The sequence below is a fragment of the Shewanella mangrovi genome (assembly GCF_000753795.1).
Classification (GTDB): domain Bacteria; phylum Pseudomonadota; class Gammaproteobacteria; order Enterobacterales; family Shewanellaceae; genus Shewanella; species Shewanella mangrovi.
In genome coordinates this window covers 57,672-115,342 of the sequence record NZ_JPEO01000007.1, presented here as the reverse complement: position 1 = coordinate 115,342, position 57,671 = coordinate 57,672, and the positions used below count along the sequence as shown (strand labels likewise).

Below are 57,671 nucleotides of genomic sequence, written 5' to 3'. Positions count from 1 at the left end.
CGGCCTTAACAAACAGTGACCCCCATGCATCAAATGCCGCTTCACAGCGACGAATAGATTCGTCATCCACTTGATTCACAAATAGATAAGGCGTGTTAGGGATGCCGAGAGCTGTAAACCACATCTTGGCGGTGATCTTGTTAAAGCAGTTACTGCTGGCTTCAGACTCACAACCAAAGTAGGGCAGATTAATCAGATTGAAATAGGACTGGATATCGCCAGTTTCGCCCGGATAACCATGAATGCAGGGGATGACGTAATCAACTCGCCATGCGTCAGTTTCGTCATCAAAGCGAATTTCGCGGCGATTGGTTAATTCACATTTTTTGCCGTCTTTGGTGTGATATTGACCTTTGCCATCGAGTGCTAACCAAATCAAATTAACATCAGCTCGGCTGGCTAGACACGACTCAAAGTATTGTGCTGACAGCAGGGAAATATCATGCTCAGCGCCACCGCCACCACATAGCAGTAAAATGTTTATCCGAGTATCCAAATCAATCTCCCTTGCCAAGTTAGCTTGCGCCTAATGCCGCTCATTATGGCGTAATCTGGGGCGACTGTTAATGTAAATTCAAGTGCTTGTGCGCTAGTGCTGAATTTGTCGACAGCGACGGCGTTGCGCTGTTAATGGACCACGACAAAAGTAGCGCAGTTGTGATGAACTGCAGCCCTGCTACGGCCGTCAGTTATCGCAATACGCTAGCTCCAAAGGCGTGATGCCAAGCCGGATGCACGCAGTGTCAGCTGCTTTACGGCGAGGCTAAACACAGCGTCACGACCGCTACAGCTAAAATGCTTTTTGGCACGGGTAATACCTGTGTAGAGCAGTTCACGGCATAAAAGCTGCACTTGGGCACCACGAGGTTGTGGTGGCAACACCATGGTGACAGCGTTAAATTCGCTGCCTTGGCTTTTATGCACCGTCATCGCAAAGCAGGTATCGTGACTTGGCAAACGTGCTGGCAATACCTGCATCATGCTGCCATCGGCTCGCTCAAACCATGCCATCAACCGCTGGCTGGAAGCGTCGGGTAACAGAATGCCGATGTCGCCGTTAAATAAGCCCAAGTTGTAGTCGTTACTGCGAATGATAATCGGACGGCCGCTATAAAATTCCTGTCGCGGTGCTAACAACTCGGCTTGTGCTAGTCGCCGAATAATCGCCAGATTGAGACCATCAACGCCGTATTCTCCAGCGCGCATCGCACACAATACGCGAAATTGGTTAAAAGTTTGCAGCACTTGCTGTGGTTCTGCCTGTTGCTGTACCAAAGCCAAATAGGGGCGATACATTGCCACACAATGGTCAAGTAGCTGGCGCTCGGCATTCATCTCGGCTTGCTGTTCAAACCATGCAAGTTCGGCGTATTGTTGGCGCCAAATCTGCTTGGCCGCGCTCACATTACCTTGATTGACGGCACTTGCTAACATGCCGATCCCGGCATCACCTTTAAATCGATGACTATGGCGTAACATACACAAGCTATCACCCAATGTGCCTTGGTAACTGCCAGCGGCTAGTTGCGTACGACATAGCTGACTCAGGCGCTCGGCTTGCTGGTGGCTATATTGCATCTGCCAGCGTTCACCATCATGTAAGCCATGACAGATATCGGCCAGCACAGCACCGGCTTCTACCGACGCCAATTGATCTTGGTCTCCCAATAAAATTAAGCGTGCATTTTCGGGTAACGCATCCAGCAGTTTGGCCATCAGTGGGAGATCGACCATTGAGGCTTCGTCGACAATCAATAAGTCGAGCAATAATGGATTGCTGCTGTTATGGCGGAACCGCGAATCGTCGGGGATAACCCCCAATAATCGGTGAATCGTCGCAGCCTCTTCTGGGATAAGTGCAAGCGATTGCTGTAGCGGTTGCAATACGCCATTGAGCTCGCTTTGCAAGCGTGCTTTTGAGCCCTTAATCGATTCCGAAAGACGAGCTGCCGCTTTACCTGTTGGCGCGACGAGACGCAGGGTTAATTGCGGTTGCAGATACAACAACAGCAGTAGCACTTTGGTAACCGTTGTGGTTTTACCGGTTCCGGGCCCACCAGTGATTATCGATAAATTACGGCTGAGGGTGGTGGCCGCCGCCACCTTTTGCCAATCGATCTCATCATCGCTGGACGCGAACAGTCCGTTAAGCAACTCACTCACTTGTTGTAAAAATCTTGGTTGCTGATCAAGTTGGGTTGCGATAGCACTATCTTGTGCCAACGATAGCAACTTGCTGGCAACTAGCTGCTCATAACGCCAATAGCGGCGTAAGTACAAACGTTGCTGTTGCAGGACTAGTGGCCGATTTAGTGCATCGTCTGTTTCATTGGCCTGTGGCTGCCAGACCAAAGATGATTGCTGCAATATATCACTGAGCTGAGCGCAGATCTGAGTATCGGTTTGTGCCTCACTGACGATGCGGCAAAATAACGGTTCATTTGCTGAATCATCAGGCTGGATGTGTAACTCGTCGCGCAGTGCAAGCGGATTATTCAGCTCAATATGCGCAAGCGGTAAGCAGCTATGCTGGCTGGATAGTTGTTTGGACAGCAGCGTCAGAAGTAATAACAACATGGGCTCAGTTTCTGCACTGAGTTGGCATAGTTGCAGCGCAAAATGACGATCTAAGGCGGTGATAGCGCCCTGTTGTTCGGCAAACTTAAGTAACTGTGGCAAAGGGTGACTGAGCTGCAGCGATAACGCCGTGTTGACTAGTTGCATCAGAATAGCTCCAGATCCAGTTGCGGTTGCGACGGTGATTGAGGTGAGGGCGGTGGTATATCACCAGTATCATTTGCATCACCACTCAACAGTGAGTCCAGCGCTTCGATTAGCGCTTGTGGTGGCCGATCATAATAAATGCCCGCTTGTGGATATTCGGGTGACATTCCACGCAAGAACAGGTAATAGCAACCACCGATATCCCGTTGGTATTGATATCCCGGCAGGCGTTTGGACAGATGGCGATGTAGTGCCAAGGTGTACAACAGATATTGCAGGTCATAACGATGCGCTAACATTGCGCGATGGAGATTATCGCCATGATAATCAGCAAAACTGTTGCCTAAATGGTTGGATTTGTAGTCTGCAATATACCAACGATTTTGGTAGCTAAAGGTTAAATCGATAAACCCTTTGAGCATGCCGCGCAGCGTCTCGAAACTGAGTCCCGCTTGATAACCGTACTCACTCAGGAGTTGATTCAGTGCTTGGCAATTGAGTTCACTGACCGGCAGATAAAACTCCATTTCCGCCACCGCTTGTCGAGCGCTTAAGCCGCCTAAGCTAAGACCGCTATCGCGTTGTTCATCTCCCAATGGTGCAGTCAGGATCTGTTGGTACCATTCAACCAACATGGGCAGCTGGGCGTCATCAATACCATACTGGCGCATCGCATTGGGTAATACGTCACTGACCGCAGCGCGATAATCGTCGGCATCAAAATCAAGATCTTCCAGTACTTGGTGCATAAACGAGCCGGCGTTGGCGCCTTTCTCGAACAAAAAGCGTGCCGCAGGTATGGTTTCTGGCACTGGCTGTAACGCTTGCAGCGGATCAAAACTTTCGTCATCCATGCCTGGTGTTTGCGGCGGTAGCTCTGTTACCTCTTCTGTGTACGAGGGCGCGGATTGATGCAGCGACTCTTTTATCAAGCCGCTATAACTGCCAACACGCCAGCTAAGCTGCGGTGGCATCTCCAATGTGAGTGGCGTGACGCTCGCGTTTGCTTCATCGCCATTGGCCAAACTTCCAGAGCGTTGCAGTGGCACAATATTGGCGACTGAAATCGCCTCAGAGGCTAAACCGCTGAGATGCTGCTGTATCGCGGCAAAATCTAGGTCCGCACTATCAAATCCTAACAGGTAACCGATAGCGGTATCTGGCAGATAACTTTTAATGCCCGCTTTGAGCTTACGTGAATAGTTTGCAAGTGAGAGATAGCAGCGATAGACCGGACGCGTGAGTGCGACATAGAGTAAACGCAGATCTTCGGCTAACTGCTCCTGTTTTTGCTGCGCCTTACCCGCTTCTTCGCGGGCTAAGTCCCAAATAAGCTGGTTATCTTGGTGATATAACAATGGCTCCGGTGTGCGGCTACTGGCTCCTAAGCTCACAAATGGCACAAAGCAGACAGGATACTCTAATCCCTTACTCTTATGGATGGTGACGATTTGCACCAAATTCTGCTCACTTTCGAGCCGTAACTGTTGCTCTTCGCCATTTTGAGCTTCAAGTAGCTGTTGTTCAAACCAATAGAGTAGGGCCGCAGGGCCGTCGACTTCGGCGGATTTTTGCTGCAATAATTCGCACAAATGCCGCAGGTCCGTCAGACAGCGTTCACCGTTGTCGGTTGCCAGCAATCGCTGGATCATGCCGGTGTCAGCCGCCAATTGCATCAGGCAAGGCATGACACCACGGCTGTTCCAAAGCAGATGCCAGCGTTCAAATTGTGCTAACCATTGGGCGCGGCTGTCTTCATTCAGGTTGAACTGATGAATATCGCCAATACTCTGGCCAATTAACTGCGTCGCCATTGCACTGCGCAGTGCAAATTCATCTCGCGGATTGTTCAGTGCAATCAGTATCAGCGCGAGTTCTCGTGCCTCAACGGTGTTAAACACACTATCGCGACTTAAGAATACGGCACCGATCTGGCGTCGCGACAGCGCTTGCTTCATCGCTTGCGCTTCAAAATGATCGCGCACCAATACTGCAATGTCTTTTGCGCGCAAGCGGCGTGAACCATGTTTATCCTGCAACTGACTATCATGTTGCAGCAGCTTCAATATCTGCTCAGCAGCATCTTCGGCCAGTAGTTCGCGCGCCGTCTCTTTATTGAGGCCATGCTCCGCATCTTCCGCCAACAGGCGCAACTGTAACGCGTGATTATCATCAGCGCTTAGCAGTTGCTTTTGTGCCGCCTGTGCTGGCACCTTTACCTGCTCAAACGGAATATCTTCTCCGGCAAAAGGCGTTGTATGATTAGTAAAAAGGGTATTGACCGCATCGACCATTGCCGCGCTGGAACGATAGTTAGTGCCCAGCGTGTACTGGCCTTGTGTAGTGTGTTTGGCTGCCAGATAGGTGTGAATATCACCGCCACGGAAGGCGTAAATAGCTTGTTTGGGATCGCCAATCATCAACAGTGCGGCCGTGCTTGGCGACGGTGAAACATCGACGTCAGCGGGCTTTGCCGTCAATGCGTAAGACTGCTGATAAATACGCGAAAAAATAGCAAATTGCAGCGGATCTGTGTCCTGAAATTCGTCAATTAAGGCCATTGGAAAACGCTGGGCAATTTCCTTAGCGAGCAGACGTCCGGCAGTATCATCTTGCTGCTGGTGGCCAAGCGCTGTTGCTAAGGTGGAGAGCAAATCGTCGGGGGTTAATACGTTGCGCTGCGCTTTTTGTTGCTGAAAGCGACGACGGATGTTGTCTCGGGCCAAATAAAGAAATGCTGGCTCGACATTGGCAAGCCGTTCATTGATTTCATCTATGAGTGCCATGAGCGGCACTTGTTCAGCGCTAGGCGCGGACGCACTGCTCTTATTGGTTTTGAGATTGGCAAGCGATAGCTTATCGAGCCCATCTTTAGGTGGCAGTTCATGTGCAGATGCTGCCCAGCTATCCATGGCTTCCAGTGCCGCCACAAGTTTCGGATATTCAGGTTGTTTGCCATAGCGGCTTGCGTTGAGCGACAAGCCAAATAGTTGCTCGCAAAGCGCTTCTCGCTCGGCTGGCCAACGTTGTTTTAAACGAGCAATAGCGGGCAGTAGCTGCGCTGCAATTTCATCAAAGGCGATCGGCTGCGGTTTGGCAATGGCTTCAGCATTGCCGAGTAAGGGCCGCAGCAAACCTTGTAATTTTTGCGGTTCTTCAAAGATTTGGTAAATGAGTTGTGCAACCAATCCGCTCAGTGGGTAACAATGCTGGCGCCAGAAATCACGTACGGCATGGTGCAAAAACTCGCTGTCGTCCAGCGTGAACTCAGCTTCAAACAACAAGCTGGATTCAAACGCTAAATCACTCAAAATACGTTGGCAGAAACCGTGAATGGTAAATATTGCCGCTTCATCTAGCGACTTTAACGCCAGATCTAAGCGAATGAGCGCCTGATGACGTTGCTCCTCAGTGAGTGGCGCCAACAGACTGTTAATAAACTCGTCAGACTCAGGCAGACCGAGACAAGCACGATACGCCTGGCGAATGCGGCTACGAATACGATCGCGCAGTTCTTCGGTTGCGGCGTTGGTGAAGGTTACTACCAATATCTGTTCGCAGGTCAGCGCCTTATCAACACCAATGCCAAGCAGCAACCTGAGGTACAAACCTGAGATAGTGTAGGTTTTACCTGTCCCCGCACTTGCTTCGATAAGCCTTGCACCTTGCAACGGTAATGTCAGCGGATTTAATAGTTGTGGCGTCGTGATACTACTCATGATGCGACTCCTTGTGCACTTACGCCGCCATGAGCGACAAAGTCACCCAGCTCTTCTAACTTTCCTTGGTGGTAGAGTGAGTTCAGCGGCTGTAACAGCGTTATGGCGATGCTGCCAAACTGCTGTTCGGTAAAGTCATCTGGGTAGCAAAAACTGCGCTGGAAATGTGGTTCGCTGCCTTCACCCGGATACATGCCGTCCTCCCATACCTTGCGAGCATTCTGCAGGCGCTCATCGTGCTCTCCATCGCTCATGGCATATGCCAGCGAGGTATTTGGAAACAGCATCAATGGTTGTGATTGACCGTGTAAGAAATGTTGTAACCAGACACTCAATTGTTCTTGTGCTTGCGTAGCGTCTAATGGCGCAAAAGCATGGAAATGGCCAATATCCAGCAGGTAGCTATGGCGTTGTACACCCATACCGTTCATCGCTAAATGCCGCAGAAATAACCGAATAATATCGCGTCCTTTCGCTGTGCCGGGACGAAAGTCCACTAAGCCTTTACCGCCCAGGTTATCTAGGTGGCCTTGTAATCTCAGGGTTAAGGCTGGAAATGGCAAATCAATTGCTAGCTTTGTGAGTTTTTCACCGCGTAAGAATTGGCTGCGCTCCACCAAAGGCGCAATATCACGCCGATATTGCCGCAGTGTCAGTTCGTCAAAAGGCGCATTTGGCAGGCGACCACTGGCCTTAAGTTTCTGACTGAGTTGGCTTTGCTGTACTCCATCCTGTTCAAGGGCGTCATCTAGCATTAACGCTTGCAATTGATAACGTTGCAGCGCATTGGGTTTAAACGGTTCATCGTTGTCATCGGCGTTAAGCGCTAGCCCCAGATCTAACTTCAAGCTGCGATTAAAAAAGTACTGTGCCGGATTGCGATAAAAGCGGATAAGCGCTTGCAGTTCAACGAGTTGCAAATTGGCTACCATGTCTGTTGCGGTATCTTGCTCTGCCACCAGCGGTGTTCCTTGCGTAAAAGGCGCGGGTGGCTCAATTTGCGTCGGACACCATTGTGCTGAAAACGAGGGGGTCAGTGGTTGCACCGCGTCAGATGCTAATAGCCTTGTCTTATACAGCGCTGGATCAAATGGCTGCAGTGGTTGCTGTTTGATAAGACGGCTGACGAGAGTGTCTTCCAGCATTGCCAACTGCTCGGCCGAGAGCAAATCCTGCTTAAATTGTGCCGCTAGCGTTTCAGGAATGCAGGTTAATTGGCAGTACTCCAGTAACTCTGCCACCAGCATTGAAGGATTACGTGGACTGTTGTCTCGCTGCGAGCGTCCCACATAGCTGATATATAGCTGTTGTCGTGCTGACAGTAGCGCCTCTAAAAACAGATAGCGATCATCAAGTCGGCGTGAGCGATCGCCTTTACGTGGTGGTTGCTGAGCCATCAGATCAAAGCCAACTGGATGTTGTACTCTGGGGTAGAGACCGTCGTTCATGCCCAGCAAGCAGACCACTTTAAACGGGATTGAACGCATGGGCATGAGCGTACAGAAATTAACTGCACCGGCGAGATAGCGTTGGCCCACTCGGGATTCATCTAATTGACTGCTAAACCATTGCTGCAGAATGCTGTTGTCCAGTGGTTCACTAAATGCAGCATTCGATAATTCTGATTCAAGTTTTGCTATTGCGCTGTTAATCGTCATTAGGGCTTGCGTATCAGCGTCATCAGTCACCTGATAAAAATCATCACACAAGTTGCTAAGTTGCTGAATCCGTTTTGTAACAACGGCTGGCTCTGCAAATTGCTGGCTAAGCTGGTCTATGCTTTCAATAAAATTGAATAGTTTGCCGAGTGCTTGCGCATTCTGACCTTCAACGCCAGCGACAGCAAGCTGTTCAGCGAAGAGTTCGGCTTCGTCTTCTAGGGCATAGCCAAGGATTAAACGTTTCAAGCCTGCTGCCCAGGAGTTTTGTTCAAACGCGGGTAAATCCTGCTGACTTCGACTCTCGGCACTACGGCCCCAACGCACTCCTGCCTTGTCGAGCCAGCGACGGATCAGCGTGAGTTCGTCATCATCCAATCCGAAGCGTTTCAATGTTGCTGGTACTTCGAGAATGGCCAAGACTTCGGTGAGTGCAAAGCGGCTGCGATTGATGTCGAGTAATGCCAGAAAAGCACTGATAAGCGGCGATTCTTGGCTGGCACCGCGATCCGCGATGGCATAAGGCATGTAAAATTGGCCTTCGCGGCGGGAAAACACAGCGTCAATATAAGGGGCATACGCTGCAACATCGGGTAGCATCACCACTATATCTTTCGCTGAGAGACTAGGATCTTTGGCGAGTATCCACTGCAGATGGTCATGCAAGGTCTCGACTTCCCGTAATGGCGAATGACAGCTGCGCAGCAATATGGAGTCATCAGCATCACGCAAAATTCGGCGACCGTTTACGGTCAAATAGAGTTCGCTGTCTGGGCCTAATAAACGGCCGCGGGTTTCCATTTCCAGAATATCTTGCTGAATACCACGCAGTAAGGTGTCATCGCCGGCGGCATAGAATAAGTCATCGCCCAATTCAATCGCTTCAGGCGGTAGCTCCAGCATCAGATCCAGCAATTCACGCCCCAGTTTCCCGTTATTAGCCAATAACGGATTACCCACGATCAGATTTTCCTGCCAGTTAGCAGGTAACTGACGTTTTTCACCATAGGTGAGATTGATACGTGCCCGTGCTTTAGGATTAACGATATCGCCCCAGTAGTGCTGACATGGGCTTAAGCTCAGTACGGTTACCGGAATGCGATGTCCCAATGCCTGTAAAACGCTAAGCGTTTGTGGCGGAATGGAGGAAATGCCAAACACGAATAACCGTGCCGGCAGTTGTGGCAGCTCAACGGCGTCGTTCTCTAGCACTTCCACCAATGCTTGATGCAGATTTGCACGGTGATAACGGCTTAGTCCCAGCGCTGCATTAAAGGCCACTAGTTGTCGCCAAAGTTCAGCTTGCCACGCCTGCTCGCTACTAAGTGCGAAGGGCTGCTCATTGGCTTCCCACGCGGCTATCCAATCCGGGCGATACACCAGATATTGGTCAAATATATCGGCAATACGCGCCGCTAGTTGGTAGCGCTTTAACTCAGGTTGTGATGATTCGGCGCTGAGATATCGTTGTAGCGGTGCGTACAAAGGTTGTGCTATCAGTTGCGGTAGTAGTGATAACAACTTCCACGTCATCGATTCTTTGGTGAAGGCGTTTTCTTTTGGTACATCAGGCAGTAAGGCATGGCAAAGTTGCCAGATAAAGCTCGAGGGAAGTGGGAATTCTAAGCCCGCCGCAATGCTGTTATGCTTGGCAATTTCTAGTCTTAGCCAAGTGGACATCCCCGGGCTTTGCACCAAAATCTGCTCAGCGCTTAACGGCGATTGTCCTGGCAACGGCGTGCGGATCTGGTCGGCGAGGGTGGCCGATAACAACTCCATTTTGTTGGACTGAATAAGTTTAAACATAGGGGCAGACGAGATCCTATTGTTGTTACGCCTTACTTGGCTGTCTAATGCCGATTGTAATGGTCAATGCTTGCGAGTACTAGTTACTGAATGCACACAACGCGACTGATTTTGTGTTGAAAATAATCAATCAAATGTGTTCTGTTTACTAATGGCTTTTCCTGATTTTTTTGCTAAGTGATTTACTTAAGAAGATAAATTTCTTCTTAAGCTGGCTGATTTGTGATGAATTTTTTTGCTGGTATTTAAGCTGAGAGTAACAGCTTCGCCATTGTTCTATATCAGTTACCAGCGCTGGCCAGTGCTGTTTGAGTTGCTCGCTAAAGGCATTTGGGCCAGTACTTATACTGCGTTCAACGCCCATTTTTGCTGCCGCGTTTGCTACTTTGGTAAAGCCAGAATCTATGGGCGAGCGACGAGTCGGCAGGCGTAAAATACCCGTATGCCAGGCGATAATCAGCATCACTAAGGTGATAACGCTGCCTAAAAACAAGGCTATTCGCAGCGGCGTTGCTTCACCCAGTAATTTGGATAGCAGTTGTTGTTGGCGTTGTTCGTTAAACCCCAGTACCCAAACCGTCCAGTAATAATCGAGATTAGCCAATTGTAAGCGAATGGCATTAAACCAGCTGCTATTGCGTATGCCGCTAAATGTGGCATCGGCCAGATAGCTATCTTCCGCGGCAAACATACTGTCAAACCCTTGCTCGATACGTTCTGGGGCGATCATTGCAGTGGGATCATAGCGCACCCAACCGCTATCGGGCAGCCATACTTCGCTCCACGCATGCGCCATGTATTGGTATACCGACATGTAGCCAGCATCCGCATTGTAAATGCCACCTTGATAGCCGGTCACCATACGTGCAGGTAGCCCTGAAGCGCGGGCTAGAATGGTAAAGGCACTGGCGTAATGGACGCAAAACCCTTGTCTGGTGGTAAATAAAAACTCGTCCAGTTGATTTTGCCCAAGCGCTGGCGGGGTAAGGGTGTAGTAATAAGGTTGCTGGTTAAATAGCTGCATCATCGCCGCTAAACGTTGTCGAGGGTTTTGATATTGCGCAGCATATTGTTTACCGAGAGCAATCGTCTGAGGATTGAGCTTGGCGGGCACGGAGAGGTCTTGGTCGAGCTCAACCCGACTCGGCACGCGATTCAACGGCGCTCCGATGGCACTGGTCACCTGATATTGAAACTTTTGCTCGATAGGTTTGACCGACACCAAGCGATAATCGTTAAGCTGTTTAACCCCCTTAGTTTGGCTTTGCGCCCGATCTAAGCCAAATAGCCAATGTTGCCCGCTACGTTCGGCAATAACGCTATAGTTCAGTTGATTTTCGCTCGGCGGATCCTGCCGTTCATCGATGTTATAGGGGCGAAACCAATTAATAGAGCGAGTTGGTTCTGATTGCCGCCAGCGATGTCCGTCGTAATCGGTCAACACTAGCGCTCGCCAATAGAGAGTCGCGGTTGCTGGCGGTTGCCCATCGAAAGTCACACGAAATGCCAGTTCCTGCGAGCGGGTAAGCTGAGTGATATCGCCAAAGCTGACTTCGTCTGATAGCCCGGTGGTTGCCCCTTTACTCTGCGGCACCAACCATAGCGGCGAAAGCCTTGGCAATACAATAAATAGCGCTAACGCGAGCGGTAAACTTTGCAGCAATAAAACGCCGGCATGGCGTGCTTGTAAAATCAGGTTTTGCTGGCCGCGATACACACTGAGCAACGTAGCAGTATTAATCGCGATCACTAACAGACTTAACAGGGTGTCGCCGATACCTTGCTTATCGATAAAAGCGAGGGCGATAAGAAAAAAGCCGGCAAGCACGATCGCCAGAATGTCGCGCCGTTCTCGCATTTCGATATATTTGAGTGCATAACCTAAGATCAACAAGTTAATAAGCGCGTTTAGCATTCCCAGCTCTCGGCTGACTAACGCGAGTGTTGCTGCGGCTGCTATTGCTAATGTGGTTACGAGCCAGCGTGGTGGCCGAGCAACTCGTCCAAAATAGATACCAATGCGCCAAACAAAACAGATACCGCAGATCCCCAGCGTTGCTACTGAGCTTTTATCAGCTAAGGGCATAATGACCGCAATATTGGTGATCAATAACCAAAGCAGGGTATGGCGGGTGATATTGTCGTGGGATTCAGTCATCGCCCGTTCCTAGCTGAAATAACGCCAGTGCTGTGAGGCAGATTAACCTGTGCTCCTGACCGTTGCTCGGTGCAATTCTCTGCTGCCCCAACTGCAAGCCCCAATATTGATTGGGGGTTTTCGCCAGTTCATCGATCTGAAAACTGAGCACACTTAGCCAATGCTCCAATGCCATGTTATCGAGTTGCGATGGCAAACATAACCATACGGGCTCTCCTTCGGGGGTAGTGAACTCTTTGGATAACATACCGCGCTCTTGTGCCCACTGTTTCCAAGCCACTTGCTTGAGTGACTCGCCAGGAATATAGCTTCGCAGGCCTGCATATTCATCAACGCCTTTTAACGCTGCTCCGGTTTCACCACTGTCTCCATCAAGACTCGAAAACGGGAGTCGCCCATTGTGGTGTGCAGGAAATACCATATGCTGGGTATTGAGATCTAGCCATGACCATACTCGGCACAGCCCTAGCGGATAGCGCGATTCAATACGCATTCTTCCGGGATCTAACGGCCCGCGTTGATGCGTCGCAAATGACAGTACACGCGTTTGTGGTTGTTGACCCACCTCAATGACACGCAGCTCGTCATTATGTGGAAACGATAGCTGTAGTTGATAGAGGGGTTTCGTAGCGTATAACTTGACTGGAATAGAAAGTTGTTGACCAGCATAGGTATGGGTACTGCCTGCGGATAATAGCGTCAGTCCAGCAAGATTGCGGTAGCTATGCAATATGGTGCTGATAAACACGCTTGCCAGCAGCAACGACATGCCAATGACCAAATTGTTTTGATAGTTGGTGCCAAACAAAAACAGCAACACTGTGAGCACAATCCATAACAGGCCAAAGCCGCTTGGCAGAATAAAAATGCTGTGGTGACTCAGCGTCTGTTGCGTCGCTGCGGGAATGCGGCGTTTTAACCATGAACTAAACCAGCGCTGCATAATACGGCTCATCACATCACCTAATTGGATTCACGCTGGCCAGTAACTTGGCAGATAGCTGCTCCCCCTGGGCCTGGCTGGTCTGACGTATGCGATGTTCAGCGACAGAGGTAAATACTGCCTGCACATCTTCTGGCACCAGATATTCTCGCCCATCTAGGAATGCCCATGCCTTTGCTGCGGCTAACAGCGCCTTACTCGCCCGAGGGGATAGACCAAACCCCTCAGTGAGATTGCGCGATTCATCGACTAATGCCAGTAAATAATTGAGTAGGGCGTCAGATGCTGTAACGGCCGCACATCGCTGTTGCATTTCGCTCAGTGTTAACGGATCGATGCATTGTGGCAAAGCACTGATATTACTATCGTCACCTTTGAGCATGGCGAGTTCTGCCGCTAACGAAGGATAGCCAATAGAGAGCCGCATCATAAAACGATCCAGTTGTGATTCCGGCAGGGGAAAAGTCCCAGATTGCTCTGATGGGTTTTGTGTGGCAATCACAAAAAAGGGCTTAGGCAGGTGGTGGGTAATACCGTCGACGGTAATTTGCTGCTCGGCCATCGCTTCCAACAGCGCACTTTGTGTTTTTGGGCTGGCGCGATTGATTTCGTCAGCCAAAATCATTTGGCGAAAAATAGGCCCTGGGTGAAATACAAACTCAGCCTGCTGCTTATCAAAAATCGACACCCCGAGAATATCGGCTGGCAACATGTCGCTGGTAAATTGAATCCGCTGATGGCTGAGGCCCAAGGTTTGTGCCAAGGCTTGCGATAAGCTGGTCTTGCCCATACCCGGTAAGTCTTCAATGAGAAGATGGCCTTTGGCAAGAATACAGGTCAGCGCCAGCTTGACTACCTGAGGTTTACCAATCAGTACTTTTTGTAATTGCGCGGTAATGGAAGCGATAGTCTGTTGCTGCATCTAAACATCCGTAATTCATCAAAAAGTTGTAACAGTATAGTTTTATAATCAGTAACTTGAAGCAGTAATTTGCTTATACAATGTGTTTAATGTGGCATGTATAAAATAGACCGATAAGCGATTGGCGCGAAGCCAATCGAACATATATACGAATTTGGCATTATGTTGTTACGGCCTGAATTTGGTTAGCTTGCCATTTACGTAATTGATTTACTAAAGCCATCTCCTTGGCGGATTTAACGGGAATTTATTTGGATTTGTTACAAGGTTGTAATAAACGTATTTAAAATAGATATTTAGCGTTAAAAGTAAATATTGAAGCTAGCACTTTACTAAGCGTCAGAATTTTGACACACTGAAACAAATTTACGATTCTTGTGAACTATATCAAGTATCGTGCATATAAAAAGACGTTTGCATTAGGGTGTATCAATCAAATGAATAGTTATGACGATATCGGCGCTTTTAAGTCGAAAATAGATCAGGAAGAGCTTAACTTTCAGGCGTTTGGTGATAAGAATATCGTCATGGCGTCTGCGTGGCCGCTATTAAATGAGTTAATGCACGGCGCCAAAACGCCCGCTAAGCCAGTTAATTCCACGTTGGCTTCAAATCCCAAAGCGGCATTCGCCGCTGCAAACGTACAATCTGTGCGCGATATCAGCACGCCTCAACATTTATCAGCGAACGGCATGCCGTCTTCGACCGAAGCTGAACTCAAAACAGCGGCCGATAAGCCGACAGAACTTAGTGCCATTTTGAAGAAGGTTAGCCGATGAATCTGGTTTATTTAACATCCCCCAAGGGCGGTGTAGGTCGTACCACATTGACTGCCAATTTAGCGTTTGCGTTGCAGCGCTTGGGTCATCAGGTTGTGGTGTTGGATTTGGATGTGCAAAACTCACTGCGGTTACATATGGGCTTATCTGTAGCCGAGCATCGCGGTGTAGTCGCGCAATCGCAACACAATAGCGATTGGCGTGAGCATATTATCGAAACACCGAGTGGTGTAGGGCTATTGCCATACGGACAGGCCACCAAAGCGCAGCGTGAAGGCTTCAATACGCTGTTGCGTCAAGAGCCAGATTTTCTCGAACATCGTTTAGGTTCATTGCTGCATCAGCCCGGCTGTATCACCCTAGTTGATTTGCCTACTGGTCCAAGCTCAGGTTTGGATGCTGTCAAACGCATGGATGGTTTAGGCGTAGTCGTGTTGATGGCAGATGGTTGTTCCGCTGCCACTATGCCTTTGGTAGGACAAGATCATTATCTTGGTGCTGAGGCGGGTAAACGCGCCTTGTACATTATCAATCAGATTTACATCCGCAGCCGCCTTAATCGCGATTGTGCCGAATTTTTTGAAAATCGACTGGGTTCTGCGTTGTTAGGACGGGTACATCGTGATGAAGCGATTCCCGAAGCAACGGCGTCATTACAGTCAATTTTTGAATATGCCCCCACCTCTGCCGTGATTCAGGATTTGGAAGATATTGCACGTAGTATTAGCAGAATGCTACCAGATGCTTACGGCCATGATTCTATGAAGTTCTCACTGAGATAGAGATAGTCGCCATGGAAAAGCAGAATAAGACCTTTACTCCGATAAAGGCGCTTAATTTCGTCGCAATTTTAGCCTTCGCCTGTATCGTGCTGTTGATTGTGACAACGCCATTAGATGTTGAAAACCAAACGTTATTTGGTATTTCAGGACTAATATTAGCGTTGATCGTCGGCCGGATTCAAACCTCATGGGCGCGCCTCGTACTGCTGTTGATGAGTGTGGTGATTTCCACTCGTTATCTGTGCTGGCGCGCAACCGACACCTTGGTATATAGCACGCCGTTGGAGACCATTTTGGGTGTCGGCTTGTTATTAGCTGAGGTTTACGCTTGGATTATTTTGGTGCTCGGGTTTATTCAAACCGTGTGGCCACTAGAGCGTAAAATTGTACCGTTGCCAGAAGATACCAGTCTATGGCCAACGGTTGACGTCTATGTGCCAACCTACAACGAAAGTCTGGCGATTGTGCAAGACACTGTCTTAGCCGCACTCAACTTGGATTATCCCAAAGATAAACTGCGTGTATATCTACTCGATGATGGTCGACGTCCAGAGTTCGGCGCTTTTGCGTCTGCCGCTGGGGTTGGATACATCACACGTAACGATAATAATCATGCCAAAGCGGGTAACCTCAATAATGCGATGAAAGTGACCAACGGGGAACTCATCTGTATTTTTGACTGTGACCACGTTGCGACACGCATGTTCCTACAAGCGACCGTCGGGGCCTTTCTGAAAGAGCCAAAACTGGCGCTGCTGCAAACGCCGCATCACTTTTATTCGCCAGATCCCTTTGAACGTAACTTGCATACCTCTATCGATATGCCGGGTGAAGGTGAGCTGTTTTATGGGCCGGTGCAGAAGGGCAATGACTTTTGGAATGCGGCGTTTTTCTGCGGTTCATGCGCTGTCATCAGACGTACTGCGCTGGATGAAACCGAAGGCTTCGCCGTACAGACTGTAACGGAAGATGCGCATACCGCGTTGAAACTGCAACGTAAAGGTTGGGATACCGCATTTTTGGGGATTCCATTAGCGGCAGGTTTGGCGACCGAACGTTTGTCGTTACATATCGGCCAGCGGGCTCGTTGGGCGCGGGGTATGTGTCAGATCTTTAGAGTCGACAACCCGTTATTGGGCAAAGGTCTGAAACTCGGACAGCGTTTGTGTTATCTCAATGCGATGATGCACTTCCAGTTCCCGCTACCGCGCTTTGTGTTCGTCACCGCACCTTTGGCTTATCTGCTGTTCGGACTCAATATTATTGCTGCATCGCCGGAGTTATTGCTGGCGTACGCATTGCCGCATCTGTTTCATGCGTTATACACCAACTCCATTTTGCAAGGACGCTATCGTTACAGCTTCTGGGGTGAAATCTATGAGACGGTACTGGCATTTGCCCTCATTCGTCCAACACTCGCGGCGTTATGGGATCCGTCTAAGGGTAAGTTTAACGTAACCGAAAAGGGCGGTTTGCTGCGAGATGGTTACTTTGACTACGAAGCCGTAAGACCTCATCTAGTGACGCTTGCCTTGTTGATCGCAGGGATTTTATGGGGCGGTGTCCGCATGGTCTTTAATGAAGACTTTGCTATTCAACCTTTTGTTCTCGGATTAAACCTCGTTTGGGCAGGCCTGAACGTTATTATCCTGTTGGCCGCCGTTGCGGTAGCTCGAGAAGCCAAGCAAGTGCGCAATACGGTGCGGGTCGATATTTCTCTCCCTGCTGTACTTTATATGGCCAACGGCAGAACTCTGAGGTCCGAAACCTGTGATCTGTCGATGGGCGGTATGCGTCTTAAAAACCCACTCGGCAGCAGTATCCAAGATACCATGGTTGAGGAAGTTGAGATTAGCTTCGATGGTAAGGCGCTGTTATTTCCGGTAAGCACTGTTTCTACCGATAATCAGTATCTGCGTTTCCATTTCCGTGATTTGCCAATTCGCCAACGTAAGAAACTCGTGAATGTTGTTATGGGCCGCGCCGACGCTTGGGTTGCTGATCATGAGCATCCAGCGGATAACCCGTTCAAATCTTTTGGCGGTGTTTTGCGTGCAGTGATGGGCTTGTTCTCATCCGGCTCAACCAACTCTGGTTGGCTGCGTTGGCGTCGTAGCTTATTTGGCAGTTGGAAGTTCAGACTGGCACTGATTACAGTGATAGGCTTGGCGGTGGCAATTGTGGCTAACCGGGCATGGGCCGCTGAGGGCCAGTTTGATCAGACGATAAGTTTTCGCGATGCGGGTTTTTTTGGCCCCATCTCGGTGAGCGGTAACGGCAACGATATCGGCGTGCATTTTTCTATTCGCAAAGATGAAGTCGCTGCTGCAGCGTCGTTAAAGTTGTCAATCAGCTATCCGCAGTCACAATTTCCAAAAGACAGTTACTTAGAGGTGATGCTTAATGGACAACACCTGCAGAACATTGAGCTGGATACCTTTAGTGCTGACGGATTTACCGCGGATATCAAACTGCAACCTGCACTGATTGTGAGTGAGAATGATCTGACGTTTCGTATTATCGGGCAGGAATCAATCACCTGTACCACAGAAGATCTAACCGAGCAGCACCGCAATGAAGTCATCATTGATAACAACTCAGCGATCGATTTGCAGTTGCTGCGTCTATCGCGACCAAATAATCTTCGTGATTTTCCGGAGCCATTTTTTGATGCGGGCATGATGCGCCAAGTGTCAATTCCGATGGTGATCACCGACGATGCTACTGCCGAAGTCTATGAAAGCAGTGCTGTGGTCGCTTCTTATTTCGGAAGTTTAGCGCGTTTTCGCAAGGTCAGTTTCCCGGTTGTGAATAACAGTTTACCCAACCAAAATGCCATCGCTTTTGTGGTCGGCAATAAGTTGGCGGGGATTACCTTACCAGCGGTTAATGGCCCTGAACTTAGAGTGATTAATAACCCGCTTACGCCGCTGTACAAAGTGCTGCTAGTGATGGGGCGCAATGCCACTGAACTTAAGCAAGCCGCTGACTATCTGGTCAGTGGTGCGGAGATGGCGGGCGATCACCAACTGGTAACCCCTATCTCTATTCCAGCAAGAAAGGCCAATGATGCGCCAAATTGGGTTGCTACCGGTAAACAGGTGAAACTGGGCGAACTGACTGACGAGTTTTCGCTAACCGCTAAAGGCATTTATCACGGCGCTAATGAAGTTAACTTTCGTGCACCACCCGATATTTTCCGCTGGCGTAACAAGCCAATGAAGATGGAAATTCAGTACCTTTTTCCTGAAGGCGATTGGCTTGATGAACGTCGTTCTAAATTGAGTGTGACCTTAAACGGTAAGTATCTGACCTCTTTACCGGTTAACAGTGTTGGTGTGTGGGCGTCAGTTATGCACTTGCTGGGTAACGATATTCGTCAGCAACGCGCGACCATCGAAATTCCGCCTTATTTGCTTTATGGCGAGAACAAGCTGGAGTTTTATTTTGACCTGCGCGTTCATCCAGATAGCGATTGTCAGCAAACCATTGGCACTAACATTATCAGCCGGGTGTTGCCGTCTTCAACCATTGATTTCTCGGGTTCAGAGCATTTTACCGCGCTACCTAATTTATCTTATTTCGTCAGCTCTGGCTTTCCGTTTACGCGGATGGCGGATCTGTCGGAAACCTTGGTAATGTTGCCAACTAAGCCTGCAAATGACGAGGTTCAAGCATTTTTAGAGCTGATGGCACGTATGGGGCAGTCAACAGGGTTACCAGCATACCGTGTCAGTGTGCAGCAAGGGTTTGATATCAGCGCCGAAGCTAAAGACAAAGATGTGTTAGTGGTGGGCACCACGGAGCACATTGCGCCGACGCTGACATCGTCGCAATTTGAAGTGGCCAATAATAAGTTATCATTGACACCGTCAAGCCTGACCAACACGTGGAGCAATATTATCGGTGGAGACTGGGGCCGTCAGGAAAAGTCAGCTAAACGTCAACTCGATGGTCAGGAAACCTTTTCTGGTGTTGTGAGTTACTTGTCGGCGCAAAATAGTAGCCGTGTTTTTGTTGTGGCAACAGACAGTGACGCTAATCACCTGCCAACTGTGGTTGAAGATCTTTCAAGTCCGCAGGCGGCCAAGGCTGCCCGAGGGGATTTGTTGGTCTTTAACGCGCATCAGTTGAAGGCATTCCGCGTTGGGCCACAAAATGGCAGCGGAGAAATGAGCTGGGATATGAGCTTACGTTGGTATTTCGGTCGCCATGTATTGTTATTACTGGTGTTGATGTTAGGCGGTATTCTATTAGCGGCAACGCTGATTTACCCAATTCTGCGTCGACATGCTCACGAGCGTTTACAAAAGGTGGAAAAACAAGATCATGAATAAATTAGTCCTCCTTACTTTTACAGTATCGACGCTGGCAGCGTCGATACAACATGCGATTGCAGCAGATGATGTCGGCAATCAAGGCGCGGAAATTCAGGCGCTATTCCAGCAGGCAGAATTTTGGCAAGGCAAACAGCGCCAAGATTTGGCAAAAGATGCGTTGAATCGTGTATTGGTGGCCGCGCCAAACAATACAGAAGCACTATACCGCTTAGCACTTATTGCACTGCAAGAAGGAAATAATGCCGAAGCGCAGCGCTTAGCTGGTCAAATTCGGCAAATCGCACCCGACGATGCCCGTTTACAAGAGCTGAAAGTGGCGCAGGCCGCCAATGTTGATAACAGTGCACTAAAAGAAGCCCGTCTACTTGCGGCAAACGGCCAATACCAAGATGCCATTGCCAAGTATCAAACACTGTTCAGCGGCGATACGCCGCCAATTAGCCTTGCGATTGAATATTACCAAACACTGTCAGCGACCAAAGAAGGCTGGACACCAGCAAAAAATGGGCTGGAGCAGCTGGCTAAAGCTCAGCCTAACAGCACCCGTGCTGCCGTTGCTTACGCAGAAGTGCTGACCTATCGTGAAGAAACGCGTCGTGCAGGCATCAAGATGCTTGAAAAATACGCGGCACAAGACGCCGAAGCGGATAAGGCATTACGGAACGCTTTGTTATGGTTGGCCGCAACACCTGACGATAAGCCGCTGTACGATGCCTATCTGCAGAATCACGCAAATGATACGGCGGTTGGCGAATATTATAAGCAAAAGACCACGCTGACACCGATGCAGCAGGCTGAACGTCATCGTGCAGTCGGCTACCGAGAATATCGTGAAGGCCATTACGCCAATGCGACAACATCATTTAAGGCGGCGCTGGCAATCAATAAGCAGGATGCCGAGTCAGTTGCAGGCCTTGGTTTGATAGAGTTGAAACGTAACCAATTTTCTGCGGCGGTTGAGCATCTTTCTCGTGCTATGAAGATGGCACCAAGTAAGCAGGGCCAGTGGCGCCAAGCCTATCAAAGTGCTGCGTTCTACAGCGAGCTGGCTAAGGCGCGTTCGCTTGAAAAAGCCAAGCAATATGACGAAGCACTTACTGTTCTGCAGCCATTAGCGGAGCTGGATGATAAGCGTGCGCATGATGCCAAAATACTGCAAGGCGAAATTTTACAGCAGCAGAAACGTTTAGATGACGCCGAAGTGGTTTACCGCAAACTGCTGCAGCAAGATGATAAAGATCTACAAGCGCGCATTGGGCTGGTCGACGTTTTACGCCAACAGCAACGCTGGGACGAAGCGTCAACGCTTTCTAGCCAACTTCCTGAATCGGCACAAAGCCAGTTGGGCGACTTGGCCTCCAGCCAAGCCATGGTATTGCGCGATAGAGCAGCCTCAGAATCTGACATTTTATCTGAAGCAACCTTGCGACAAGCGGCGGCATTGGCACCGGAAAATCCGTGGGTGCGGTTGGATTTGGCGCGATTGCTGAACAAAACTGGCCGAGGTTTGGCCGCACGCCTATTAATTAGTCGGGGTGTGGATCAGTTTGGCACGCATGACGACAGCTATGTTGCTGCCTTGTTTGCCAAAGACCAACAGCGTTGGGATGACGCCATTAAGTTCCTGCAGGCGATTCCAGCGACCAAGCGTAACGAAGCCGAACGCGAATTAATGGAAAGTCTGACGTTAAGAGCGCGTTTGGCTGAAATCGAACGCCGTCAGTCGGTGGGTGACCGTGAAGGCGCTCGTCAATTAATGATGGATCTCTACAACCATCCGCCCAAGTCAGCATCAGGGGTGGGGGAAGTGGCTGCCGTGCTGTTTGATAACGGTGAGCCGGGCATGGCCTTGTTGCTGATACGGCAGCACAATCAACAAGCGCCGAAAGCGGCGGTTGGCGATTATTTGCAGCAAATCCTCGTTATGATTAAAGCGGGCGCCGATGACGAAGCCGAGACATTGCTGACCAAGTTGACGCAACGTCGAGATCTCGCCCCTGCTGATTGGCAAGATATTGAAAAAATTCGTAATGCCATCACGGTTGCGAAAGCAGATAAATTGCGTCAGCAGGATGAGTTTGCGCCTGCATATGATTTGTTAGCGCAGCGTTTGCGTGTCGCGCCGAATGATGAAAGTTTGCTGTTAGCCATGGCGCGTTTGTACCTATCTGGCAACAAGGGCAAAAAATCATTACAGATCTATCGTTACGCCGTGGAGCATAATCCTGAGAGTGATGACGCCATTAAAGGTGCAGTTGATACCGCAATTGCGATTGATGAACTCGATCAAGCTGATGAGATGATCAAGTCACTGAAACAGGATAAGGCGCAGCAGCCAGAAATGTTGTTGCTGGCGGCGAAAGTGGCACGAGCTCAAGGCGATAACAGCCGAGCGATGGAACTGCTCAGCCAGTCGCGTCAGCAGTTATTCCAGGATGAACCGGCTCAGCCATGGCTAATGGCCAGTGGCAGTAAGCCCGGATTTGCCAACCCGTTTGCAACCGCGGGCCAGAAGTCTACTGCTAAAAATGCGGATGATAACCCTTGGCGCCGACCACAATGGTTACCAGGAAGCGATGCCCCTGAAATGGAGCTGGCCAGTTGGGATGGTAAGGCGCTTGCGGGTGAACCGTCGTTAGCACAACAGATTGATGCCATGATGGCCGATATCAAACGTGATGACGCTACTGTGCTGCAAACCGGGATGGAGTTTAAGTCTCGCAACGGCGAAAGTGGTTTAGGCGAGATGGCGATGGTGACGACGCCAACCTCGATGGAAACCCAAGTGGGTAATGGTCGTTTGAAGTTCAGCGTGACACCGACGTATCTCAATGGTGGCACCTTGTCTTCCGGTTTTAACCGCTTTGGTACTGGCGTGGTGGCTGAGGGTGCACAAACCGTAAATAATAACCTAGATGATTTGCCGACAGCGCTCGATAGCATAGAGCAGGCGGCATTTGATTATATCGATGCGCGCACGCTGCTCGATAATGTGGACGACACTATTCCGCCATTACAACAGGCGCAATACCAGATAAATGCTAATCGCGCCTGGCGTGCATTTACGCTTGCGACTCAGCAAGATCTATTGCAGACGATTGGCGTTGATGTTGATAGCCTGAGTGATCAGCAACTCAATACGCTCGGCGATTGGAGTACATCTGATTGGTATCGGTTATTTAATCGCTTTGGTATTGATATCGACAACCTCAGCAGCGAACAGCGCACACTGCTGGACAGCGTGCTTGAGGGCGACAATATCTGGGGCTCGGCCACAGATCCTAATACCGTTTCAGTGGACAGCTTCCAACGTAACTTTGTCAATAACCGCGCAGCTATCGAATCATTGGCAACTGCGATGCAGGGCATGATGAATAATGTTGCGTATTTAGCGCAAAATCCACCCGCACAGCACGACGCTGGTGTCGCATTGAATCTTGCCTACAGTAACGATTCTTTTGCGGTAGATATTGGTACTACGCCGCTGGGGTTTGAGAAAACCAATTTAGTGGGCGGCATCAGTTGGACACCGCAAATCAGTAACAATACTCAACTGAACTTAGGGTTAGAACGCCGCGGTGTCACAGACAGTGTTCTCAGCTACGCTGGCACGATCGACCCTATGACCGGCTTAACGTGGGGCGCTGTGACCAAAAATGGTCTTAACGTCGGTATCGGATTCGACGATGGTATGCTGGGCATGTACGGTAATCTTGGCGGTTACCTGTACAAAGGGACTTATGTGGATAGCAACTCCGCCTTTGATTTGGCGCTGGGTGGTTATTTGCGTCCGATCAGCAATGACGAGCGCGAACTGCAAGCCGGAGTACATGTTTCACTGCAGGTCTTTGATAAAAACTTAGGCCACTATAGTTTCGGCCACGGTGGATATTTCAGCCCGCAGGACTTTGTTTCTGTTGCATTCCCAATTCAGTACTCAGAAAAGCATGATAATTATAACTTTGCGGTCAACTTTGCCCCTGGTTTCCAAAGCTTTACTGAAGAAAGCGCGGCCTACTTCCCGAATGCGCCGCAATTACAACGCTTACTGGAGTTGATGCAACAGTTAGACTTGGTTGAACAGTCGGTTTATTCGGCCACCAGTAAAACAGGGTTTGGCATGAGCTTAAATGCACAAGGTGAATATGAGTTCTCCTCGTCATTTACCTTAGGCGGCAAAGTCGGTTTTGATAACTTCGGTAACTATCAGGAAACCACTGCGCAGTTGTACCTTAAGTATTTGTTGGGAGTAAAAAGTGAATAATGGCAGTCAGCCGATGCGTTATCTAGAACAGCAACACTGTAGTAAGCAATGGCGCTTAGTTATTGATTCATTGAGTAGCGTACTGGCGACACTGGAACCGGCGCAGAAGCAGTTATTGATGCAGCGAACCGGTGAGGAGATGGCTCGTTCATTAAGGCTAGATGTTCAGCCGTCATTAGCCGCGCTGAATAAGTTTCTCAATGACTTTTGGTACGAGCTCGACTGGGGCTACGTCGATATTGGACTCAAGCAAGACAAGCTTTATCTTGAACATTACCATACGCCTGTACCTTATGGGCGTTGTGACAGTCATGCTTATGTCGCCTTAAGCCTGCTGTTAGAAGGATTTTATAGCGCTGTGTTAGAACAGCAGGGCGGGGATGCCACGGCTAAGGTGATGTTTATGCAATCAGGCAACCCAATGATTTTTGAATATAAAAATCAGGAGCAAGCATGATCCGAGTCATCAGCCTGTTGTTGGGACTGTTGGTAAGCGCCAATCTGCTCGCCAGTGATGATTGGCAACAGTACAAGAGTCGATTCATCGCCTATGACGGGCGGGTAATTGACACTGGTAATAACGGCATAAGTCACTCAGAGGGGCAAGGCTACGGTATGTTGTTAGCCGTTGCCTATGATGATCAAGATAGCTTCAACCAGCTTTGGCGTTGGGCAAGGAAGACTTTAGGACGGCATGATCTACCGTTGTTTTCTTGGAAATATGATCCAAGTGTGAAACCCCATATTACCGACAGTAATAATGCGTCGGATGGTGATCTGTTAATTGCGTGGGCACTGTTAAACGGTGGCCGTAAATGGCAAAACAGTAACTATCTCAATGCCTCCCGTCGCATACGCAATGCGGTACTGGATAATATGGTGCACGAGTATGCAGGGCATTTGGTGTTACTGCCGGGACTTAACGGTTTTACTGGTAATGGGTATATCGATATTAATTTATCGTATTGGGTGATGCCCGCACTACTGGCATTTGCGGCGGAAGATAATCAACCTAAGTGGCGCGCATTAGCTGATAGCGGGGAGCAGCTGTTAGCATTAGCCAAATTCGGTGATGCACAATTACCAGCAGATTGGATTCGTCTGACCAACAAAGGCAAAATGACACCGTCACCGCATTGGCCAACCCGTTTTAGTTTTGATGCGATTCGCGTCGGTCTGTATTTTAGTTGGGCCGGTCTCGGTGATGATCCCGCATTGCAATCGATTAAGCAGTTCTGGAACGCGGGGGGCGCCAAACCACCGGCTTGGATAGACGTTCGTACCAGTGAAGTTGCGCCTTATGCTGCGTCTCAGGGCATTCTGGCAATAAAAGCGTTACTCAGCGGTCAGTCGATTTCTGCGGATTTATCAGCGGACGACGATTACTACAGTGCTTCTTTATTGTTACTGAGTAAGTTAGCTGAAAAACAATAACTGACGCATCGCTAGCGACGACTAGCAATATCTGTCGCGATTGATAGCTAGTAGGTATTTTTGAACTCTTGCTCAGTAAAAAATGGCTTGTTCAGCTGCTGTTGCTGTTCATAGATCAGACGGTAGGAAAATACCCCTTGCACGTATTCGCGGGTTTCGCGGTAAGGGATAGATTCAATAAACTCCATCATATCTAACTTGCCGCTGCTTTGTTTGAGCCACTGCTTGATACGATAAGGTCCAGCGTTATATGCCGCAGTTGCTAATACTCGGTTACCGTTAAACTGCTTCAAAAGCCCACCAAAATAGGCGCTGCCCAGCGGAATATTGATCTCAGGTTGATACAGACTGCGGCTGCCGTGATATTTGAGTTTATAACGGCTGGCCGTGCGCTTGGCGGTATCCGGCATTAACTGCATGAAGCCGCGCGCCCCCGCACCTGATGTCGCATACGGATAAAAAGCACTTTCCCGCCGTGCAATCGACATCAATTGGTATTTATCAGCACTAAAGCGCCTAGAATACTTGTCGTACAGCGATGACTGCACCACCGGGAAACGTAATGCCAGATAGTCCCAAGCTTTAGCACTAATGCTGCTGTCAACGCTAAGATCGTACCAGCCTCGACTGAGCGCATAGCCGCCGTATTGAATTTGCTGCTGTTGAGGATGACGCTGCATCAATTCACGCCATTCAGCCTTGGCATCGATGGTCTTATCTATCGCCATCAGTTCAATCACACGCTGTAAGCCTTTATCGCTCAGTAATTGTGAATCAGCTTCAACGCTGGGCACTTCTGTCATCTGAAGTTGCGGTGGTAGGCCTAGCTCATAGGCTGCAGTGAACCCGTAAAAGTTACGTTCTTGGGCCAGCTTCTGCGCATCTTCCTTATTAGCTAACCCCAGCTTAACGCGCCAGTAGCTCCAACGTGCAGATTGACCTTCTTCCTCGCTGAGCAGTGGCAATAACTGTTTGACCTTTTCTTCATTGCCTTCAGACAGCGCCCAGCGTATACGCATGGTGAGCAAAACATCATCAGGCTGGTTAACTAACCGCTCATCGACATATTGTTCCAGTTTTTCATCACGACGTAGCAGGGCACGATAGAGTAGGAAGTGTTGCAACTCGGTCAATTGTGAATTGGAAAACCGCCCTGCATCGCGGTATTGGTCAAATAGCTTGGTAGCCTGTGATAAATCTCTGATGGCTAACCGCATTAGACCACCACGAACAATCTCGGCATAAGCGGGTATCGCTTGGCTGAACTTGTTAATATGGCGGATCTGTCGCGGATCGCGATAGACGCTATACAGAAGCTCCGCATAGGGTTTAGTGCTGGTGGCACGCTGCACCAAATAACTCAGCAGGCGGCTTTGGCCATTATCAAAACTGAGAATGATGCGTTGCCAAACCAGCTCTTCGCTGCGCAGTCCGGCTTTTGCCCAGGCATCGAACAGCGGATCACATTCTTCGGGTTGCGATTGTCCACTCAGCCACAATGTTTCTGCGCCTTTCCAAGCAATATCTTGGTGGCCAGTTTCAAACTGAGCAACGTAATATGAGCATTGCAAACTATCGGAGCGCGGCGCGACAGGACTCATGGCTAAAAAGTCATCCCAATGACGGCGCGAGGCTGAATATTCCAAATAGCGATGCTTCAACGAGTCATAGAGCGGTGAGCCAATGAAAGGCACTAAGGCATCAACAGCAGCTTGTCCCTTGAGTTGCAGAATATCATCCTGTTTATCATGAAAATCGAGATAGATAGCTAATGGATAATCGTCCAACTGTTGGCGTAATGTTTGGTACTGCGCGTGTTTTCCTTGCTGCTGTGCTTTGCGCGCGTCAAGATAGGCTTTGCGCAATGTTTGGTTATCTGCGGCAAGCGTGCTCGTTGAATGGGTAACACTGACCGTGAGCAGACTGCTCACGGCTAAATGAATTAACGTCAGTTTGCGGGATACTACAGCTTCCATCTTCTATTCCGTGCTCTATCGTTAATTTTGACGAAGTTGACTCACATTGGCTACAGCCGCTTCGTCGCTGTCGTCTGCTACATCATGGCTTTCATCTAGCGCTTTATCCAGTAATTTTGCATCCAGCTGCTTACTATTTTCGCCGCCCATGCGTTGTAATTGATGTGCTTGGCGAATGAGATTACCTTTGCCGCTGGCCAGTTTGTTCATCGCCAAGGTATAGCTGCGATCAGCGGTATCAAGCGCTCGGCCCAGTTTTTCCATATCGTCGACAAAATTCACCAATTTATCGTAGATACGGCCGGCTTGTTGCGCAATGTTCTGTGCGTTTTGGTTTTGATATTCATAGCGCCAGATATTGCTGATGGTGCGTAATGCTACTAACAGGTTGGTCGGGCTGACTAACATAATATTGTGTTCTAGCGCAAAGCTGACTAACTGTGGATCACGTTCCAGCGCCAGCAAAAATGCCGGTTCAACAGGAATAAACATCAGCACATAATCAAGGCTTTTAACGCCATGTAGCTTTTGATAGTCCTTTTGTCCAAGACCTTTAATGTGTTGTCGCACCGAGGCTATATGCTGTTTGAGAGCGTCGATACGTTGTTCGTCAGTGTCAGCATTAAAGTATTGCTCGTAGGCGACTAATGACACTTTGGAGTCAATAACCACGTCTTTATCATCGGGCAGATGCACAATGACATCGGGCTTAAAATGTTTGCCGCCGTCGTCTTGCAAATCTTGTTGAACATCATATTCATGGCCAACACGTAAGCCACTCTCTGTCAGCACGCGGTCAAGAATGACTTCCCCCCAATTGCCTTGGGCCTTATTGTCACCTTTAAGGGCTTTGGTGAGATTTACTGCATCTTCACTCATCTGCAAATTCAGTTGCTGCAACTGTTCTAACTGGTGTTTGAGTGAAAAACGCTCCTGCTGCTCTTTGGCATAAGACTCATTCACTTGTTGGCGGAAGCCCTCAAGTTGCTGTTTAAAAGGACCTAAAATACCGCTGAGTTGTTCGGAATTGGCGCTACGCATCTTATTGGTTTTGTCTTCAAAAATGCGATTGGCCAGATTTTCAAATTGTGTCTGTAGCCGTTGTTCACTGTCTTCCAATAACTCTAACTTTTCATTCAGCGCTTGGCGTTCCACTTCAAACCGCGAAGTAAGACTTTGCTGCATGGCATTGGATTTGGACAAATTAAGCTGAGCTTCCATCAGCCGCCGTTGCAATTCGGCGAGTTGGTTCTCAAGTTGTGGAATACGTTCAGCTTGTGCTTCGGCTTTGCCTAATTGGCTGACTTTCTCCTCTAATTTTTCCTGTAACACACCATATTGGGTTTGAAATTCGGTTTGCTTTTGTTCGAGGTGTTGCTGTTCTTCGTCTTGCAGATGATCAATACGGCGGCGAAATATAAAAAAACTGATTAATGCTGTAAGAAAAGCCGTCGCTGCAACGACTGAGGTAATAAGATATGGCAGGGGAAGTGTAGCGGCCAGGTCCATGAGAATATCCTTTATAAATATCGCGTTGTCAGATTGGCATGATGATCTTATGGTTGCAAGCAACGACGGTGAAAATCGTATTAGTTGCGCGCGGCTTGTTCACAATCTGTTATCAATGTAAAGGATTGCGCTATTTGTCAGCGTTAACCGTAATTTAATCTGCAACCAATCCATTGGGAGTCGTTATGGCACACGGAAAATTTACCAAAGGGATTGTCAAACGTCCGAGTTGGCATATCTCAGATAATGAAGTTACACCGCAGGCGGTATTTTCGTCGCGACGTAAGATCATTAAAACATTAGGACTGGGCAGTATTGCCGCCAGTTTGCCGGGTTATGTGCAGGCGGGCATCTTTGATCTTTTCGGCGAAGATAAGCCCGACTTTGTTACCAGCAAGCTTACGTTTACCGCTAATCAAGCATTTCAGGCGAGTGATGAAAAAACGCCGTATAGCAAGGTGATCCGCCATAATAATTTTTATGAGTTTGGTACTGGCAAACAAGATCCTTATGTAAATGCGCAGCAGTTTAAGGTGAATCCTTGGCAGCTGAATATTACGGGCATGGTTGATAAACCTGTGCAGCTGGATTATGACGCGTTGTTTAGTCAATTGCCGCTTGAGCAACGTACGTATCGTTTTCGCTGTGTTGAAGCATGGTCGATGGTGATCCCTTGGGTTGGCTTTCCGCTTGCCTCATTGCTGAAACTGGCGGGCGTACAATCTTCAGCGAAGTATGTCGCCTTTGAAACCTTGTTTGACCCAGAACAGATGCCGGGACAACGTAATCGCTTGATGGGTGGCGGAATTCATTACCCTTACGTCGAAGGTTTACGGCTTGATGAAGCAATGAATGAGTTGGCCTTTGTTGCTGTCGGGCTTTATGACCAAACCTTGTCACCACAAAGCGGTGCTCCTGTGAGAATCGTTCTGCCGTGGAAATACGGCTTTAAGAGTATTAAGTCGATCGTCAACATCCGTTTGTTGGATAAGCAGCCACCCACCAGTTGGAACCAACTAGCAGCGCATGAATATGGTTTTTACGCCAATGTGAATCCACAAGTTGATCATCCGCGCTGGTCACAAGCGTCTGAGCGCCTTATCGGTGCTGGTGGTCTGTTATCGGCGCAGCGTATCGACACACAAATGTTTAATGGTTACGGCGAGCAAGTCGCAGATTTGTATCGTGGCATGGATTTAAGGAAATTTTATTAATGATGCGAATAAGCTATCGGACCGCTGCCATCATTCGCCTTTTGGTGCATGTTTCGGCCTGCTTACCGTTAATTTGGTTGTTCCTCGCGGTGAATTCAGGGCAGGCGGGTGGTGATCCGGTACAGTATATTATTCACTTTTTGGGTAAAGGTGCTCTTAACCTATTAGTGTTGACCTTGCTTATCACGCCGATAGCAAGAGGATGGAAGCAAGGGCAATTGATGCAGTTACGACGCCCGCTTGGTTTATGGTCATTTGCTTATGCCTGTTGCCATTTGGCTGCGTTTATCAGTCTCGATTTACTGTTCGCTTGGCAACTGGTGGGCGAGGAGATAGTAAAGCGTCCTTATTTATTGGTGGGGGCAACGGTGTGGTTAATTCTGTTAGCATTAGCCGTGACATCCTTTAAAGCTGCACAGCGGCGAATGGGCAAACGTTGGCAACAACTGCATAACTTAGTGTACTTAGCTATTGTATTGGGTGGCATTCACTACTATTGGTCGGTGAAATCAGAAATTATCGAGCCCAGTATCTACTTGGGAATTATTCTACTACTGCTACTTTTCCGAGCGAAAATCTACAAACACAAGTGGCGCCATTTCTTTGTTTGGCGCTGAAGTTGCGGTTTCAGCGGTTTCAGATTGTTGATCACTTTTGCGCTTTTTCTTGTGCAGATACATCTGCTGGTCAGCATGGCTGATCAGCTCAGTTATTGACGCTCCATGTTGGGGGAAGATACTACTGCCAATGCTAAGTCCAACGTCTAGCATCTGTTGTAATTCTTCAATAAAGATGTCTTTCCCCATATCTTTGAGTTTATGTTTAACGCTTTCGAGTTGCTGTTCATCAGTGATGGGGTCGAGCCAAATGATGAATTCGTCGCCGCCAATGCGGGCGATAATATCAGACGCCCGTAAGTTATCTTTAAGACGGCTAGCAATAGCGGCGAGAACACAGTCACCAATTTTGTGGCCAAACTCGTCATTGATGGGCTTGAAGTTATCTAAATCGATGAACAGCATGGCGGCTTGCAGCTCTTGTCGACGGCAACGTTCTAATGACAGCGAAATATAGTTTTGTGCAGCGCCGCGGTTATAGATGCCCGTTAAATCATCATACTCCGCCATTTGGCGTAATTTATCTTGCTGTTGCCGTAACTGCTCAGTTTGCTGTTCCACTTCCTGTTGTAGTTCATCGCGGCGCTGCATTGTGTGCATAAGTTCATCTTTCATCTGATTAAATGCATCACAAAGCTCAGCAAACTCATCACCCGGCGGTACCTTCACCTTGCTGCACAGATCGCCGTCTGCGACTTCTTCAATGCCTTTTTTAAGCGTGAAAAATTTGCGCCTAAAGCTTGTCAGCGTTTGCAGGCTGAACAGCGTGACTAAGGTCGCGATGGCGAGCACTAAGGCGGCGTTAAAATAGAGATGGCGCGTCTCAGATTGTTGCGAATTCCGGATAGTAACTTGCTGAAAACGTAAAGAGTCTTCACTCAGTGATTGAATAATCATGTTGTAGCGTGCGGTAAGCGATGCGTTGCTAGTGATAGCGGCGTTAGCTTCGTTGCTACTCCCTAGATTTTTTTCGCTTAGCGACAGCAAAGTGTCGAGATTATTCTCATGTCGTTGAATGTTGTTCAGAAGCTGCTGCTCATACTGATTGAGGGACAATTCTGAAGTGATGGCAATCATCCGCTCTAATCTATCCAACGATGAACGGGTTTCAATAATGGCTTTCTTATCCTGAAACTGTTGCAACAACCACAAATTGGAACGCAGCAGATCAATGCTCAGTTGCACTTCAATCAACTGATTAATTTTTTCATACGAATGCATCATATCTTTGCGTTGACCAAATAGTGCAAACGCCAACATCACAGTAAGCGTAATGCAAAATACGACGAGCAATTTTAGTCGTTTCGACAGTTTCATTTGGTTCGTACCAAAGGTTTATGAATAGCAGCATTAAGAGCCATAGGATCTAAGTATTGACGATAATCCGGCGGACTACTGATTTCAGTTAGCCCTTTATTGATAGCCCATCTTGCTTGTGCATTGAGATTGCTTACCAGTGTGTTATCAAGTGATAGCCGGAATAGGTAGTCGGGCCACAAGGCGCTGACTTCGGTCAGCGGCACTTTGAGATACTCGGCAACATATTGCTGAGCTTGCTGTGGATTCTCCACCATGAACTCATTAGCCCGCTGTAATGCCCTGAGAAAACTAATATGTTGTGGTTGATATTGCTCGTTGTCTGGCTTTCTTACGATTAGATTAAAGGAGATGCTATAGATGCCCTTCGCCGACAGCGTGACCACTTGTGAAGGGGAGTTATGACGTAACTTGTAGCCGTAGGGCTCCCAAATTGAAATAGCATCTACCGCCTTAGCCATCAGCGCCGCACCTTGTTCTTGTGGGGCAATATTGACCTCGACATTGTCAATATTAAGACCATTCATGGTCAGCAGCGTGTCATAGAAATATTGGCTGGCACTGCCTTTCACCATGCCAACTCGCTTACCGGCCAAGTGAGCTAAATTGTCTATCGCCTCAGATTTACGCATCATCAGTTTGATGTCGTTGTCAGACTCAGCAAAGCTTGCCAAGGTTACAAAGTTACTGCGTGTCAGACTGTTAAACATGATCACCGAGTCAGAGCTGGTCGCAAGATCTACGTCAAAGCGAATAAGGGCATCAAAGCAGGCATTTCCCCCTTTAAAAGGGACGAGTAACACATCGAGATTTTCTTCGGCAAAATATCCCAGACGTTCGGCAATAATAATCGGTGATGAAAGGAGCGAGGTGGACACCCCAACTTTAAAGGTACGTTCTGCTGGAATATATTCGGTAATAGACGTTTGGCGCTGTCCGAGTAACAGCAATACTGCGCCTAACAAGGCAAACATTACCAGTAACAATTTCTCCATGCGACTCCCTGTTGCTACGAACTGTCATTGGTCCAAAGCACGCTTAAGCATAGAGTATATCTACTGAACTGTCAGAGCCTAAGATAGAGAAAAATAAACTTTTAAGACGTGATAATAAAGATAAATAAAAAAGCGTTAATTGTGAATAAAACAATTAACGCTTTCTAATGAAGCTATTACTTAGCAGATGTCATCAGAGTTAACACCTCGTCATAAGACATATTAAGTTCTTTCGAGAGGTTAATAACTTTTGATTTAAAGGTTTGTACTTGTTCCTGCTTAAGTTGATCGTTTTCCATCTCTTCGACAAGAGAATTAACTGCATCCTGCAAAGTTTTCATGCGGCGTAAGCTGTAATCAAGCGATTTCAGACAACGTACCATCTGAGGCTTGTTACGTGCGTGCTCTAAATCCGTCGAAAGCTTTTTGTCATATCCGTATTCGTCAAGCGCAGCAATCGCGCTTTGCAAATCAAGCTCACTATTCATTTTATACTCTTAACTCAACACAGATTTGCTGAATATGAAAAGGGGGATGTTACATAGAACTTTAGTTGTCTAAATTTTGTAACCCGATAAGTCTATATTATTTATGTAAATCTGCTCAACATATTTACTTATATTTGATGTTCGACTTTTTTCCAACTTGCATGTTGGCGTGTTTCGTTAAAATTATTGTGTTAACCATAATATAACGTTGAGGATCCCATCGTGCTCGATTTACTGCCCGATCTTTTTGATGCGCACTCGGCGCAATTGCAACTGATATTCCTACCTTGGCGCAGTTTCGGCGGTAGAGAAATTTTTTGGGGCGAAATAGAAACGGTGCGCTGTTTTCGTGACAACTCCAAAGTTAAGCATCGACTTGCAGAACCCGGCAATGGAAAGGTACTCGTCGTCGATGGTGGCGGCGATCTAACCCAAGCCTTGCTCGGCGACATGATCGCAACTGCCGCGGTAAACAACGGCTGGGCTGGAATTATTATTAACGGTGCAGTGCGTGATGTTGCTACATTGCGAGGCTTGCCCCTTGGGATTCAGGCACTTGCTGCCGTTCCGATAAAAACCGAAAAGCGGGATTTGGGTGAGATTTCCGTCACAATTGAGTTGGCAGGTGTTAAGCTTAAGCCAGGTATGATGATTTATGCCGATGCGAACGGTGTCGCGGTAAGTGCTGAAAAGTTAGCGCTGCCAGATGCTTTTGCTTAAGCGTAAATTGATAGCGTAAAAAGGATACGTTGATGAAAGTATTAAAATGGATACTGATTGGAATTGTCGCGATTGTGGTGTTAGGTATTGGTTACCTAGCACTATTTCTCGACCCTAACGACTTTAAGCCACAGATTGTGGCAGCGGTGGAGAAGCAAACTGGGCGGCAGTTTAAGATTGAAAAAGATCTGGGCTGGACATTCTTTCCGTCAGTTGGCATCAAAGCAGGCGGCATGATACTAGGTAATCCAAAGTCATTTAGTGAACCTACGTTTGTGTCCGTTAATAACGTTATGGCGGACGTTGAGCTAATGCCGCTCTTTAGTAAGCAAGTAAAAGTCTCTGAATTGGTACTTGATGGCTTGCGCATTAATTTGGTTACCGATAAAAGCGGTAAAACCAGTCTTGATGGTTTAAGCGGAAACAGTGCTAAGACAGTACCAGCGAAATCGGCAGAAACATCTTCTGCTCCGGCGACAGGTGACCAACTTACATTGACTGATTTGAGCATCGGGGGCGTAAGTGTTACTGATGCGGAAGTGCGAATGCTAGATCAGCGCAGCGGTAGCGAAAATATCTTTAAATTGGCGAGTTTTAAACTCGGTGAACTGACGCTCGATAAATTCGCCTCGCTTGACTATCAACTAAGTGCCGCCTTAGACGGGATGACGGTAGAAAGTGAAGGTCATGGGCAGTTGAAGATCGCTAAGAGCCTGCAGCAATTCGCTTTAAAAGATCTTACGTTAACCACGGTTGCCAAGGGCGCGTCATTGCCGACCGGGAAAGTGGCGAACTCAGTGACGCTGGACGCTGATGTCGATACCAGTAAAACCACCGCCACTACAAGTATCAAGTCCTTAGCAGTTAACGACATTAAAGGTAACGGAAAGTTATCCGTCAATTATGGCGGAACGGTACCTCACATCTCGGCTAAGTTGTCGTTAGGCGAAATAGAAGTGGATAAATGGCTGCCAGAAAAAGCGCAATCTGAGACCACTGAGGCGAAAAAAGAGACGCAAACCGCAACGGCGGCAACTGAGCCTGACTTAACCGGTATGAAAGCGGTTAATGCTGACTTCGAGCTCGACGTTGCCTCCATTAAAGCTGCCGGCACACTCAGCAAAAATTGGAAAATGGTCATTGCCCTTAAAAATGGCGTAATGAACATGAAGCAGCTATCCGCTGAGCTTTATGACGGTACGCTGGCAGCCAACGCGAGTGTCGATGGTCGTAACCCCGTGGCGAAGTACAGCTTTGATAGCCAAATTAAGGCGATTAATATTCGTGCGTTGCTGAAAGATGCTGCAGATACCGAGCTGCTTGATGGAACGGCTGATATTGCGATTAAAGGTGCGGGTAGCAGCTTGATCCCTGACAACATCAAAAAAGGTCTCAATGCTAACGGCCAATTTGCGGTAAACAATGGTGCACTTTACGGTGTTAACGTTCCGCAGATGATCCGTTCTGCTCAGGCAAAACTGAAAGGTGACTTTACCGATACCGATAAAGAAGCGAAGAAAACCGACTTCACCAGTTTGACCGGAAGCTTTACGGTGGCGAAAGGCGTTGCCAATAACCCAGATTTATTGATGGCATCACCGCTTATTCGCATTTCCGGTAAAGGCGATGCCAACCTTGTGGATGAGTCACTTGATTACAAGTTGACAACGGCGTTGGTGAACTCGCTGAAAGGTCAGGGCGGCAAAGAGTTGGATGATTTGGTGGGCGTTGAAATTCCTTTAGCGATTAAAGGCAGTTTTACAGACCCTAAATTTAGTCTTGATACTGATGCACTGATGAAATCTAAAGTGAAGCAGGAAGCCGATAAAGCCAAAGACAAGTTAAAAGATAGTTTGCTGAAAAAACTTGGGTTGTAAGTTTTATAAAACGCTCATTGGGAGCAATAAAAAAGTCAGGCAATGCCTGACTTTTTTATTGCTTGCGCCACGACTAAGGCGGCTTAGTTAAATTGGGCGATAAGTTCTTGCTGGCGACGGCTCTGTTCTTTTAACGCTTCACCGTGATGGGTGGCACTTTGGCTGTTATCTCGCAACTTATTCAAGCCATCCTGTAAGCGGCAGGTGTTCTCATGTAACTGGTCTACCGTGTAAGCTTGCTCCTCAGTTGCCACCGCAATCTGCTGGCTATTCCCGGTAATACGGCTCAGAGTTTGTGCTTCTTCATGCAGCTGACTGGCCAGACGCTGTTCGAGCTTTTCGCTTTGCTCAACGAGCTGTTTGCTACGACCCATCTGCATTACAGCTTCACGGCTTTTATCGCTCAGCTCTTTCACAATATCGTAGATTTCCTTAGCAGAACTTGATGAACGCTGCGCTAGTGCGCGGACCTCGTCAGCGACAACAGCAAAGCCACGACCAGCTTCGCCAGCACGTGCAGCCTCAATGGCGGCATTAAGCGCCAACAGGTTAGTTTGCTCTGAGAGTTGCTCAATCACTTCCAGCACCGTGTTGACGGTGGAGCAACGCTGATCGAGTGCTTCAATTTGCACTTCCACTGTGTGCACCAATTCATTCATCTCAGCGTTGGCCGCGCGACTGGCTTGTAATGCGGTCATGGTTTCACTGTTGCTGGCTTCTAAGTTGCTGACATCCATCGCCGTATTGGATGATGTTGAGGCGATTTCAGATATTGCACTCTTCATCTGGCTAATGGCTGCCGCTAACTCATCAAGCGCCGCGGCTTGCTGAGATAACTCACTGTGGTTGTTATCAACTGATTGCTGATGTGATTGCAGGTTCTTATCTAAATGCTCACCGGTATCGTTGATACGAGCGGTAATGGCAATCACTTCTGCTTTACGCATTCGTAAACTAAGCTCTGCCGCGCTTATTTCATCAGTGTCTTTGGTGTAGATGGCTTGCAGCAATGCATTATCCTGAACGTCATTAGCGAGGCTTTTTAAGCGAGCGCAGCGGCTACTAAATTTGCGGAGAAAAATGCCCATGCTCAGGAGCGATGCGACAACACCTGCGGCGCTAAAAATACCGCCTATCGCTAAGCCACCGCAGAGCAAGATTACCGAGAGCAACCAAGCGACAGCGACCTTGGTCGTCAGTGACATGTTAATTTTTGGTAGCGGTAGCTTACCTTTTTCAATGTCTTGATAGCATTGTTCAGCCCGCGCGATGAGCGCAGGCTCAGCAGTCGTGCGCACCGACTGATATTCGACAATTTTTCCGTTGCGTAAAATTGGGGTAATAAAGGCGTTAACCCAGTAATAGCCACCGTCTTTACGGCGGTTCTTAACAATCCCCATCCAATTTTTTTTATCTTTGATATCACGCCATAAGTCAGCAAACGCGGCTTTAGGCATATGGGGATGACGTACAATATTGTGACCATGGCCCATGAGCTCATCGGTCTCATAGCCACAGACTTCACAAAAGTCGTCATTGACGTGGGTAATACGCCCCTTTAAATCCGTGGTCGACAAAATGCGGTACGACTCAGGTACGGGGGTTTCTATATTTGTTATGTGTTGCTGCTTCATACTTCGCGCACTCCTGTCTTAGGCAGGGATATTATCGTTTTTTTAGAGTGTCAAAATTGTGACACTACTTTAACGATTCATTATCTACACGAATATTTATGCAGTTCTTTGAATAGGATCATGTAAATGCCACGAGGCGTGACATTTACACAATTTTGTTAACTATCTGAACGAGTAACGTCCACAAATAAGGTGAGCATCTGACCAGGTTGCAGATATTTTTCGTGACTCAGTTGGTTCCATTTAACCAATTGTCCTACAGTGACCTTAAAATGGCTCGCAATACGTGCCAGTGAGTCGCCGTTGCGCACCTTATACTTCACCGTGCGCACAATACCTTTGCGGTTTTCTGTTTGATGCCAAACAACTAATACTTTCCCAGGACGCAGGGTATCTTTTACCGACATACCGTTCCAGTTGGCCAATTCACTGCTGCTGACTTTAAACTGATGTGCAATCTTCCATAAGGAATCGCCAGCTTTAACCTCATACTTGCTGCTGTAGCGACTAGCGTTGCGGTTTTGGCGCGCAATCACGCGTTGCTCTGCTGACAGTGGATAATCGGCAGCATCTTGCAGCGACACTGGGATCAACAGGTATTTGCCGGCAACAATAGTGTTCCCTTTAATGGCGTTGACTGAGCGAATAATATCGACAGTGGTGCGATTCTTCTTGGCGATGACACCCAGAGAATCTCCCCGTTGAATTTGATAGCGAATCCAATTCAGACGTTCATCTTTCGGCAAAGCGGCTAATGCTTCTGTGAACGCATCAGCTTTGTCACTTGGCATTACGAGTTTATGTGGGCCTTTTGGCGCCGTTGCCCAATGATTGTACCCTGGATTGAGACGCTGTAACTCAGTGATATCGATATCGGCCAAGGCGGCAGCTTTAGCAAGATCAAGCTGACTGCCAATATCCACTACTTGTATTGCCGGTTCATTATCAATAGGGGTTAACTGAATACCATATTGTTCGGCATGCTTGATAACATCAGCTAGTGCGAGTAACTGTGGTACGTAACGTTCGGTTTCGCGAGGCAATGACAGTGACCAAAAGTCGGTCGGCTTACTGGCCTTTTCGTTACGTTTGACGGCATTGAGCACCCGACCTTCGCCAGTATTATAGGCGGCAATCGCATACAGCCAGTTTTCACCAGTTTTGTTGTAGAGATACTCGAGCATATCTAACGCAGCATCTGTTGCAGCGGGTACATCGCGACGGCCGTCGTACCACCAATTAATTTTCAAACCAAAATGGCGTGCCATCGGTGAGGTAAACTGCCATAAGCCTGATGCTGCACCAGGCGAATAGGCGAACGGATCAAACGCACTTTCTACAATAGGCAGTAGCGCTAGTTCCATTGGCAAACCACGCTTTTCAATATCGTCCACAATCAGATATAAAAATGGCGCAGCGCGTTCAGAAATCTGTTGCAGGTGCTTAGGGTTGGCGATATACCATTGGCGATAACGCTCAATCAGCTTCTTATCGGGAATGGGCATCTGCAACTGTTGTCGCAAACGTTGCCACACATCGCTGATGGCAACGACTTCGGTGGTCTGTTCTTCAGCTACTGGCACAGCGGGCGCTGTGGTTGTATTTTCAGTAATCGGTTCGTTTTCGACATTGTCGGTTGACTGTGGCAGCGTCTGACAACCAGACAACAACGCCAGCAACGCAAGTGCGGTGGTGATTTTGTAATGCTTCAAAAGCGCTTTACCTCAAAGTGGATCTAGGCAATACAGCTTCATCCCGCCAGTAACCCAATCATTGATTAGTTGACCAGCAAGTGCTGAAAATATTTAACTTATTGTTATTTATAAAAATAAACAAACGGCCGATTTCAATGACCGGCCGTTTGGCATTCTAACGGATTCGTTAGAAGTTGTCTTTCCAAAGACGCAGAAGTTTTAAGCGGTGCTCAGGTTCTGGACAGGGTTGTTGAAATTGTTGTTGCAAAACTCGCTGTAAACGATCATCTGTGCAATGGAGGAAGGGGTTAACGGCTTTCTCTAGACCAATGGTAGAAGGGAGGCTTGGTTTAGATTGCTGTCGCTCCGCCGCTACGGTTTGTGCATACTGCTGAAGTTCAGGATTCTCCGGCTCAACGATTAGCGCAAAGTTGATGTTGGCCAACGTGTATTCATGAGCAGCATATACGCGAGTGAGCGGCGATAACTTATCTAAAGATGCCAGCGAGCGATAGAGTTGTTCTGGAGTACCTTCAAACATGCGTCCGCAACCGCAGCTAAATAACGTATCGCCACAGAATAATGCATCATCTAATAGATACACCCAGTGATCGAGTGTATGCCCAGGCGTTGGCCAAGCTTTAGCGGAGATATCGAATTTGTGGTGTTTCGACTCAAGCGTTAGCGCGCCTGAGTTTTGCAATGGCTGCGTAATCGCTGGATGGCATCCTTTAGGACCATAAACCGGAATGTCATCACCAAAATGGGCTAACAAATCACTGACGCCACCGGTGTGATCACCATGGTGGTGGGTTAGCAAAATGCCACTTAAGCTAATGTTTTTCTGTTGAAAAACGTCAATAACTGGTGAAGCATCACCCGGATCAACTACCCAAGCATTCCCCGATGAATCGCAAATCGCCCAAATATAATTATCATTGAACGCGGGGATCGGTGCGACGATAAACCCCTGATGCGATTGCTTAAAAGGAATGGACTGAGCCATTGAAAAACTCCTGTCGGTTATTTTGATGTGACACAGTGCACAATTTAACTCACTGTGCGGCTTGCCTCAATGGCCTATCCATTATTAATCTAACAATAAATGAATGGTCAGACCGGTATTTAAACGTGTCCTCAACTACTGAATCACTGTGGCAGGGATGGGAAGCCTTGCCAAATGGCCCGCAATTGTTGGCTGAAGTCGACAATGCGCTGGAAGAGTGGTGGCCGAGGATCTTTGGCTATCACCTGCTCAAGCTTGGTGCCTTGAGTTTAGAGATGACGTCATCCGCGAGTAAGATTAACCACACGTTTACACTGTTTCCGGATCATCGTGCTGACGTTGTCGCCGACTTTGATCAGCTGCCGCTTAAATCCTGCAGCGTTGATGCGGTACTCATGCCTTTGCTTTTGGAATTTGAGCAGGACCCTTACCGTATTTTGCGTGAAGTCGACCGCGTGTTAGTCAGCGGTGGTTATTTAGTGATTTGTGGTATTAATCCATTCAGTAGCGCCTACACAGGTAAGTTATTTCCTCAATATCAAAACCGTTGGCCTTGGTATGGTAGATTTTTTATGCCAGCGAGGGTCAAGGATTGGCTTGGCTTATTGGGCTATCAACTTGTGGCTGATGAACGTCTGGGGTTTCATTCTTTTTTGCCGGATTGGAATTATCCGCGGCTTTGTCGTCAGTGGCAGCAACGCCTACTGCCCGGCACTGGGTCTTTATATTTGTTTATTGCGCGCAAGCTTGATACTCCCTTAACACCCATAGCGCCTAAAAATAAAAAACGGGTAGCCGGTTGGCAGCCTGCGGCTACCGGCGGATTCTCGGGCAGAAATATGAAGCAAAGTGATCATAAATAGATGCGCATTACCTTAAAGCAGTTGATGATTTTTGAGGCGGTAGCGCGCTCTGGTCAAGTGGCGAAAGCTGCTGCACGCGTTAATCTCTCGGCGCCAGCAACCTCAATGGCGCTATCAGAATTAGAAAAGCAACTTGATACCCGATTATTTGAACGCATTGGCAATAGACTGCAACTTAACTCACAAGGCGCAATGTTATTACCGTTGGCGACATCTGTATTACAGCAGGTTGATGCCATCGAGCTCGCATTTACACCATCTGCAACCGTGTTAGCGGGTTCACTGAGTGTCAGTGCCAGTAACACCATCGGCAACTTTCTGTTGTCGAAGGCCGCGGTGGCGTTTTCGCAGCTGCATCCTGAGGTCAATATCGATCTGAATATTGATAATTCGCGCCATGTAATACGGGAAGTTGCTGAGTTTCGCGCAGAGCTAGGATTTATTGAGGGATACTGTCTCGATAGTCGAATAGATGTATCGGCATGGCATCACGACAAACTTAAGGTGTTTTGCCATCCGGCCCATCCATTTGCAGGTCAGAGAGTGAATCCGGAAACGCTACGTGATGCCTTATGGGTATTACGCGAGGAAGGTTCGGGTACCAGAGAATACTTCGTCAACGCCGCGAATAAGCTCAATCTGCGTCCCGAAGTGCGTTATACCTTTCCCACACCAGATGCCATAAAACAAGCGGTAAAGCAGGGCGCAGGATTGGGAGTGCTGTCAGAGCTCGCGATTGAAAAGGAACTCAATCGCCGCGAAATCAATGTGGTCGATGTGGTTGGCATGCAGCTGGAGCGGCCGTTTTATCTGCTGCGGCATAAACACCACAGTTTTACGCCGCTCGCGAAAGCCTTTATAGAGTTTTGCGACAACTTTTTACGCTTGGATAAAGCGCTGGACTAACACTAAGGCTGATAACCACTGTCTTCTAAGGTCGGTTTGTTTTCGGCCGCTGTGCGGGCTAACTCGTCGCAGCGTTCATTTTCCAGATGCCCGGCATGGCCTTTCACCCACTGCCAGTCTATCTGATGTTGTTGGCATGCGGCATCTAAGCGCTTCCACAAGTCGACGTTTTTGACTGGCGTCTTGTTGGAGGTTACCCAGCCTTTGCGTTTCCAGTTATGGATCCATTGGGTAATGCCTTGACGCATATATTGGCTGTCGCTGGTCAGCGTGATCTTGCATGGCTCTTTTAAACTTTCAAGCGCCACAATCACCGCTAACAATTCCATGCGATTGTTGGTGGTTAACTTGTAGCCTTTAGACAACTCTTTGATATGTTGTTTGTATTTAAGAATTGCACCATAACCACCAGGGCCGGGGTTACCAAGGCAAGAACCATCAGTAAATATCTGGATGTGTTTGAGTTCAGTCATCAACTTGCTAACATAGCCCAATAATTTAAGGGCTTTATCCGTTCCAAAAGCGACAACATACATGAATATCATCTCAAATGCGACGCGACAGGTTATTCTCGATACCGAAACCACAGGTATGAATCAGGGCAGTGGCCCGGTTTATCAGGGGCATCGCATCATCGAAATTGGTTGCGTCGAAGTCATTAACCGTCGCCTGACTGGCCGCACCTATCACCAATACATCAACCCACAACAGGCGATTGATGAAGAGGCGATTGCGGTTCACGGTATTACCAACGAAAGAGTGGCAAACGAACCGGTGTTTGCCCAAATCGCCGGCGAATTTGCCGCTTTTATCGACGGTGCCGAAATTGTCGCGCATAACGCGTCGTTCGACGTTAGCTTTATCGACCATGAATTTCGCTTGCTAACGCCGCAAGGGCCTGTCGTAAAAGACATTTGCCAGATATTGGACTCATTAGAGATCGCCAAGTTTTTGCATCCGGGCCAGAAAAACAACCTGGATGCTTTATGTAAACGTTATCATATCGATAACTCACGTCGTGACTATCACGGCGCACTACTTGATGCCGAGATCCTCGCGGATGTTTATCTGGTGATGACCGGTGGTCAAACGAAATTTAATTTAAGTTTGGACGGCGAAAGTAATGGCGGCGAAGCTGGTGGGATTATTCGATTAAATTCCGCGCGTGCTGCGCTTAAAGTGATCTCGGCTTCTGCCGATGAACTAAGTATGCATGAACAGCGCCTTGATTTGGTGGGAAAAAAATCGGGTAAATGTATCTGGCGCGATTAATCATTAGGACTGCAACTTGGTGACAATTTTTCGGGGTGTGATCTGGTGTGTTTTGGCGCTTGCTAATCTGGCAGTGATGTCGGCGTATGCCGATACTGTGCCCATTGCGCAAGCATCAGAATTAAAAAACCGTTTCCGCATCGATCATATGGTTGAGGAAGTTACGCTCGTCGTACAGCGTGACTTTGGCTCTGCGCCGGTGGTGATTATCCAACCTGATGGCAGTAAATGGTATTCCTCGCGCCATCCGGACACTGTTAAGTGGACCGACTCGGAAAGTGGCGATCTGATTAATATCAAAAATCCAACGCCTGGCCCGTGGCAATTGACCGGTAAGATTGTGGAAGGTTCGAAAATTGTCCGCCTTTCAAAACTCGGTATTGAGGTAGAACCTTTTCCGCAACCACTTTATCAAGGTGAACGGCTAAAACTTAAAGCGTGGCTAACCGGTGATGACTTAAAAATGCGTTTGCCGGGACTTGCCTACATGGTGCAGTGGAACGCGACTTTTGCCTCTCAGCAAGATAAGGAAGACGCCAATTTTGCGGCAGGCACTTTTGGTGTTGGTAATTACCAAGATAACGGCGCCGACCTTGATGAACGGCCGGACGATGGCACATTCACTTCTAATATCAATCTCAATCAACCTTGGGGTCACTATTTACTGACGATCCAAGCACAGAATGAAGTGTTTCAACGTCAGTATCAGCAACCGTTTGTGTTGTCTAAAATTCCCGCTGATATTCAGGTGGTTGAGCCAGAAAATCCGCGTGAGCAAGCTTGGGAGTTGGCGCTTGTGGCTGACGCTGAGCAGTTAAAGTTGGAAGAATCATACTTTGAACTTTCTGTCGTGGGACCCGCTGGATTTCAATCGAATCTCAGCGAGCGCTTAGAGGGCGCGGCAAAGAAAGAATTAGTGCTAACCGATGTCAGAGATTACGGCAGCTATCGCATTAAGGGGACCTTATTTAGTACCACAAAAACCGGTCGTGAAATCGTGGTAGCCTTGCCGGAACGTTTCTTTAACTATGTTGAACCACCAGCACCACCGCCAAGTGCTGAAGAGATGGCGGCACGCGCTGCGGCGGTAGCTGAGGTGGAAGAGGCCAGTGCTAAGAGTTCTGCGCTTACCTTAGTCATTATAGGTAATCTGGTGCTGCTCATCCTTGGTGCCGGGTTGTTATTGTTCTTGCGTAAACGGCAAACTCTTAAGTTGGCGCTGGCCGCCGCAGAAAAATCAGCCGCAGAGGAGCAGGGGAATGCAAACCAGCAGAAAACGGGGATTCGCGATATTGATTTAACGATGCCGGATGATAACGAGTAGCGTTAGCTGTTGCTGGGCAGTTAAGTTGAGCGTTTTATCATCGATAGGACCGTTAAATGACAACATATTTGCTGCCCGTATTACCTGTGAATGTTGATTGAAAATCACCCAATGACCTAACAAATTCAGCTAACTAAGCTTAAGAATTTTGAGAAAAATTCACCTTTGGTTAAAAATTGGCTGAACGGTTTTAAATCGGTTAAAAAACTGTTGACGCAAAATAGCTTGCTTCGTATTATTGCCGCCATCCTAAGTGGAGCGGTAGTTCAGTTGGTTAGAATACCGGCCTGTCACGCCGGGGGTCGCGGGTTCGAGTCCCGTCCGCTCCGCCACTTAGGATAAGATCGTTATGGAGCGGTAGTTCAGTTGGTTAGAATACCGGCCTGTCACGCCGGGGGTCGCGGGTTCGAGTCCCGTCCGCTCCGCCAACGATACAAGAAGCCAGCATCGATGCTGGTTTTTTTGTGCCTGCATTTGACAGAGCCTACCTACCATCAGCGCTTGTCTGCTCGCTTTGACTGAGTTACTCAAAAATTCGGTATTACGCCTTTAATGTGAAATGACACGTCTTTCACGTCTGCAATCAGATGACTAGTGAATCTATTGCTGCATTGTGCATAACGCTTCTCTAATACGTTTACTAAATTGAATAACCCCTATTGTTACGCATTAAATCAATCGTATTTTTAAATGACGACGATAATCTTCAATTACTTGTTTTATGAATTGTTAATGCTGATTCTTATTTGAAAAACAAATGAAGAATACGCTGAATTATATTGAGCGTGATTTAAATCACGCTCATGGCGAATACATTTTCAATTGCTTTGCTTCAAAATCGTGAATAAAGTTATGAATTAGCTAATTGATTTTGTTATATAAATTATTTATTAACAGGGTAATCTTCCTGATTGATTTACAAGACTTTAGTCTAACGTTTGGTTGTATCACATCTCATTCTTGTCTTTTTTATAATCTATCCATATGAAATAAAAGGTTTTATTTCTTTATGTGATGCTGAGCACTTTCGAGATATCCGCAATTGAAAAACCAAAAAACATACAATATGATTTAGAAACTGTAACAAAAGCTCGATGGGTGTTGTTACATTTAAGTTGGTTGTAAAAAGTATTAGTTCGACATTTTTATGTAAATAAATGCCACCGGTGGCAATATTTTTTGTTAGATATTGCCACCGGTGGCAAAAGTGGGGCATTCGGCAGCGAAGTTGGTATAGAGTGGGGACTCTTTAAATGGCGCTGCTGATTGAACGAACAGGGACAGAAGACGTAAAGGTTAGCTGGCTCTGTATAATAACAATGTTGGAGATTATCCGAGATGTTTAAGAAAACGACGTTAGCAAGTACCATTTTTATGGCACTTTTCAGTCAGGCCATTTACGCCGCCGATGACAATGCTGCTGCAGATGTCACCGCTCAACAGACCCAGAAAGCCGACGAACAGATGGAAACCATTGAAGTCGTTGGTATTCGTAGCAGTTTGAACAAAGCTGTTAATATCAAGCGTCAATCCGTACAAGTGGTTGACGCCATCGTGGCCGAAGATATCGGTAAGTTCCCAGATAACAACGTAGTTGAAGCGCTGCAGCGGGTTACCGGTGTGCAGGTAACTGACCGTGCATCTGGTGAAGTCAGCGGTGTATCTATTCGTGGTTTAACTGACGTGACCACTACCGTTAACGGCCGCGAAATGTTTACCGCTGCTGGGCGTACCCTCGCGGTACAGGACATTCCTGCGGCACTTCTAGAAAGTGTTGAAGTATTTAAAACTCGTGACGCCAGCCAATTGGCAAGTGGTATTGCGGGCCAGTTGAATGTGCGTACTCAACGCCCATTCAACTTTGAAGGTTCTAAATTTATGATGAACGCCCGTGGCGTTTATCAAGATCTTGCAGATAAAACCGATCCGATTGTGAGTGCCTTGGCAAGTAACCGTTGGAATACTTCCATCGGTGAAGTCGGTGCCTTGTTGAACTTATCTTATGCGCGTACGCAGTACCGCAACGAGAATGCTTCTGCCGGTGCAATTGTGCCATTCCGCAGTGATAACTTGGCGCGCATGTACAACTACCCAATGGGCCTAGAGCACGGGGTAGATCGCACACCTGGTGCAACATTAGACGGCGTCGAGTATTACTTAGGCCGTGATGCACTGAACCAATCAGATAGCACAGGTAAACGCGAACGTCCTGCAGTGAATTTATCTCTGCAGTGGGCACCAAATGATACCTCTGAGTATGTGTTTGAAACTTTCTATAATGGTTATCGCAATAAAGGCTATAACCACATGATTCTTACCTACGCAGACTCTAACCGTGTTGCCACCGATGTTCAGCCTACCTTCTTTGAAGGCACCAACGTGATTAAAACTCGCGCTTGGGGCAACTCTGGTGCTTTCACCAGCGGTGACTATGGCGAGCAACAAACCGACAGCTACATGTTCGCCTTGGGTGGTAAATGGGATTTGAATGCGGATACCACGCTGAAATCCGAAATTGTTTACCAAACCAGCGAATATAAACGTGAAGGCGTGGCCATGCAGGCCAATACTCGCATGCCATACGTGTACGCAGACTTTAACCACGATAATGGGGTAATGGCATGGACTCCATACGTTGAAGAGTACGGCGAAAAATTGGATCTGACAGATCCAAGCCGTTGGACGACTTCAACAATGTTTGATAACGGCGGTAAAGATAAAGGTGATGGTATTACCTTTACCACTGACCTCGATTTCTATGTGGATTGGGGCATTTTCACCAAAGCGAAAACCGGTATTCGTTATGATAAACGTACTGCTGAAAGCTCAAGCCGTGACTCCAACTTATTTAATGCAATTCCATTAGTGGATTTGGACCCAAGCATGTTGGGTACCAACAGCGACTTCTTTGATGGTCGCAGCGATCTGCCACGTTCTTGGGTTGCCATGAGTGGTAAAGCACTGTGGGATAATCGCGCTGAATATCGTGATCTGTGGGGCTTCACCTCTGATGAAGAGCAATTGCGTCGCATCACGATGCAAAAGAACTTTGAAATCGACCAAACTTCATGGGCTGCATATATTCAAAGTGAATTTGATACAGAGTTGTTTGGTAAGCGCTTAGATGGTTCAGTTGGTGTGCGTTACACCTATGCTAGCGCTGATATGGATTTCTGGCATTGGGATGGCGAAGTCGGCGAAGTGCTGCACAGCTCAGATACCAATACCAGCGCCAAGTTCCTGCCTAACCTGACGTTGCGTTATCACCTGACTGAAGATTGGTTGGCACGTTTTGCTTATACCGAAACGCTGCGTCGTCCTAACTTTGGCGATCTGAACAGCTTTATTTCGCTGCATCCAGATACGACCAACGTCGGTTATGGTAATGCTAACGGCGGTAACTCATCGTTGCGTCCAGTTGAATCGAAAAACTATGACTTCTCTTTGGAATACTATTTCGGTTCTGGCAGCTCAGTGTATGGCACGTACTTCTATCGTGATATTCAAGGCTTTGTGTTCAGCTCACTGCGTCGTACACAATTCCCGAATCCAAACACTGGTGAGATTGAAGACTACATCCTGTCGCAACCTGACAATACCTCGAATGGTGTGTTGAAAGGTTATGAAATCGGTGCGGTTTACTTCTTAGAAAATGTACCGCAATGGTTGGATGGCTTTGGTATTCAAGCGAGTGGTACTTTCTTGGATTCTGACCAAGATATCCCAGTGTTCAGTGATACAGGTGAATTGGAACGTTATGACCACCGTGGAGTATTCGGCGTGTCAGATACTTCATACAGTGGTGTGCTGATTTACGAAAAAGAAGACTTCAGTGCGCGTCTGTCGTATGTATGGCGTGACAACTTCCTACTGCGTTATGGTTCAGGTCGCTTTGCGCATCCTCGCGGTGTATATCGTCAACCTGAGGAAAGCTTAGATTTCCAATTGAACTATAACATTACTGATAACTTGTCTGTGTCATTTGACGCCACTAACTTGACCAACCAAGTCTTCAATCAGTATTACGAGAAGGAATATCTGAACGATACCGCGTCTATCTACAGCCGCACCTTTGGTTTAGGCATTCGTTACTCTATGTAACTAGCCTTTTTAAACTGGTAAACATCCCAGTTCCGGTACGCCGCTTGGGTTGAGCAAGCGGCAACTTTCGCCGTCCATGTTAAGTGGACGGCATTTTTGCGTATTGGCCAATAGCTATGTGCAAGAATAATTTGTTTGCTAGCCGCCGGTTTGGCGTTGCAGTCAGTTGTTGTTACATGGGGAAGGGCGCAGTAAGCAGCGCTGTTGCCAATCTGAGTACAGCGCCGATATTTATTATGTCTTCTGAGTCGCTATTTGCTCGTCACCAAGCAAGTGTGGACCAGCGCCTTCTTTGGCTAACACGTCATTCGGATTGCGTAATGGGCAATCGGTTAATGACAGACAGCCACAACCGATACATCCCTCCATACGATCACGCAACGTTGTTAACGCTTCGATGCGTTCTGTGAGTATTGCATGCCATTCGCTGCTGAGCTCGCGCCATTCTTTCACGGATATTGGTGTATTCGGCAGGGTATCTAAATGACTTTTGATTTCGCTTAGCGGTATGCCGGCCGACTGTGCAATACGGATAACCGCTATTCTACGTAACACTTTGCGATCATAGCGCCGCTGATTTCCTGCATTACGGGTGCTGGAAATCAGACCTTTGGTTTCATAAAAATGTAGCGTAGAGACCGCGACACCACTGCGTTTGGCCACTTCGCCCACTGATAACGCACCAGAGCTATCCATGATGTAAAATTCCTGTTGACCTCAACCATACTTGAGGTAATAGTATTCGCGTCGGCTAACGCATTCAAGCGTTCATTCAATCTCTGACCACTTTATTCAGGAGCCGACATGGGTAGACATTATTCCCTTCGTCATGACGTATTAATCGCACGCTGCATTACTGCATCGACTTTCCATTCTGCCGTTGGAGGTCAACATGAGTAATGGTATCCAGCTGCCGCCAGCGCCGGTTTCTCAAAACAAGCACTTAACACGTACATTAATCATTACTGCGGTTTTCCTCGCGCTGCTGCTCGGCGGTGTGTATTACTGGAAAGCCTATCTCTCAAGCCATCAAGCCCATTGGCAACCGCAAGCTGTGCCCGTTACCGCCATGCAAGTGACCGCTGCGCCGTTGCCTTTGGCGCTAAATGCGGTTGGCGAGCTAAAAGCGGTTAACCAAGTCACGCTTTCGGCGGATGTTGCCGGTCGTATTGACGGCATTCACTTCCATTCGGGCGAACAAGTTAGCGCAGATAAACTGCTGCTTGAATTGTATAACGGTCCAGAGCAAGCGGCGCTGCAAGCTGCTGAAGCGCGTGTAGCTTACGCGGCGCATCAACTTAAACGTTCTCAACAATTAGCACCTTCAGGTGCGGAATCTCTGGATGTGTTGCAAGAGCGCCAATCGGCATTTGCTCAAGCGCAAGCAGATGTTGCCGCAGCCAAAGCACAATTGCGTCAAAAGCAAATTATTGCGCCATTTGCGGGGCAGTTGGGTATTCGCCAAATCAACCTTGGTCAATATGTGAGTCCCGGCCAACAGGCGGTAACCTTAACTGCGCTGGATAAACTCTATGTGGAATTTACGCTACCTCAGCAGGATTTCGCCGCGGTAAAGGTGGGTGGCGAGATCGCCCTAAGCAGTGACGTTTATCCGCAGCAGCACTTTAGTGCCAAAGTCCACGCCATTGAACCGCAACTGGATAATGATACTCGCAACCTGCTGGTCCAAGGCGAACTTGAAAATGCTGAGTTGTTACTGCGCCCCGGCATGTACGTCAACGCAGCACTGAGTTTGCCTGCACAAATTGATGCGATAGTTGTACCTGCTACCGCAGTACAAACCTCGGCACAAGGCTATAGCGTCGTGGTCGTCCGTGGTGACAATGCTACAAAGCAGGGCAAGGCCGATATCATCGCAGTGGAGATTGGCAAACGTATCGATAACCGCATTCAGATCACCAGTGGTATACAAGCGGGCGATGTCATCGTTGTTACCGGGCAGAACCGGGTGCAGCCAGGCGCCGATATTGTGGTGCAACACTTACAAGCGACAGGAGTGTAAGCAATATGCACTTTACTGATCTGTTTATTCGGCGGCCGATATTATCGATCGTCGTCAGTTTGATGATTTTGCTGATTGGCCTCAGCGCCACCTATAACTTACCCATCCGCCAATATCCGCAGATGGAAAGCGCCACGATTACCATCGACACCTCGTTGCCTGGCGCTACGCAGGATATGATGCAGGGCTTTGTGACTACGCCGATTGCGCAAGCGATTTCCACTGCCAGCGGCATTGAGTACATCACTTCGACTTCGCGCCAAGGCAAAAGCCATATCTCCGCCAAGTTGGTGTTGAACGCTGATGCGGATCGCTCGATGACCGAGATTCTGTCCAAGGTGCAAACGGTCAAATACCGTTTACCCGAAGGCGTCACCGATCCGGTGATCGCCAAAATCACTGACGGTGCTTCGGCGATTCAGTACTTAGCGTTTGTAAGCGATACTTTATCGCCACCGCAAATCGCCGACTTTATCTCACGGGTAGCGCAACCGCTGATCACCTCGGTGCCGGGCGTTGCGTCAGCCACCGTGGTGGGCGGCGCATCGTTTGCGATGCGTATCTGGGTAGATCCGGTGAAACTCGCGGCTCGTGGTATGACCGCCAGTGATGTGGCTAGTGCGCTGCGTAGCAACAACATTCAAGCGTCACCGGGGCAACTGAAGGGCGATGCGACTGCACTGAATATCACCGCGGGTACGGATCTGCGCAGTGTCGATGCGTTCCGGCAAATGGTGCTGATACAAGGCAGCCAAGGCGTGGTACGTCTACAAGATGTTGCTACGGTGGAACTCGGCGGCCAGAACTACGATTCCGCGATGCTGGCGTCTAACCGCCGCGCGGTTTCGGTAGCAATTTCACCAACGCCAGATGGCAACCCTCTGGATATCGTATCGCAAATCAATAACTTGATTGACGATATGCAAAAAGTCGCGCCACCGGGGTTAGAAGTGGTCAGCCAGTTCGATGTGGCGCACTTCGTTGATGCGTCTATTGAAGAAGTGCAGCACACACTTGTGGAAGCGATCGCTATCGTGGTGATTGTGATCTTCCTGTTCCTCGGTACTTTCCGTGCAGTGATTATTCCGATTGTCACCATTCCGCTGTCACTGCTTGGTACCGCCGCGCTGATGTTAGCCTTTGGTTTCTCGCTTAACTTGTTGACGCTACTGGCAATGGTGCTCGCCATCGGTTTGGTGGTGGACGATGCGATTGTGGTGGTAGAAAACATTCACCGCCATATTGAAGAAGGCTTATCGCCATTTAACGCTGCGCTTAAAGGCGCCCGTGAAATCGTTGGTCCGGTGATCGCCATGACTATCACCCTTGCCGCAGTTTACGCGCCAATCGGTATGATGGGCGGTTTGACTGGCGCACTGTTCCGCGAATTCGCCTTTACGCTTGCGGGCTCGGTGATTGTTTCCGGTATTGTGGCGTTAACGCTGTCGCCGATGATGAGTGGCAAATTGCTAGAAGCACGTCAGTCCGAATCCAAACTGGAGCAATGGATTGAGCGTTACATGGAAGGCTTGACCAGCCGCTACGTTAAATTACTAGATAAAACCTTAGTTTCTCGTCCAGCGGTGTTATTTGTGGGGGTGGTAATTCTAGCTGCCATTGGTGTGCTGTTTACCGGTGCCAAACGTGAGCTGGCACCAGCAGAAGATATGGGTTACATCTTTGCGCAAACCAAAGGGCCGCAATACGCTAACGTTGATTACACTGCCAAATACAGCACCCAAGTCGATAAACTGTTTCAAGACTTACCTGAATTTGAGCGTAGCTTTTTTGCTATCGCTAATGATGAAGCCAACATCGGTTTCGGCGGCGTGATCCTCAAAGAATGGTCAGAGCGTGAACGCAGCGCTGATGAAATCCAAGGCCAATTGGCGGGCATGACCGCAGGCGTTGATGGCGTATACACCTCGCTGTTTCAAGACAGCCCATTGCCAGCTTCTACCGGTGGTCTGCCTGTGCAGATGGTAATCCGCTCATCAGGCGAATTTAGCGAGCTGTACCAAACCCTGATGGGGCTGAAAGGCGCCGCGTGGGGCAGCGGTTTGTTTGCTTTCGTTGATAGTGACTTGGCGTTTGATAGCGCCGAAGCGCACATCAATATCGACCGCGATAAGGCCGGTGAACTTGGGATAAGTATGGCGGAGATTGCCGATACCTTGGCTATTTTGGTGGGTGAAAACTACATCAACCGCTTCAACTGGTTTGATCGCTCTTATGATGTGATCACCCAAGTGCCGCAAAACGACCGCCTTACACCAGATAATCTTGGCAACTACTACGTGCGCACCGGTGCGGGCAAGTTAGTGCCGTTATCAACAGTAGTGAGTGTGGAGATTAAACCACAGCCGAACAAACTGCCGCAGTTCAACCAGATGAACTCAGCGACGTTATCCGCGGTATTGATGCCGGGCGTAACCATGGGCCAAGCGGTTAACTTTCTGCAGCAACAAGCGCTTCCGGATGGCACCACGGTGGATTGGTTGTCCAACAGCCGTCAATTTGTGCACGAAGGGAATCGCCTCACCGTGTCGTTCGCTTTTGCTTTGATTGTGATTTTCTTGGTATTAGCCGCGCAGTTTGAAAGCTTCCGCGATCCATTGGTGATTCTGGTGACAGTGCCGCTGGCAGTGTGTGGCGCACTGGTGCCGCTATATCTTGGTTTCACCACGCTCAACATCTACACCCAGATTGGTTTGGTTACCTTGATTGGTCTGATTTCCAAGCACGGGATCTTGATGGTGTCGTTCGCTAACGATATGCAGCTGCATGAGAAAATGAGCAAGCTAGAAGCCATTCGCCACGCCGCCGCAGTGCGGATGCGCCCAGTATTGATGACCACTGCGGCGATGGTGGCGGGCTTAGTGCCACTGCTGTTTGCCGCTGGCGCTGGTGCCGCGAGCCGCTTTGCTATCGGTATCGTGGTGGTGATGGGCATGCTGATTGGCACCCTGTTCACCCTGTTTGTACTGCCAACCATCTACACTTTGTTGGCCGCCAACCACCAAAATGATCATCATTTATCGGCCACCGACGCTAATGAAGAACAAACCGTTAATGCAGCAAAAAATGGTGAGGTGGCCCATGGTTAATTCAAAATCAACCAATACCAAACATCGCTTGCGCCCCCTGGCACTGCTGTTGCCAATACTATTGGTGGGCTGTAATACCGCGCCAGATAAGCAAGGTTATGCGCCGAAGCAGATCAATAGCGGTGATTTTGTTAGCCGTGCTGATGGTCAAGAATCACTGCAACCATTGCCAAACGACTGGTGGCAGCTGTATCAAGATGAACGGCTAAATCAACTAGTCAGCCAAGCACTCAGTGCCAATAACGATCTGCGCGTGGCAGAAGCTAACTTGCGCCGAGCCCAAGCTGTGCTAAGACAATCGAAATCCGACAGATTGCCGTCAACTACGCTCTCCGGCGGTGCCAGTTATGGTGATGCCGAGCAAAGCGTCAATGACGAACAGTGGAGCGAATCGGCGGGATTATCGGTGGCGTGGGAAGCAGACTTTTGGGGCCGCATCAGCCAAGCGATTGATGCTGCCAAAGCTGATGTTGCTGCCGAACAAGCTGCGCGCGATATGGTGCGTGTGACTGTGGCCGCTGAAACCACCCGCGCGTATCTCAACCTGTGCGCTTATGGTAATCAGTTGCAATTGGCGCAAGCGTCACTAGCCAACAGCCAAAACCAACGCGATATTGTCGCGGCGCAGTTACAAGCTGGCACCGTGACGGAATCCGCCCTCGCGAGTGCTGAAGCGGTAATGGAAGCGGTAAAAGCACAACTGCCGATGGCGCAAGCGGCTAAGCAAAATGCATTGTTTGAATTAAGTGCCTTATTAGGGCTAACGCCTGCAGAAGCCCCAAGCGATCTCCAAAGTTGTCATCTTCCACCGGCAGTGGCAGTTGCGCTGCCAGTCGGCGACGGCACCGAACTGCTACGGCGTCGGCCAGACTTACGTCAAGCAGAAGCAACGCTAGCCGCCGATATCGCGCGAGTTGGTGTGGCCACCGCCGATTTGTACCCACGGATCACTTTGGGAGCGTCGGCCAATTATCTGCACAATGATGTGGTAAAAGGCAGCGATAGCTTTAGTTATGGAATTGGACCGCTGATTTCGTGGAATTTTCCGAATACCACTGCAGCACGAGCTCGATTAGCGCAAGCTAAAGCCCAAGCACAGGCGTCGGTGGCGAGTTTTGATGCGCAGGTGCTAACCGCACTGAAAGAGGTAGAACAAGCACTGACCTCGCTCAATGCGGTGACGGAACAACAGCAAGCGTTAGCGCGGGCGCAGCAACATGCCATGCGCGCGTATTCGTTGGACAAAGCCCGTTTTGATGTTGGCGCTATTGCCCATGTGGATCTGCTGGTAACCCAGCGCAATATGCTCGATAGTCGTGCTGCCAATGCTGACGCTCAAGTAGCGCTGACTAATGCACAAGTGGATTTGTTTAAGGCGCTCGGAGGAGGGTGGCAGCAGGCTGCCACCACTATTGCCAACAATTAACTAAGTGTAGAGATGTTATCGCGGTAGTAAAAAGGCCATTCAATCTATGAATGGCCTTTATTTTTGGGAAGTTTAACAGCGGGAAGGAATGTGCTAACCAATACCCTGCAACATTATTTCATCCGGGACGCAATCCGATTATTTAACGTCTAATGATATTGGTAGCACCTAATCCTTATTCGCTGTTTGCCTTATTTGCCCATTAGAACACTTGAGCAACAGTGTTGTTGATCACCGCTTGAGAGAAGCTCAAGTTGTGGATACCTTGGCTTCGATCGTTGTTGATCAAGAAGTAGTTCCAAGCACCTTTAACAAAGTTGCTGTTTGGCAGATAAACCGCTTCACCTGTGGCTGCATCAGCCAGTTTATCCAAGGATACAGTCAATTCAGTGACTGACTCGCCTCCGATAACCGCAGGACTGCTCAGTGTCAGCTTCAAGCCAATCTTGTTGCCGACATTGGCTAACGCTACTGCCGAAATTTGGTTGCCTGCTACAGTCGCTTCACCGTAGTTGATCACTAGGCTATCGAAGGACGTTAAGCGACTAAAGGCAGCGTTTTGCATTTTTTCAGCTAAGTTATCTAAGCCTGCTGCAACCGATGCAGTGATGGCTCCAGCATCAACGGCTTCACCAGGCACAGAGTTATGCTCAACACCATCAACCGGGGTGTTCGGATCAATCGAGCTACCGTGACAGTAGTTACATTGCTGATCCAGTTTGTCAGCATCAATCCAGAACTGGTGAGTGCGAGTTAGCTTGCCAAACGCAGGTGTATCTTTGATGGTTGGGTTATACAACTGGTGACATTTGACGCACGAATCATCAATCACAGCATGTTTTGCCACCATAGGTAATTGGTTACCCATGAACCAAGCATTACGACCCGCAAACACGTCACCTTGAGAACCGTGGGCGATGTTATAGTTTTGCTGTTCAGGCGCTGGTTCATCGTTATCTTCGTGCAACCATACGCCGCTGTTATCGCTTAACACACCTTGAGCTGTGTTGTGGCAGGCGATACAGGTAGCGCCTTGACCAACGCCGGGCATATTGAAGCCTGCTGGTAAGTCAGGCGTATCACCATCGATACGAACTTGCAGATCATTGCCATTACCGTGTGGGTCGTGACAAGCGGTACAAGTCACTGGCTCAACGTTGTCAGCTGTCACTGAAGACCATAGTGGATCGTCAATCTTACCGACATTGCCTTGTTGCAGTTGTTTCTCATATGCGACGAAACCTTGTGCTGAGTGACAACGACCACAATCAGCGTCGGTACCCAGTTCCAGTGCACGTTGCTCGTTCATATGGCTTTCGCCAGAGGTTGGACTCACTGTCTTAGATGCCGTCCATTGAATGCGTTCATAGTGACAGTTACTGCACAACTCTGCGGAGAACGAAATACGTGGGCTAGTAAATGGATTAGGCGTTTTACCATCTACCATGTCGTACATGCCGTGCGCAGGTGAGTTTTGTGGTCCGTGGCAGCTTTCGCATTGGATATTCATCATGCGCGCGGTTTTAGGGAAGTTCTTCACCATATCTGGCCACGCATCGGTACGAGGATTTTCCAACGCTTCAATGCGGCTGAATTTATAGCCTTCTTGCTCTGCTACATATGCTAAGCCGTTGTTCATAGGTGCAGATTGGATATCACCCCCTACGGCGTGGCATTGACCACAAAACATACTTTCTTCGGCAGGAGATATCGCCACATCCTGACGGAAAATATTGGCATGCATAGTGGTAGACCACGGCGTGAACTGATCACCTGCAACGCCACCTTGGTGACAGGTAGTACAGGTGGCATCACTCTCTGGATTGCCTTCTTCATCAATCCCGGTAATAACCCCCATATATTTACCGGCAAAGATTTTCAGCGTTTGGCCATTAACCACGAAATCATATTCACCCGTTTTATCTGGGAAGAAATAGGGGGTTCGTGAATTCGCATCCACCAGCTCGGCAGTGGAGCCAGTGGGTTGAGACACCATTGACCACACTTGTGAATCGTCATCGTTGCCGCGGTTCAGGTAGATACGTTCACCCAGCGCCACGTTGCGAATACCGA

At 48.4% G+C, this 57,671-nt stretch carries 36 protein-coding genes and 2 tRNA genes (2 of these 38 cut by a window edge); 20 read left to right on the top strand and 18 right to left on the bottom strand.

The window, feature by feature from the left end; genetic code table 11:
- The 7 genes from HR45_RS11230 to HR45_RS11200 all read right to left on the bottom strand — a co-directional run.
- A protein-coding gene (locus tag HR45_RS11230; RefSeq protein WP_037442984.1) for a D-alanine--D-alanine ligase crosses the window boundary here: on the bottom strand, window positions 1-496 show its start. It extends 509 nt beyond the left edge of the window; the window shows 496 of its 1,005 coding nt (coding positions 1-496); it begins with the start codon at window positions 494-496; the stop codon falls past the left edge of the window.
- 206 nt (window positions 497-702) lie between these two features.
- Window positions 703-2,724, bottom strand: coding sequence for an exodeoxyribonuclease V subunit alpha (gene recD, locus HR45_RS11225; protein ID WP_037442982.1), 2,022 nt, complete (start codon window positions 2,722-2,724; stop codon window positions 703-705).
- Window positions 2,724-6,443, bottom strand: coding sequence for an exodeoxyribonuclease V subunit beta (gene recB / locus HR45_RS11220; RefSeq protein ID WP_037442981.1), 3,720 nt, complete (start codon window positions 6,441-6,443; stop codon window positions 2,724-2,726). Before recB ends, recD begins: the two co-directional genes overlap by 1 nt.
- The gene (recC, locus tag HR45_RS11215) at window positions 6,440-9,907 is read right to left on the bottom strand and encodes an exodeoxyribonuclease V subunit gamma (protein WP_037442979.1); all 3,468 of its coding nucleotides are present in this window, start codon (window positions 9,905-9,907) and stop codon (window positions 6,440-6,442) included. The genes recB and recC overlap by 4 nt, the downstream gene beginning before the upstream one ends.
- A gap of 148 nt (window positions 9,908-10,055) precedes the next feature.
- Window positions 10,056-12,065 (bottom strand): transglutaminase TgpA family protein, encoded by a 2,010-nt coding sequence (locus HR45_RS11210; RefSeq protein WP_037442977.1) that lies wholly within the window; start codon window positions 12,063-12,065, stop codon window positions 10,056-10,058.
- On the bottom strand, window positions 12,058-13,020 hold the full coding sequence (locus HR45_RS11205) for a DUF58 domain-containing protein (RefSeq protein ID WP_037442975.1): 963 nt from the start codon (window positions 13,018-13,020) through the stop codon (window positions 12,058-12,060). The genes HR45_RS11210 and HR45_RS11205 overlap by 8 nt, the downstream gene beginning before the upstream one ends.
- A gap of 4 nt (window positions 13,021-13,024) precedes the next feature.
- Window positions 13,025-13,930 (bottom strand): AAA family ATPase, encoded by a 906-nt coding sequence (locus HR45_RS11200; RefSeq protein WP_037442973.1) that lies wholly within the window; start codon window positions 13,928-13,930, stop codon window positions 13,025-13,027.
- Window positions 13,931-14,367: 437 nt separating this feature from the next.
- Here HR45_RS11200 and HR45_RS11195 point away from each other — a divergent pair, with 437 nt between their 5' ends.
- Genes HR45_RS11195 through HR45_RS11170 form a run of 6 tightly spaced genes read left to right on the top strand, consistent with a single transcriptional unit; the run spans window position 14,368 to window position 25,529 of the window.
- On the top strand, window positions 14,368-14,709 hold the full coding sequence (locus HR45_RS11195; protein ID WP_037442972.1) for a hypothetical protein: 342 nt from the start codon (window positions 14,368-14,370) through the stop codon (window positions 14,707-14,709).
- Entirely contained in the window at window positions 14,706-15,491 is a 786-nt protein-coding gene (gene bcsQ / locus HR45_RS11190) for a cellulose biosynthesis protein BcsQ (protein WP_037442971.1), read from the top strand. The genes HR45_RS11195 and bcsQ overlap by 4 nt, the downstream gene beginning before the upstream one ends.
- Before the next feature lie 11 nt (window positions 15,492-15,502).
- A complete protein-coding gene (bcsA, locus tag HR45_RS11185; RefSeq protein WP_052074699.1) occupies window positions 15,503-19,828 on the top strand; it encodes a UDP-forming cellulose synthase catalytic subunit in 4,326 nt (1,441 codons plus the stop codon).
- Window positions 19,821-24,095: a cellulose biosynthesis protein BcsC gene (locus HR45_RS11180; protein WP_037442970.1), complete on the top strand. Its 4,275-nt coding sequence runs from the start codon at window positions 19,821-19,823 to the stop codon at window positions 24,093-24,095. Before bcsA ends, HR45_RS11180 begins: the two co-directional genes overlap by 8 nt.
- Window positions 24,088-24,552, top strand: coding sequence for a cellulose biosynthesis protein BcsD (bcsD, locus tag HR45_RS11175; RefSeq protein ID WP_037442969.1), 465 nt, complete (start codon window positions 24,088-24,090; stop codon window positions 24,550-24,552). Before HR45_RS11180 ends, bcsD begins: the two co-directional genes overlap by 8 nt.
- A complete protein-coding gene (locus HR45_RS11170) occupies window positions 24,549-25,529 on the top strand; it encodes a family 8 glycosyl hydrolase (protein ID WP_037442968.1) in 981 nt (326 codons plus the stop codon). The genes bcsD and HR45_RS11170 overlap by 4 nt, the downstream gene beginning before the upstream one ends.
- 47 nt (window positions 25,530-25,576) lie before the next feature.
- Here HR45_RS11170 and HR45_RS11165 read toward each other — a convergent pair whose 3' ends face one another.
- Together HR45_RS11165 and rmuC are read right to left on the bottom strand one after the other, a co-directional pair.
- The gene (locus HR45_RS11165; RefSeq protein WP_063355109.1) at window positions 25,577-27,505 is read right to left on the bottom strand and encodes a transglycosylase SLT domain-containing protein; all 1,929 of its coding nucleotides are present in this window, start codon (window positions 27,503-27,505) and stop codon (window positions 25,577-25,579) included.
- A gap of 21 nt (window positions 27,506-27,526) precedes the next feature.
- On the bottom strand, window positions 27,527-29,014 hold the full coding sequence (gene rmuC / locus HR45_RS11160) for a DNA recombination protein RmuC (RefSeq protein WP_037442967.1): 1,488 nt from the start codon (window positions 29,012-29,014) through the stop codon (window positions 27,527-27,529).
- A 185-nt stretch (window positions 29,015-29,199) separates the two neighbouring features.
- Here rmuC and msrP point away from each other — a divergent pair, with 185 nt between their 5' ends.
- Both msrP and msrQ read left to right on the top strand, forming a co-directional pair.
- Window positions 29,200-30,228: a protein-methionine-sulfoxide reductase catalytic subunit MsrP gene (msrP, locus tag HR45_RS11155; RefSeq protein WP_037442960.1), complete on the top strand. Its 1,029-nt coding sequence runs from the start codon at window positions 29,200-29,202 to the stop codon at window positions 30,226-30,228.
- Window positions 30,228-30,845 (top strand): protein-methionine-sulfoxide reductase heme-binding subunit MsrQ, encoded by a 618-nt coding sequence (gene msrQ, locus HR45_RS19255; RefSeq protein WP_081933461.1) that lies wholly within the window; start codon window positions 30,228-30,230, stop codon window positions 30,843-30,845. Before msrP ends, msrQ begins: the two co-directional genes overlap by 1 nt.
- Here the strand turns inward: msrQ and HR45_RS11150 are convergent.
- The 3 genes from HR45_RS11150 to HR45_RS11140 form a co-directional block, all read right to left on the bottom strand.
- Window positions 30,786-32,162, bottom strand: a complete 1,377-nt coding sequence (locus tag HR45_RS11150; protein WP_037442958.1) for a sensor domain-containing diguanylate cyclase — start codon at window positions 32,160-32,162, stop codon at window positions 30,786-30,788. The two genes, msrQ and HR45_RS11150, sit on opposite strands and share 60 nt — an antisense overlap.
- Window positions 32,159-33,157 carry an ABC transporter substrate-binding protein gene (locus HR45_RS11145; RefSeq protein ID WP_037442955.1) on the bottom strand — a complete coding sequence of 333 codons (999 nt, stop codon included), beginning with the start codon at window positions 33,155-33,157 and terminating at the stop codon, window positions 32,159-32,161. Before HR45_RS11145 ends, HR45_RS11150 begins: the two co-directional genes overlap by 4 nt.
- A 176-nt stretch (window positions 33,158-33,333) precedes the next feature.
- A complete protein-coding gene (locus HR45_RS11140; protein ID WP_037442954.1) occupies window positions 33,334-33,645 on the bottom strand; it encodes a hypothetical protein in 312 nt (103 codons plus the stop codon).
- A gap of 222 nt (window positions 33,646-33,867) precedes the next feature.
- Here HR45_RS11140 and HR45_RS11135 point away from each other — a divergent pair, with 222 nt between their 5' ends.
- On the top strand, window positions 33,868-34,365 hold the full coding sequence (locus tag HR45_RS11135; protein ID WP_037442953.1) for a putative 4-hydroxy-4-methyl-2-oxoglutarate aldolase: 498 nt from the start codon (window positions 33,868-33,870) through the stop codon (window positions 34,363-34,365).
- A gap of 32 nt (window positions 34,366-34,397) precedes the next feature.
- The gene (locus HR45_RS11130; protein WP_037442952.1) at window positions 34,398-36,242 is read left to right on the top strand and encodes an AsmA family protein; all 1,845 of its coding nucleotides are present in this window, start codon (window positions 34,398-34,400) and stop codon (window positions 36,240-36,242) included.
- An 83-nt stretch (window positions 36,243-36,325) separates the two neighbouring features.
- Here HR45_RS11130 and HR45_RS11125 read toward each other — a convergent pair whose 3' ends face one another.
- The 3 genes from HR45_RS11125 to gloB form a co-directional block, all read right to left on the bottom strand.
- Complete coding sequence (locus HR45_RS11125; protein WP_052074698.1) at window positions 36,326-37,876, bottom strand: methyl-accepting chemotaxis protein; 1,551 nt, start codon at window positions 37,874-37,876, stop codon at window positions 36,326-36,328.
- A 158-nt stretch (window positions 37,877-38,034) separates the two neighbouring features.
- Window positions 38,035-39,588, bottom strand: coding sequence for a LysM peptidoglycan-binding domain-containing protein (locus HR45_RS11120; protein ID WP_241461107.1), 1,554 nt, complete (start codon window positions 39,586-39,588; stop codon window positions 38,035-38,037).
- Window positions 39,589-39,757: 169 nt separating this feature from the next.
- Window positions 39,758-40,576: a hydroxyacylglutathione hydrolase gene (gloB, locus tag HR45_RS11115; RefSeq protein ID WP_052074697.1), complete on the bottom strand. Its 819-nt coding sequence runs from the start codon at window positions 40,574-40,576 to the stop codon at window positions 39,758-39,760.
- Window positions 40,577-40,701: 125 nt separating this feature from the next.
- On the opposite strand from gloB, the gene HR45_RS11110 reads away from it, so the two are divergent.
- A complete protein-coding gene (locus HR45_RS11110; RefSeq protein WP_037442950.1) occupies window positions 40,702-41,439 on the top strand; it encodes a class I SAM-dependent methyltransferase in 738 nt (245 codons plus the stop codon).
- Window positions 41,440-42,345 (top strand): LysR substrate-binding domain-containing protein, encoded by a 906-nt coding sequence (locus HR45_RS11105; protein WP_037442948.1) that lies wholly within the window; start codon window positions 41,440-41,442, stop codon window positions 42,343-42,345.
- A 2-nt stretch (window positions 42,346-42,347) separates the two neighbouring features.
- On the opposite strand, the gene rnhA is transcribed toward HR45_RS11105, so the two are convergent.
- The gene (gene rnhA, locus HR45_RS11100; protein ID WP_037443093.1) at window positions 42,348-42,818 is read right to left on the bottom strand and encodes a ribonuclease HI; all 471 of its coding nucleotides are present in this window, start codon (window positions 42,816-42,818) and stop codon (window positions 42,348-42,350) included.
- Window positions 42,819-42,879: 61 nt separating this feature from the next.
- Here rnhA and dnaQ point away from each other — a divergent pair, with 61 nt between their 5' ends.
- The 5 genes from dnaQ (at window position 42,880) to HR45_RS11075 (ending at window position 49,042) form a co-directional block, all read left to right on the top strand.
- Window positions 42,880-43,617: a DNA polymerase III subunit epsilon gene (gene dnaQ / locus HR45_RS11095; RefSeq protein ID WP_037442946.1), complete on the top strand. Its 738-nt coding sequence runs from the start codon at window positions 42,880-42,882 to the stop codon at window positions 43,615-43,617.
- A gap of 19 nt (window positions 43,618-43,636) precedes the next feature.
- Complete coding sequence (locus HR45_RS11090) at window positions 43,637-44,941, top strand: TIGR03503 family protein (RefSeq protein WP_241461106.1); 1,305 nt, start codon at window positions 43,637-43,639, stop codon at window positions 44,939-44,941.
- Between the two features lie 255 nt (window positions 44,942-45,196).
- Window positions 45,197-45,273: transfer RNA gene (locus HR45_RS11085), tRNA-Asp, on the top strand.
- Between the two features lie 19 nt (window positions 45,274-45,292).
- A tRNA-Asp gene (locus HR45_RS11080) sits at window positions 45,293-45,369 on the top strand.
- Window positions 45,370-46,279: 910 nt separating this feature from the next.
- The gene (locus HR45_RS11075) at window positions 46,280-49,042 is read left to right on the top strand and encodes a TonB-dependent receptor (protein ID WP_037442942.1); all 2,763 of its coding nucleotides are present in this window, start codon (window positions 46,280-46,282) and stop codon (window positions 49,040-49,042) included.
- A 234-nt stretch (window positions 49,043-49,276) separates the two neighbouring features.
- On the opposite strand, the gene soxR is transcribed toward HR45_RS11075, so the two are convergent.
- Window positions 49,277-49,738 (bottom strand): redox-sensitive transcriptional activator SoxR, encoded by a 462-nt coding sequence (gene soxR / locus HR45_RS11070; RefSeq protein WP_037442940.1) that lies wholly within the window; start codon window positions 49,736-49,738, stop codon window positions 49,277-49,279.
- Window positions 49,739-49,934: 196 nt separating this feature from the next.
- On the opposite strand from soxR, the gene HR45_RS11065 reads away from it, so the two are divergent.
- Genes HR45_RS11065 through HR45_RS11055 form a run of 3 tightly spaced genes read left to right on the top strand, consistent with a single transcriptional unit; the run spans window position 49,935 to window position 55,598 of the window.
- The gene (locus HR45_RS11065; RefSeq protein WP_037442938.1) at window positions 49,935-51,065 is read left to right on the top strand and encodes an efflux RND transporter periplasmic adaptor subunit; all 1,131 of its coding nucleotides are present in this window, start codon (window positions 49,935-49,937) and stop codon (window positions 51,063-51,065) included.
- Between the two features lie 5 nt (window positions 51,066-51,070).
- Window positions 51,071-54,172 (top strand): efflux RND transporter permease subunit, encoded by a 3,102-nt coding sequence (locus HR45_RS11060; protein WP_037442936.1) that lies wholly within the window; start codon window positions 51,071-51,073, stop codon window positions 54,170-54,172.
- Complete coding sequence (locus HR45_RS11055) at window positions 54,165-55,598, top strand: efflux transporter outer membrane subunit (RefSeq protein ID WP_052074696.1); 1,434 nt, start codon at window positions 54,165-54,167, stop codon at window positions 55,596-55,598. Before HR45_RS11060 ends, HR45_RS11055 begins: the two co-directional genes overlap by 8 nt.
- A 202-nt stretch (window positions 55,599-55,800) precedes the next feature.
- Here HR45_RS11055 and HR45_RS11050 read toward each other — a convergent pair whose 3' ends face one another.
- Window positions 55,801-57,671, bottom strand: the 3' portion of a protein-coding gene (locus tag HR45_RS11050; protein ID WP_037442934.1) for a carboxypeptidase regulatory-like domain-containing protein. The gene runs 826 nt beyond the window's last position; the window shows 1,871 of its 2,697 coding nt (coding positions 827-2,697); the start codon falls outside the window, past its right edge; its stop codon occupies window positions 55,801-55,803.

What these genes read in the sequence shown, in the direction of transcription:
- recD (WP_037442982.1), bottom strand. Translation starts at nt 2,724, where the DNA reads ATGCAACTAGTCAACACGGCGTTATCGCTGCAGCTCAGTCACCCTTTG.
- recB (WP_037442981.1), bottom strand. Translation starts at nt 6,443, where the DNA reads ATGAGTAGTATCACGACGCCACAACTATTAAATCCGCTGACATTACCG.
- recC (WP_037442979.1), bottom strand. Translation starts at nt 9,907, where the DNA reads ATGTTTAAACTTATTCAGTCCAACAAAATGGAGTTGTTATCGGCCACC.
- HR45_RS11210 (WP_037442977.1), bottom strand. Translation starts at nt 12,065, where the DNA reads ATGACTGAATCCCACGACAATATCACCCGCCATACCCTGCTTTGGTTA.
- HR45_RS11205 (WP_037442975.1), bottom strand. Translation starts at nt 13,020, where the DNA reads ATGAGCCGTATTATGCAGCGCTGGTTTAGTTCATGGTTAAAACGCCGC.
- HR45_RS11200 (WP_037442973.1), bottom strand. Translation starts at nt 13,930, where the DNA reads ATGCAGCAACAGACTATCGCTTCCATTACCGCGCAATTACAAAAAGTA.
- HR45_RS11195 (WP_037442972.1), top strand. Translation starts at nt 14,368, where the DNA reads ATGAATAGTTATGACGATATCGGCGCTTTTAAGTCGAAAATAGATCAG.
- bcsQ (WP_037442971.1), top strand. Translation starts at nt 14,706, where the DNA reads ATGAATCTGGTTTATTTAACATCCCCCAAGGGCGGTGTAGGTCGTACC.
- bcsA (WP_052074699.1), top strand. Translation starts at nt 15,503, where the DNA reads ATGGAAAAGCAGAATAAGACCTTTACTCCGATAAAGGCGCTTAATTTC.
- HR45_RS11180 (WP_037442970.1), top strand. Translation starts at nt 19,821, where the DNA reads ATGAATAAATTAGTCCTCCTTACTTTTACAGTATCGACGCTGGCAGCG.
- HR45_RS11170 (WP_037442968.1), top strand. Translation starts at nt 24,549, where the DNA reads ATGATCCGAGTCATCAGCCTGTTGTTGGGACTGTTGGTAAGCGCCAAT.
- HR45_RS11165 (WP_063355109.1), bottom strand. Translation starts at nt 27,505, where the DNA reads ATGGAAGCTGTAGTATCCCGCAAACTGACGTTAATTCATTTAGCCGTG.
- rmuC (WP_037442967.1), bottom strand. Translation starts at nt 29,014, where the DNA reads ATGGACCTGGCCGCTACACTTCCCCTGCCATATCTTATTACCTCAGTC.
- msrP (WP_037442960.1), top strand. Translation starts at nt 29,200, where the DNA reads ATGGCACACGGAAAATTTACCAAAGGGATTGTCAAACGTCCGAGTTGG.
- msrQ (WP_081933461.1), top strand. Translation starts at nt 30,228, where the DNA reads ATGATGCGAATAAGCTATCGGACCGCTGCCATCATTCGCCTTTTGGTG.
- HR45_RS11150 (WP_037442958.1), bottom strand. Translation starts at nt 32,162, where the DNA reads ATGAAACTGTCGAAACGACTAAAATTGCTCGTCGTATTTTGCATTACG.
- HR45_RS11145 (WP_037442955.1), bottom strand. Translation starts at nt 33,157, where the DNA reads ATGGAGAAATTGTTACTGGTAATGTTTGCCTTGTTAGGCGCAGTATTG.
- HR45_RS11140 (WP_037442954.1), bottom strand. Translation starts at nt 33,645, where the DNA reads ATGAATAGTGAGCTTGATTTGCAAAGCGCGATTGCTGCGCTTGACGAA.
- HR45_RS11130 (WP_037442952.1), top strand. Translation starts at nt 34,398, where the DNA reads ATGAAAGTATTAAAATGGATACTGATTGGAATTGTCGCGATTGTGGTG.
- HR45_RS11125 (WP_052074698.1), bottom strand. Translation starts at nt 37,876, where the DNA reads ATGAAGCAGCAACACATAACAAATATAGAAACCCCCGTACCTGAGTCG.
- gloB (WP_052074697.1), bottom strand. Translation starts at nt 40,576, where the DNA reads ATGGCTCAGTCCATTCCTTTTAAGCAATCGCATCAGGGGTTTATCGTC.
- HR45_RS11105 (WP_037442948.1), top strand. Translation starts at nt 41,440, where the DNA reads ATGCGCATTACCTTAAAGCAGTTGATGATTTTTGAGGCGGTAGCGCGC.
- rnhA (WP_037443093.1), bottom strand. Translation starts at nt 42,818, where the DNA reads ATGACTGAACTCAAACACATCCAGATATTTACTGATGGTTCTTGCCTT.
- dnaQ (WP_037442946.1), top strand. Translation starts at nt 42,880, where the DNA reads ATGAATATCATCTCAAATGCGACGCGACAGGTTATTCTCGATACCGAA.
- HR45_RS11075 (WP_037442942.1), top strand. Translation starts at nt 46,280, where the DNA reads ATGTTTAAGAAAACGACGTTAGCAAGTACCATTTTTATGGCACTTTTC.
- soxR (WP_037442940.1), bottom strand. Translation starts at nt 49,738, where the DNA reads ATGGATAGCTCTGGTGCGTTATCAGTGGGCGAAGTGGCCAAACGCAGT.
- HR45_RS11065 (WP_037442938.1), top strand. Translation starts at nt 49,935, where the DNA reads ATGAGTAATGGTATCCAGCTGCCGCCAGCGCCGGTTTCTCAAAACAAG.
- HR45_RS11060 (WP_037442936.1), top strand. Translation starts at nt 51,071, where the DNA reads ATGCACTTTACTGATCTGTTTATTCGGCGGCCGATATTATCGATCGTC.
- HR45_RS11055 (WP_052074696.1), top strand. Translation starts at nt 54,165, where the DNA reads ATGGTTAATTCAAAATCAACCAATACCAAACATCGCTTGCGCCCCCTG.